Raw genomic sequence first — 54,417 nt, 5'->3', positions numbered from 1 at the left:
TAAAAAATCAAAACCATCCAGGGTTTAGTAAATTTTTTGGCAAAAATCTGTCCTATACATTCCTATATCTTTGTGTGAATTTTCTATTTAGGAGTTGGGGGTATAAATTGGATGCAATTATAAAAAATATGTTACGATAAAGATTATAGAATTAAGCAGGAGGAATAAACAATGGAACTACATGAAGAATTTAACGCGCTTGAAAACAATGCCTTTCTCTATATAAACAAAAACAGCTTTACTGATAACTTCTCAAAAACCGAACAATTTACTTCACAGCTAAAAAAATCACTCAGCCCTTACGACAGTGAAGAAATAATGATACAAAAGGTCGTCTGCACTGCAATAAAAATTGAGTTCGACAACCGTCTTCAAAAAAATGAGTTCTCAAATATTACCAAACTTATTGCTGAAGCCTATAACGAAAATGAGGAATTAAAAAGCGAACTTATTTCGGTGGCAAAATCTGTTATAGGGAACAGAGCTAATCACGACATTTCGATTAATTAGCACCACTTCTCATCATCAGACAAGGTATCGGGATTTAGATCTTGCTTAAATTTTTTAAATTGAGCGGAAACTATTTTGAAACCGAAATACATACATAGAATAGTGATAAAAAAAGCTATCATTTCAACAAACTAACCAATCCGGCTTTGAATAAAATTAATATAATTCATACGACTCTTCTCTAGTAACTTTCGTTCTTCGTACTCTTTCTCTTCGCGTGTTATACTGATTACATTTTTCATGTTCAATATGGTTATTATATTGTCGTTATAGCGAGCAACCGATTGAATATACATCTCGTTAATCGTCGAAACGACATTAGCAGAACTTGACTCCAGTTCCTTTATTTTAATTACTTCAGACACTTTATCAACGATGAGGCCTATTGTCTGGTCATCAAAATCTATTACAATAACCCGCTTTCCAAAATCATTTTCTTTATGCGTCATTCCAAGCTTTTCGCGAAGATCAATAATCGGTATTATTTTTCCCCGCAAACTCAAAATACCAGCCAGATAATAGATAGTACGTGGAACTTTGGTAATTATAGGAAAATTGATGATTTCTTGAACTTCAGAAACCCGTGCTCCATATACCTGACTTCCAAGAAAAAACGATACTATGAGATAATTGTCTTTACGTTCCCGATCTTCAACATTTTCAGCGTATTCATCTTCATTGGTATCAACATTCATTATCTTGTCCATGAATCCCCTCGACTACAAGAAGCTTAATTTTATTATAACATTATTTTGAATAACATCAAAAAAAAAGCCCTTCTCATAAATGCATCATAATAAGCGCAGCGAAATCATCTGGTCGCTCCAGAAATGAAAAATATCCGGTTTTTTCGAGTACATAGATTTTCCACGGGAACACTTCTTTTTCCAGATCGCTTACTTTGATTTTATTGTAGTTAGTCTGATAATTCCTCTCGCTTAAGACAATTATCCCACGCTTAGCCTTGCTATACAAAACCTCCGAATAATCAACCCGTTGAAACTCATGTGCGGTTTTCAAATAAGAATATTTAACACCCGGAATTCCCCAGTATTTTGAGAGCAGGTCTACCATCTTTTCTTGAATTAACAGACTATTATAATACCCGAAATCATAAAGATTTTTCTTCATCATCCATCGATCGATAATCGTTACAAAAGCTTCGCCCGCCAATGGCCAGGACAAATACTTGTTAAAAATAAAAGATGTCTTGAAGAAAATATTATCGACGTAGACAACCTTATTAACTCTTTCCGGATGTTTATTGAGAAATTCGTTCACTACACGAGATGAATTGCCATGCGCCAAGAAAGAGGCCTTGTTTATTTTAAGAGCGCTCAAAAATTGGACCAAAAAGTCATCATATGTCTGAATAGAGTAAGGAACATCTTTCGGTTTATCGGTATAACCATGACCTAACAAATCCGGAACCAGCACATGGAATCTCTTTGAGAGCTTATCAATAACAGGCATAAAACTTTCTGCGGATCCCCCAATATCGTGAATAAGGATAAGGTCCGGACCTGCTCCTTTTTCAATATAGTGAACATTTCTGCCTTCTATATTAATCATTTTGCCTGGCAATTTATAGTCTGGATGGAATTCAGTGGAGGAATAATTGAAATAAACGTAATTCGCCACCAGAAATGTTGAGGTAACAACTATCAACCAAAGAAAAAACACTACCAGGTTTTTAACCGCTCTCAATAATTTTCTCATTGTACCTCCAGCCTGCTTATTATAATAAAAACTATTTATTGCCTTTTTCTATATAGCAGGTAGCATCTATGCCGCCTCTGGTATTATAGACAGTTGTTACTTTTAGATAATGAGGCTTTAATACTGCGTATATATCAGAAAACAGCATATTCGTCACAGCCTCCTGATAAATGCCTACGTTCCTATAAGAAATAAAGTAATATTTAAGCGATTTCAGTTCAAGACAAAACTCATCAGGAATATATTCGATCGTTACCTGGGCAATATCAGGCAATCCCGAAAATGGGCAAACAGCCGAAAATTCTTTAGTAGTATAAGTAATATACTGTTTTTCTCCCTGATAAGGAAACACTTCAAGGAAAGAACTCTTGATGTACTCCACTCCAAAAAAATCAAAACTAATTCCTTCAGCTTTTACCATGCGAAAACGACCTCCATAATATATATTAAAGCATTCCTAAAACCTGTCAGAAATGAATTTGATACCAGCCGGAACCAACTGTGATATAATTAATTATTGATTATCGTCATTTATATTATATAGTAGAATCCAAAATAAATTTAAGGAAATTCTGTAGTGAAATATTATTATACTATTATTCTTGCGGTTTTAATACTGGCGATCTCTATTCTGGCATTTTCAGCGAAACCCCAGGCTGGTTTAAACATAAAGGAAGCTGATGTAGAGAAATACAGCAGCTCGTTTGACCAACAAGCACTCCAAAAGATACTGAGCGATTATAACAACCTGAATGACAAAAGCAAACTGAAACCAACAGATTATTATTTGCTCGCCCGTACCTGTGAAGGATTATTAAGTTATTACGAAGCATATGACAACGAACAGGAAGTTACGAAAATAGCATTATTAGGAACAGAATTAGCACAGAAAGCCATTGAACTCGACAATACGCTCTCTGACGCGCACAGAGTATTATCAAGATTCCTTGCCAAACAGCTTAACTGGGGAAATATCTATCAGCTCGGGCCAAAGGTGTTAGATGAACTTGATAGAGCTGTAAAAACAGACCCTCACAACTACCGCGCAACGCTAGGGAAAGTTGTTGTCTATTTGTACGCCCCCCCGATGTTTGGTGGAAATGTAGATTTAGCGATTCAGAAACTAAATGAGTTCACTGACAAATATCCGGCATTTGAAGATGGTTTCCTGAACCTGGGAATTGCCTATAAAGTGAAAGGAAACACAATCAAGGCTAAAGAAATATTCGAGTCGGTGCTCTCCAGAAACCCAAGCAATCTAACGGCAAAAAAAGAACTTAAGATTATGAATACATCAAAACCTTAGCTCATCAATTCCCGTTCTCCATATCTTTCTTTCGCAATAATAAAGATTTCCTGACAAAGAACCAGCAACACCGGACCAAACACAAGACCAATAAGTCCCATCGTTTTTATTCCAACAAGTACACCGAGTAAAATCAATGTCATCGAAATTCTTGCGCCCCTGCCCATAAGCCATGGACGAATTACCATCTCAGGAATAATCACGAGAAGCGGATACCCGATAAAAAGGACAACCAGCAATTTAATAATATCACCAATTAACAAGTAATAAATTGACATACCAATCATCATTGTTGCCGCTCCAATAAATGGCACAAGCTGTAAAATGGCAGTAATCAGACCAAAAAACAAAATATCCGGAACACTAAGTATCCTATAGACAAGCATCGACAATACAAAAACAAGCAATGCAATAAGCAAATGGACCACATAAAAAGCTCGTAAAACCAGGTAGGTCCTTGAGTATAGATGTCCAAGGACCTTATTCCATTTCAATGGTACAAGAGAAGAAATATCCCTTTTCAATACTCGAAAATATTTGATGCTTGAAAACAATGTAATATAAAAAATCAATATAGTCGTAAAATGTTCAGGAATAGACCGGACAAACATAGCCGACATAGAGAAAAGGTAGTCCCCAATACCTGAACCCATATTTCTAATGGTTTGCACAGGCACATAGAACCGAGTGGCATTTTCTTCAATAACCTCCAAGGCTTTGGTTGTAAACTGGATCAGCAGATTAATATTTTTCTGTAAATAATAGCAAGGCAATACAACAATAGTAGCAACTAAAAGAGTTACACATACTAGAAATAATATCAGGATGATTTGGCTCCACAATCCTGTACTATAGTTTTTTTTCTGAACGGTTTTCAAAAGCGATATATATATCGGTTCAACAACTATTGCAATTGATAAAGCAAACAGAATTATGGGAAGTACATGCCGGAACACAAGAAAAACCACAGCAAAAATAACTATAAAAAATAACAACTTAAAATGATTTTCAAAAAAAAGTTTCACAAATAACCCCTCATTTATAATTAATATATAATGCAAAAGATTTCAATAAAAATACTATACATAAGATTATACAGGAGATATTATAATTAAGGTACCTGTAACAACTTAAATAGGGCCTCATCAAACGCACCGGATACCTCAGATTACAAAGGAGTCAAAGCATGAAATATACTATTATTGTTCTTTTATTGTTGCTTGTTAATTTCAGTTCCTGGGCGGCAGACGATTACGATGCAAAGGTAATCATCCACCAGAACACGCTGAATAACTTCTTAAATGCTATCGGGAAAATCAGCGATAAAGGAAAAACAAAAGCTGCGGGAATGGACCTGAATTATACCTGGACGGTAAAAAATCCAAGAATACAAATAGAACCCTCCAAAGCCAAGTTCATATCGGATGTCGCAGTCGATATGGGGCTGTTCAATTATGATACACAAGCAAAAGGCGATGTCGATATTGACTATGACGCTATAACAAACGCAATAAAAGTTAACATTAAGAAAGTAACGTTCGAACTTTTTTTTAAATTTTTGGGAAATAAAATTCATATTGCTGATGTTGATATATCCGGTTTCTATCACCCCAAATTTGAGTTTGCGGGCCCTCAGCCGATTCAGTCAAAGGCAGAGATCATTCTCCCGAATGGCGAAACAAAAAAAATATATTTAAGTACGATAAAAAGCAACATCTATTTAGAGCAAAACCAAATTGTTGTTGCCTCTAACGTGGCTTTTACAGACCATCCACCAGCGCAGCTAAAGGGGAAATAATGCTACCACTTCTATCTCACCGGTCCTGGCAACAAATATTAATCTGACAGATTAAAATAATAATTATTGTATGATATTATGCTATTTAGTATTTTTCTAAACTATAAATATTATTTTTTCTTATCTATATTGGAAATAACGAGGGCATAAACAATGAATAACAAATCAACAAATATACTTGTTTCATTATTTGCGATAATAATTCTTGCAACCACATCTTATTATTATGCAAAACACGACAAACAGCCTGAACATGCAATAACGATGGCAAAAATCGGGATTGATAAACATAACGCTTACATTTTTGACCGATATGTAAACATAGAAAAAGTTGCAAAAAACATGTCCTCATTACTACTTCCAACTTCAAATGTTACCAAAGAGTCTAAAACGCAATCAATTGCGATCTTCAAAGATAAGATCCGTGAATATGTTCAAGTCGGTTCATTCAGTGAAACAAACAACATGAATGATGCCGAGTTTTTTGTAAATAGTATTTTCGATCATTTTTCTACTAATACTAAAAAAGGCCCTATAAAGGTTAATTTTGTTAAAACAAAAAATAACATATCCTATATCGGAGTAACAGTCTCTCAAAAGAACTTGAACAAAAAAATTACAATTAAATTTCAGAAGAAAAAAAACCATTGGCAAATCATAGAATTTACCAACTTCAAAAATTCCTTAAAAAATGACCTGGAAAAAAGAAAAGAACAAATAATTCAAACAACAAAGATTAAAATTAATGATCTGAATATTGCAGCAATAAATCAGGTTATCGGTATACTTGTCGATGATCGTCATTATCCGATTGAAAAAATTAATGGAATTTTCCCAGCAGGGCCTATTACTAGTTCAGAATATTATCTCTTCATTATTCCAGGTTCCGTCCTGAAAGAATATTTCCCTGAAGGAGGAATGGTAAACCCCATTTCAAACCAGACATATCAAGTAATCAAAGGCAAAGTTATCATTAATTAAAACAAGCTTCCCCAGTTCGACATCTTGTTTTTCCGTTTTCATAATTCGAATAACTGATTTCTACGATTCTATCACAAAAGGCCAGCAAATATTTTTCATTTATGATGGAAAATACATCCCCGTTTTTCATCTCCATGAAGCAACCTCGATTCGTTCATCAGGAACTTGAAAATATCTCTTCCATAAATATATCGCAGCTTAAACACAAAAAATTCACGACAACCGCGCCAATTTATTACACACCCACTCCCATTTGATGTTCAGCGTTTTATAGTATATTATTGGCATAAATGCATTAAACTCATAAAGGGTTAAGAAAATATATAATTTTCAATTAAAGGGCAGGATATTTTCATGAATATGATTTTCTTATAGGAGGTAAAATAAAACATGAAACGTTCGGTAATGTGTTGCGCAGCGTTCCTGCTGCTTATTACAGGTTGTCGTGAAAAGCTTACCGGCGATACTGACCTCCCCTCACTTAATCAACCTATCATCAACGCCGTTACCGCATCAAAATCTGCCAGTATATCAGCCACGGCTCCTGAGCCGGTTCCAGCAACAATAGCTTTCCCGGGTGCTGAGGGATTCGGAGCAAAAACCCGCGGAGCATATTCAGGCGCAATAACGCCCGTTATCTATCATGTAACCAATCTTAACGATAGCGGATACGGCAGTTTTAGAAATGCGTTCAATATTACATGGCCTTTAGTTGTCGTATTCGATATCGGCGGTACGATATCTCTTACGGGAGAGATCAGTGTAATGCATCCATACGTAACAATAGCGGGACAAACAGCTCCAGGCGGAGGTATTTGTATAAAAGGCGGTGCGTTAAGGATCAAAAGTCATGATATCGTTATTCGGGGTCTCCGAATAAGAAACGGACGGGCAAGGACAGGAGCTAATGACCCGAACAGCGATGGAATTGCTATCGAAGCGCTAGGCGGTCATACTGCACCGTATGGGCAACCATATAATATAATTGTTGATCATTGCTCTTTCACATGGGCCGCCGATGAAAATGCTGCAAGCTGGTACGCAGCACATCATATTACCTGGCAATGGAATATCATTGCAGAACCGATCTGGGATAAAAACTATCCGAACATAACCGGATACCCGCTTCTCGTTGGTGACCGGGGTAAAAACATTAGCCTTCACCATAATCTTTTTGCACACTATAAACAGAGAGGTCCGGAATGCAATGACGGTACCTCCGGGGAAATTATAAACAATGTAATGTATCATTGGACCAACAAAGGAACTGACTTTATAGGTTCCCCTCTGGAAAGCAAGAATTCCGGTTTCTATGATTTTCAGCCTTCATATTGGAACCTCATCGGCAATTACTACAAGCGCAAAGGCACAGAGGGTCCCAGGCAGCCTATCATAATACTCAACTATCCGGGATGGAACCAGGAGTATTATGTGCATAACGACTCAAAAATATACCTATCCGGAAATGTAGGACCGGCTAGGCCTGACAGCAGATCGGGAAACGACTGGTCGCTTGTATTATGGTATGGCGGTGGTACGGGAGGCTGCCTGAAGGCAACCTCGCCTGCTACTGGTGTTTCAGGAATTAGGATTGATAAAGCTGAAAATGCATATACAAAAGTACTTGCTAACGCAGGAGCCTGCGTTCCTAAGTTAGATGCAGTGGATTTTCGTATTATCCAGGATGTTATAAACAGTACAGGTTCATTGGTAACCTGTGTGTCAAGCAGCGACTATCCATATCTGGCGGCTGGAACTACGCCCGCTGACTCCGACCATGACGATCTGCCGGACAGGTTTGAAATTGCTCGTTGCGGCTCAAAGAAAGCCCTTGAGAAAAATGCCGTGGCTCCGAGCGGGTACACATGGATGGAAGAATATCTCAACTCACTAATCGTTATGCTGAGAAAATAGCCTTTTTCGATCAGCCAAGGTTACTGCGTTACGTAGCAGAACAGGTATTTTTAAGACAACCTCTTAGTTTATAAACCATTAATTAATAAGATACCTATGATAATTTAAAGTCATTGATAATATAATTAATTAAATATATAATGATTTTGAAATTATAATAAGATAATTATACAGAACAAATAGAAATACTGACGAAAATATTCCTTTATACAATAAGAACCTCGCCCACACAGTATGTAAAAGGAGATAGCGAAAATGCAAAAGATATACTCATTAACAAGCTTGAGGTTTTTTTTGGCTGTCTGGGTTATCTGCCGTCATCTGAGTTCTGCTTTGCAATATGAATTAGCTTGGACAAAAAATGGTTATCTGGCTGTTGATGTATTTTTCATTCTATCGGGGTTTATCTTAAGCTATTGCTATGACGATAAAATAAAAACCATCTCCGATTATTTCCTGTACTTGATAAAAAGGATCGCCAGAATATATCCTGCATACTTTGTAACAACCGCTTTTTTTATTATTTATAATGTAATAAATGCATATATCAATCAAGAACCTGACAAGTTGATGACCAGTCTGACCATAAAAAATTTGTTGATGATACAATCCTGGTTCGGATTTAACCCAAGCTTAAACTACCCAGCATGGTCTATCAGCACCGAGTTTCTTGCCTATATTGTAATTTTGCCATTCTGCTTCTTTATTCTGAATAAAGCAAAAATATTTTACAAGATCCTTTGGTTATTATTATCAATAGGAGCTTTATGTCTGTATATTAACCATTATCATGCCACTGCCGGACTTAGCACTCATGGATTTAATGTTTATACGCATATGACTTTTTTCCGGATACTGCCGGCCTTTATATTAGGCAATTATATATGTCATATTTATAAAAAAGGCATACAGATAAAATATGCACATACATTTTTGCTACTTACGATAATCTTATTTTTTTTCGTTGCAGAGAGTAAAGCACCCCTTGATATCTTAATTTATCCCCTTAGTTTTCTCTTGATATTATCATTATTAAACATAACAGGAATAGTTTATAAGTTTTTTTCAACCAGAAGCCTTGTTTTTCTGGGAGAGGCATCATACTGCATCTATCTCGCGCAAGCGATAAACATACAGATATTTTCTGCACTAATAAAAATGAATGTAATTATTGTCAGTAACAAAATGTTTATGTTAGTTATGCTGCTCCTGACAATTATTCTGACTGGGATCGGTCTCTACATTTATGTAGAAAAACCCATGCGCAAAAAAATCCTTACTATAGCAGAAAACGCAGCTAAACCGAGTGCGGCTACTCTGGTTCATTCGTAATTAAAATTACAAAAAAAGATAACCTAATCCACGTTTTAATTCCTGGCTACAGAGCTATGTGTTTCTCTTTGAGCAGGATATAGGCGCCTGCTACCATAAAGGGAAGTGCGATAACAAACTGCATAGCTGGTAGTTCCCAAAATACGAAAAAAGAGAAAAGCGCTCCTAAAAACGGGGCTGTCCCGAGCAGAGCACTTGCTCGGGATGCACCAAGATCTCTTATCGCAAGAATAAAAAGAACAAGCCCGATACCGTAAACAAGCCCACCCCACATTATGGCGGCAACCAGATAAATAGACGAAGGGAAAGGCATTCCCAGGATAATAGAGAAACATAAAACTGAAGAACCGGAAACAAGCCCTCTTACTATAACTATTGAATAAGGATCTTTCATTGAGATATTTCGGGTAAAATTATTATCAAGCCCCCAAAATACTGTCGAGAGAAGGACTCCTAAAGCACTTAGCGATATCCCCCAGGAACTACTCCAATCCACTGACAACAAAATACTGGCAACAGTTATTAATATAATCGCAAGCCAGATACGTGGGCCAATTTTCTCCTTAAATAGGTATGCAGCAAACAGCGTTGTACTAACCGATTCAAAATTAAGCAGAATTGAGGCCGTTGCTGCTGAAGTACGAGGAAGGCTGTAAACTAAAACAACCGGGGCCAGAATACCACCGGTTAACATCGCGCCAAATAACCATAACCAATAGTATTTACTGAGTTCAACTTTAATTCTTTCCGTATGGAACAGGCCCACCTGCAATAAACGAATAATCAGCATTACAGCTCCACTTCCCAGGCCAAAAAGACCCACAAGAACAAGAGGGTGTATCTGGCTAAGAAGCAATTTCGAAAAAGGGGTCGTCGCTCCGAACAAACAGGCTGCGATAATTGCGAACAATTTGGCATGCATCAAATTATTTCTTTTCATACGTCACCCGGCATAGTTCTGGTGACGTATTATAGCAAGGAACATAATTAAAAAAAATATCTTCACCCATTCGGCTCTACGAATTAGCATCTCCCTTGTTGAGAAGAACCTTTATTGTATCTTTTGTTTGCAGCAAAGGCACCTGGTTATCATAAAAACCACCACAGAGATAATTAATAACATGGTTGGCGATAATCAGCCCAAAAACTCCCGTTAGTGTCGGAAGGCTGCCCAACACAGTACGTTTCCGACCTCGCGGGTAAAAGTCCTCATTAATATCCAATGAAGGATCATCCACATTCGGCATTACCTTTTCATCAGAATATACACAGAGCACTCCCGAATCAATGGCATATTTCCTCAACCGCTTTCTAACATTTTTGCCAAGCGGACATGCGCTGACGCCGGAGATATCTCCAATCTTTACAGAAAAGGGATCAGTCCTTTTTGCTGCCCCCATAGACGAAATATGAGGTATTCTTCGCTGTTGCAGAGTAGCCAGCAGCTGGACTTTAGGATTAAGTGAATCTATAGCATCAACCACCATATGCGGACTATTATCAAGTGCCATGTCAAGGGAATCAGCAGCTACAAACATCTGAAGAGCCTCTACCCGGGCATATGGATTAATATCGAGCACACGTTCTTTCGCAAGCTCTGCCTTAGCCCGTCCAACCGTAGAAGAAAGTGCGTAGAGCTGCCGGTTAATGTTGCTCTTGGTAACATTATCGTGATCAATAAGCCTGAGGGATCCGATCCCGGCCCTGGCAAGTCCCTCGACGGCATAGCTGCCAACCGCGCCTAGTCCTATGACAGTAACCCGGCTACTGCGCAACTTGTCATGCTTCTCTCTTCCGAGCATAAGTTGCGTTCGCAAAAATCGATCCATTCTTATTCACCGCTTTCTTTAATGTATCGAGACTAATCCCCTTAATCTCAGCAATAATTCGATAAGCTTCAGTTAAACAGACAAAATACTCATCAATACAAGACTTCCCGTTATCGTTAAAAGTATTATCCGTTTCAATAAGTATCCTGTCATTCGGTACAAAACAGATATTCATCCGTGTTACCGAAGAATCGTTAGTAATTGCTCTTGGGGAAAAAGAAACATATGCTCCCAAATCCAAAAGAGCCCGCGCTACCTCGACCGATCCTTGAAAACCATGCACCATAAAAGGTACGCCGCCAAAATCCCTTGCCCGGAGAATATCCAGAATATCACCCCAGGCTCTCACACAGTGAAGGACAAAAGGCTTATGCAGCTCAGTCGCAATATCGAGCTGGAGAGCAAAAATCGACTTCTGTCTCTCATAGTATGCCCCAGCCCTCAGCGATCGGTCCAATCCTATTTCTCCGATCCCTGTAGGAACATCAGCCAGATAAATTTTTAGGGTACCGGCAACTTGATGATCTACAGTATGGGCATACCAGGGGTGCACTCCATAAAAAGGAAAAATTGATTCATGCCTGCCGGCAAGTCCGGATAAAAGCTCCCAATCTTCAGGTAATGCAGAATTGCAAAAGAAGGGAGAAACTAATCTGTGCATGGCCTCTGCCATAAACGAGTCAATCGTTACTGGATCTTTTAGATTCGTGAGGTGAAGATGAGAATCTAAATACATAGGACTACTATGCCTTCCTACCCTCTCAACTTTCTCATTATAGAAGTATATTTGCTATAATTACCTTTCCTCTGGTACGCTTTGCTCAATACGAGAAGTGCAGGAGAATACCTTCGATCAATCTCGATCGCTTTCATTCCCAAATCAATAGCCTGATCGTAATCTTTTTTTGCAATATAAGCATCTGCCAGGGTACAATAAGCCTGTTTGTTCTTAGGATTAATCTTAATTGCATCTTGAGAGTATTGAAGGACCATATCGTAATTTTGCAGCTTTTTGTAGAGGCTTATTATATTGTTATAGGCATCATCATTAACAGGATCAATATCAAGAATAGTTTCATACATGCGAATAGCTTTCATATAGTCTGATTTTTTTCTGAGATATTTTTTTGCACTGTCGTATATAGCTGTTATACTCATCAAAGAAAATGCCGGGCGGAATCCGATACCATCCCATTCTACCGACGGGTCAATACCCGCATTACGAATGGTCACAGGGTACAGAACAGAGCCATTATTAAAAGATCCGCCACGAAGTATTACCTCATCGGCACACTTTCTTCCCATAGACCACTCATACATATTCCCAGCGACATCATATATATTGTTTGAATGGAAAATTCCAGTTTTTATAACGTTACCGGAATTACTGGCGTTCGTACCATTCATGTTCAATCCGGTTTGCTTGAACCATTTAACTACACAATCCCATTCGGTATCGTAAGTCATATGGGTATCAGCGCCTTTATAACGATAATCTTTCCCCATGTTTTGGCATAAATCTTTTGCGGTACTCCAGTCAATCCTGTTCCAGACATTTTTGTCAGCCTTAGAGGCTATTTTCCCGTTTTCATTACTCGCTTGGAAACGCGCGATATAGAATCCGCCATGCTCGTTGATCCCCGTCTTGATAATCTCCGGAACATTTTCGGTCGTTTCAGCAACAGAAGAACCCTGGTCAGGCCAGTCCCTTCTTACAAACCCGCCGTCAATACCGCCCACGGGCACCCATACCCATTGATTTCCAAAGGCATCTTCTATGACGAATCCGGTATTCCAGGCCCCCTCAATATATTTAAAGCTCTTGGGAATAGGCGGTTTTTTATGGTCAGAAAAACAGACTGCCGGCAAACTCAAGATTATCAGCAATAATATTATATTAAAACAAACTTTTTTCATTAAAATAACCATTGGCATCTTCTTTATCATCTCATCTGCTCACGAAGGATACTTCGTGAGATAAAGCTTTTTTGCTGTGCTGGCACCAGAGACAGACGAAGGTCAGCAACCTACTGTCAATTGATGTCAAAACAAAAGATTATTCTAATTGTAACAGCAAAATATTATACATGCAAAATATTAATAACAGGGTGAAATATTTCCAAAAACGATTGAATGATGGCAAGTACTACGATAATAGCCTCAAGCTCATGCCGATAATCATCATGTCAGGAAACTGGTGGTCTCCTCAATAGCGTAAACCAGGATTCTGCCGCTCCGATAGCTGCATCCTAATCAAGGCAGCATTCAAATACCATGAAATAAAAACCGATGGATGCCTTCATTTACAGAGCTAAGAGAAAGTGTTATCAATTCAGTATAGTTTTTATCCCGCAACAGTGGAATCAATAAGGGACCAATTACAGATAGTCTCGGATGGAGGTATTTATTAATTCCGGATTGCATTAGATCTGTTCCCACAGAAGCTCTAAACATAAAATTACTGGAATTACGAACCTCCATCTTTTCATCTAAATCAACATGTAAAAATAATGCTAGAGAATGCGAGCCGATAAAGAAATTATTTTTCTTTTCCTCACTCTCAGTAAATGAAGTTACGGGTCGTATTAAAACATCAATTCCATAAACCGGATCAATCGAATCGTGCTTGATTAAATTATTTCTATTAGCATATGCCAAATATGGGTACCGACAACGATTGTCCATCTGTCTGGACCGATTAAATACTTCTATTATAAGAGGATCAAGTTCGGATATAGGTTTGCCTATTTTTTTGGCTAACATCTCCACATTTACTATTTCTGGTTTCCATTCAAGCTGGTTATTATTAGGAATAAACAGTCTTTGTCGTAAGTTTGTTAATTTTTTGCAATTTATAAAAGCATTTTGAAAAGTTTCTTCGGATATAATTCCGTTATTTCTTGATAATTCTTTATTTAGCATGGATCTAAATTGATCTTGCAGCGACTTATAAGGATTAATCCATTTTGGTTTTACATCAATAATTTTTAGTTTCATATAATTATATCGATGAGTTTTTCGAAGATTCCCAAAAACAATCTAAAATTAGCTTAATCATGCCATATTTTTTTCGGAGCGAAGGGCAGGTAATCGTTATTAGTTAGACAGTATTAATAGACCTTACTTGACAGCATTTTTCTTATTCAGTTTGCGAGCTAATTCTGTTGGAGTGATCCCTGAGCTGATCAACTCATTTTTATTTTCCATAAGCCAGTTCAGATTTTGCACCCAATCACTTGGCTTCAAAATAAGCCCGATTGCGTAGCCATCAAGATTCAGCTCTTTGATTAGATCTTTATTATTTAACAGCCACTTCACCTTTTCTGCCCAGCCACTTTGATTCAAAATAAGCCCGATCGCTTGACCATCAAGATTCAGCTCTTTGATTAAATCTTTATTATTTGACAGCCAGTTCACCTTTTCTACCCATCCGTTTTGCTGCAAGATAAACCCAATTGTAGATCCATACAGCTTCAGCTCATTGATCAGCTGGCTGTTATTTGACAGCCAGGTCACCTTTTCTTTCCAGCCGTTTTGCTGCAAGATAAGCCCGATCGCAGATCCATACAGCTTCAGGTCTTTGATTAGATCTATGTTCTTCGGCAGCCAGTCCACCTTTTCCGCCCAATCATTTAGCTGCAAGATAAGCCCGAGGGTAGATCCATCCAGCTTCATCTCTTTGACCATATCTCTATTATTTGACAGCCAGTTCACCTTTTCTGCCCAACAGTTTTGCTTCAAGATAAGCCCGATCGCAGATCCACCAAGATTCAGTTCTTTAATTAGAGCTCTATTATTTGATAGCCAGGTCACCTTCTCTTCCCATCCGCCTTGACTCAAGATAAGCCCGAGGGTAGATCCATCAAGATTCAGCTCTTTGATTAGATCTCTATTATTTGACAGCCAATTCACCTTCACGGCCCAGCCGTTTTGCTTCAAAATAAGCCCGATCGCAGATCCATCAAGATTCAGCTCTTTGATCAGTAATTTACTACTATCTTTTATTAACCAATCACGCTTTTCTCTCCAATCGCTCTGACGCACGATCAATTTATATGCAGCACTATATTGTTTTTTCTTTTTAGTAAATAACTCTATTAAAGCATTCTGTCTCTCTGAGTTACTCCTCTCGTCATTAAGTGATATAAGTAATTGAGGGTTAATCAGGTATTCTTTTTTAAGCTGGCAGAGTACTCCTTTTACAGCGGGGATGAGATAAAATATTTTTTTCATATCTTCGATTGAGAGATCATTCAAACTTGGAATAGCTTTCAATTCCTGTTCGGAGAACAGGCTCAAACTCGATTTTATCGTACCGATTGTTTCATCGGAAAATTTTGAGTGGACATCTGAAACTCGCATCAATTCAGTTATCATCGCATCGGTAATTCCCCAATCGTTCAGGCGGAAACGCATTTCTTCCCTGGACTCACCGATGCGCTTCTTTAACGGTTCGAGTATTACTTTTTTCATGCAAGCACCAAGCATTCTGGACATCCTTTTTCCTAACAGTTTATGATTAACCGAAATAGTGGATTTTATAAGAGATTATCGCTATATAAAAGGATAAGTTGCAAAATCTTTATATACACATCCGTCGAGTTTCATGTCATACCGAAAGAAGAATGTGCTGGAGTCAAAAGATTTATCAGCGTCCTGGCATTTGAAATTTCAAAAAAATACAAAAAAAAAGGCTACTTACTAAATAACTGATCAAGAGAAACCAACTTCACATCAACACTATACGTCGGATAAACCGCGTTAGTAACAGGCCTAAAAAGCCCCACCCCAAAATGTAATGACCGCACCCACGACGGAAGCTCAAGATAATTGCCCACCGGAATAAAAAAAGCAATATCATAAGCAGTCCCGATATTTTTCTTGCCATCCCTATTAATGCTGACAATACTTCCGCCAATAGAATACCCATCCCAAAACTTATAATTATATAACAACTGAGGAATATCAAAATCTACATATTTATCAATAAAGCGATACCCGACAGCCGTCGACAAATCAAGAGTCTCCGATTTAAAAAAACAAAGCATAAACCCACCGTAAATCTGGTTGCAATTATCAGCTGAATGCGAGACAAACCCGTGAAAATCAAGATAATCCGTGATCCCATACCCCCACACCAGATACGACTGCCCATATTCGATAACATCAAAAGGGTTCCAGGTAAAATCAAGCTGAAGCTGATTCAATCCGGTAGGTGTACCGTAATCATATCCCCCGGATGCATAGACTATATTCGAACAAAAAATTACCACAAGAGAAACAACAATAACTATTCGCGCCTTAGCTTTCCCAATTACAAAAAATTTATCAGTCATAAACACAACGTCACTCCTCCTTTAGCCTCATAGCTTTCCCTCATCAATTACACGATCAAGCGGGCTCATGAAACATATATACTCTCATTATACTGAAAATAAAAATAATAAACCTCCAATTTCATCTATCTGGCACACCGCCTGATACCCATCTATCCATCGAACAACAATATCTTCTTTCTTTTTTTTGAGGTATTCTGACAACAAGTTCCCACATAACAAAAAAGCCATAACAGGAACATTAACTCCCTTATTGACAATAGCTATCAAGGCAACTATATAGTACATCATATCATTATATTAGACTTATAGTTCCATGAGTTAATATAATCTTTTCGAGGAGGGGAAGTATTATGCAAGGAGTCGGCATTTGTTTTGGTTCATCCACTCTTACAGCGGTTATTGTAGAAGACAATAATTCACCTGACGGAACAGGCATTAAAATCAAAAAACTATGGAGGCGAACACATCAGGGCAACCCTTATCACGCATTGAAAATAGCCCTCAAAGAAATATGCGGGGAAACCAAAATCGACACGATACCGGTTGTGACAACAGGAAGAAATTTCCGCTACTCCCTTGAGTGTAATACAATTCCCGAAGTTGAAGCAACAGAAATAGCGATCAATTTTGTACTCAAAGGCTCTGATGCCCCCAATGCCCTCATCTCTGCCGGAGGAGAAAACACTTTCGTATATGTCCTTGATTCTAAAGGAAAAATTAAAAACATTTATACAGGAAATAAGTGCGCTTCAGGGACCGGAGACTTCTTTCTCCAGCAGATTAAAAGAATGAACACATCTCTTGATGAAGCCACGCAATTAGCACTTGAAGGAGACCAGGAATACAAGGTTTCCGGGCGTTGCTCCGTTTTCTGCAAAAGCGACTGTACCCATGGACTGAACAAAGGCGAACCAAAAGGGAACGTTATTTCCGGACTGTGCAGAATGATGTCGCAAAAAATAATCGATCTACTCTACAAAGTACCTAAAGAAAAAATAATGGTTATCGGCGGCATTACAAAAAACAAAAAGGTCATGCATTATCTCAGACAAGATATAAAAGAGCTTGTCATACCCGAACAAGCGCTATACTTCGAAGCTTTAGGGGCAGCCCTCTATGCCTTGAAGGATAAAAGTTCACTGCTTCGGAACATCAATATCCTCAAAAAAAACGACTACACAGTTTTCCACTATCTCAAGCCATTAAAAGAATTCCAGGAACTGGTAACATTTAAAGAAGCAAACACAAAGAAAGCTATGCCCAGGGACACCTGTATTCTTGGACTGGATGTCGGATCGACGACAACCAAAGCGGTTATCATCAGACAAGAAGACAATGCATTGTTAGCCCACGTGTACATTCGCACAAATGGGGACCCTATAAAAGCCTCTCGTGCCTGTTATTCCGAACTAAATCTGCAAATCAATGTACCGATCCGTATCATCGGATTAGGAGTCACCGGGTCCGGGAGAAATATTTCCGGGCTGCATGCTTTAACTGACGGAATTGTAAATGAAATAGTTGCTCATTCAAAGGCCTCTGCATACTTTGATCCGGAGGTAGATACGATTTTTGAAATAGGCGGACAAGACGCAAAATATACCTTTCTAACGAACAGCGTACCAACAGACTATGCAATGAACGAAGCATGTTCCGCAGGCACAGGGTCTTTTCTGGAAGAAGCCGCACATGAATGCCTGGGAATACCATATACTGAGATTGCCGGCATTGCCATGACTGCACAGAACCCTCCCAACTTTAACGACCAATGTTCGGCATTCATCTCCAGTGACATTATCAATGCGACCCAGCATGGCTTCAAAAAAGAAGACATCACTGCCGGTCTTGTCTATTCAATCTGCATGAACTATCTTACCAGAGTTAAAGGGGCACGGCCTGTAGGAAAAAAAATATTCATGCAAGGTGGCGTATGCTATAACGCTGCTGTTCCTTTGGCAATGGCATCCCTGTTATCTAAACCGATCATCGTACCGCCCTTTCCCGGATTAATGGGAGCGTTCGGCGTTGCGCTCGAAATTAAAAGCAAAATCGAGCATGGATTTTTGGAAGAAAAAGAATACGATCTGGACGCCCTCTCCCAACGCGAAATTGTTTATGGAAAAAGCACAAAATGTCAGGGAAACAACGACTGCGATAGAGGATGCAAGATAACTAACATTTCAATTAACGGAGAAAATTATCCCTTTGGCGGAGCATGTAATAAATATTATAACCTCGTGCATAAGATACGCATCAACGAAGAATACTTCAATGAAATCGCTTACCGCCAAGACCTTATATTCAAAAGGACCAATATTTCTTCCCCGGTACAAGGCACTGCCAAAAAAGTCGGTTTCAACAAATCTTTTCTTACGAATCATTTGTTCCCTTTGTTCCATACCTTCTTCACAGAACTCGGGGTTGACGTGATATTACCAGACAAGATCCTTACCAAAGGAATAGCCCAGATGGGCGCACCTTTCTGCTATCCGGCAGAAATCGCTCACGGACTCTTTCTCGACCTTTTACACAAGAAACCTGCCTATGTTTTCTTACCGCACATAACCGAACTCTACCAGAAAAACAGTGTCAGCTACCGCAAAGAGCACCAGAGCACCTGCCTTATTCTTCAAGGAGAATCGTATTATCTCAAAAGTGCATTCAAAAAAGATATCATTGAATCAGGCTCAAAGATTATTTCGCCGATCATTAACTTCTCGCAAGGCTGGGACAGCCAGCTAAAACCATTCCAGGCTATTGCCAAGTCGGTAGGGTCCACAAAGGAAGCTGGGAAAAAAGCATATATTAAGGCCTGCGAGCAACAAGCAAATACATTTGATATGCTAAAAAAGCGTGGTAAGCAGTTACTTAGCCAACTCGAAGAACATCCTGAGAAAATCGCCATTGTTCTTTTCGGTCGTCCTTATAACGCTTTTGCCGAAGAAGTTAACCTGAATATTCCTCATAAATTTGCTTCAAGAGGCATAACCATTATTCCCTTCGACATGTTACCTTTTGAAGACGAAAAATGCGACAAAACCATGTACTGGTCAATAGGCCAGATGATCCTCAAAGCCGCACGGTTCGTGAGAAAGCATCCCCAGCTCTTCGGGGTATTTGTCACTAATTTCAGTTGCGGCCCGGATTCGTTCATCGTCGGATACTTCCGTGAAGCCATGGGAAAAAAGCCCTCACTTACCTTAGAGCTCGACAGCCATACAGCAGATGTTGGGATCGACACTCGTATCGAAGCGTTCCTCGATATTATCCAATACTGGCGAAAAATAGATAGAATATCCATCAAGCGAAAAACCTTTCAGACACTAACCGTAGAAAAAAAAGGCGGAAAAATATATATAAAAAGCCAGGACGAACGACCTAAGACACTACGCGATCGCTCAGTAAAAGTCCTGCTTCCATCAATGGGAATTGCAGCCGAAGCAATAGCATCAGTTCTTGTAGGATCAGGGATCAGGGCCGAGGTATTGCCTACAGCCGACATGGAAATATTAAAAAAAGGACGAAGTATCGCTTCTTGCAAAGAATGTGTTCCTCTTATCCTTACGGTCGGACTATTCCGTGATTATATTGATAAACATTACAATGACAGCGATAAGATAATCTATTTCATGCCTGAAGCTCCGGGTGGATGCAGGTTCGGGCAATATCATGTCTTCTTAAAAAAATACATAGAGAAACAAGGCTATGACAATGTCGGGATTATGTGCTTAAGCAATGAAGACGGTTATCAGGGAATAGACTTACCAACCAAAATCCGTATTTTAAAAGCAACAATTGCTTCTGACATATTCACCGATATCAAAAATATTCTCTCAGTATTAGCTAAGGATCCGGCAAAAGCACTGGCTGTTTACCAAAAAGCCTGGACAGACTTTAATAGGGTCCTTCAGAAAAAAGGAGACATCGAAGCTGAACTGGCTAACATAAGCAAATCACTGAAACAGATCCCATTGAAATATTCGCTGAAAGATGCAAAAAAAGCTCTTTTGACAGGAGAAATATATACCAGGCTTGATCCGTTTTCTTGTCGGGGAATAGCCGAAAAGCTGGCGCAAAAAGACATCATTCTCTTAACTGCCCCCTCGCTGGAATGGCTCTATTATGTTGATGTCCTGATCCATGAAGGCATCGTAGACCCGGAGTTCAATATCCTTGGAAAGGTATCACATTTTATTGAGAAAAAAGTTAAACGGTTCATGGAATCACGAATCAAAGGAATCATGAACCAAAGCGGAATAATCGATAGCGAAAACATAAACATGGAGGAAATCGTAAAATATGGGCTTCATCTATGCAACCTTAATCTCGGAGGCGATCCGATATTAAGTACAGGCGCGGCACTCAAAGAAACATTGAACTCTATTCATGGGATAATCCTGATAGGTCCGTTCAATTGTATGCAATCCAGGATCACAGAAGCATTCCTCAGTGAAAATATGCACATCGAAACAAAAGAACATATAGAAAAAACAAAGTCCTACAGCAAAAAATATCCTGAGCTCGATAATCTACCCTTCCTTTCGATAGAAACGGACGGCAATCCATACCCGCAACTGATAGAGGCCCGGATAGAAGCCTTCAGTCTCCAAGTCGTAAGGGTCCACGAGCAAATGAAAAAAGCAGCAGAGCCCGTAAAAAAGACGGCAGATCCTGTAAGAAAAGTTCCTGCTCCTGAGAAACGAGCTATAACTCTTGAGAAAAAAGCTGTAGCTCCTGAAAAGATGTAAGTCATTCAAAACATTTTTTGGGTTAATTATACGGGCGTGCCAGCGGCGCGCCCCTACAGCGTACTTTCATTTTTAGAACCCCGCTGGCGCGCTTTTGGTACTTTTTCCGCACAGGAAAAGCATATTAGAAAAGAGTATAAAGCAACGACCCACCAACCAGGACAACCAGGAATGCGCCGGTTATTTCTAGGGTAGAATGGATAAGGGCAACCCGGTGTTGGTATTGTGATAACAACGAAGCAACCATATTACGCGCAAGAATGGTAATAACGCTCACCATAGTGATAGTCAGAGCCATCCCCAATGCCATGGCAGACACCGACAGAATGCCCAGAAGTAAAACACCTTGAGACATAGCAAAAAGAAGTACAATCGTTGTTCCCGGACAAGGTACCATCCCGATCGCCAGTGACACCGGAATAATACTGCGTTCCTGAGCATGGTGATTATGTGTTGCAGTGGAACGCTTATCGGTCCACACATGCCGGACGCTTCTGCCCAGAAGGAACAGCCCGATGAAAACAATAATGCCGTAACTGATTAATCTGACCCAATAATCAATTGTATCGAAGGTATTTAAAAACGATTGTTTTAGAATGATATAGACGACCACAACCACAATCACGGCTGAGAGCGTGTGTAAAAACGAGACGGCATTGCCAAGCAGTGCGCCTTTGCGATAACGGCTTTCGGTTGATAAAAAATATGAACAGGCGATTGTTTTCCCATGTCCCGGCCCGAGAGCATGCACCATCCCGTATCCGAAGGAGAGTACCAGAATAATTAATAACGATTTTTTTGAACCGCCGTCCCTGATATCCCTGATCAATGAAGAGAGCTGGCTTTTCATGTCGTTTTGGATATCAAATATTTTGTAAATAAACTGCTGAATACCTTTGGGGTATTGTACCTGTTTAGCTACATGCTTAGGGGCTTCTTTTTGTGGTGTTAATAACGGATTATTCGCATACGCGGCAGTGCTACAGCAAAACAGCAATAAACATATCAGTAATTTTTTCATTTTTTACTCCTGAACTTATAAACGATTTCTTGTGGAACCATCAGTCCGTCCCAATAGGCCAGTTTGGGATTCTCGGACATTTTCTGCTGTACTTCGTAAGTACCGACGTTCTCTACCCCGGCACTCTTCCCGGAAAACCGGATGTCCATGTAATATGTTGAATCGTACATAGCCAACCTGACCTCTTTGTACTCTTTTATTGCCTTCACACTGCAAGGAATAAAAAATTGATACACAACTTTTTCCCCTGCCGGTTTGACAGAAAAATCTTTTACGTAGGTTACCGGAAAGGGTTTATTATCAATAGAGATGCTAGAAAAATAATTATAACCCTTGAGATTGGAAAAAGCCGTTGATTGTATCAGTTTGGTCTCCTGGGCGTTAAACCGTTTGTCTTTGTTCTTGTCGTATTCCTCATAAATTACACTACTAAACATCTCATCGAATACCCAATTCGTTCTGATACCGAGAAGTCCATCCTTATCCATAACTACGGACACGCTACTCTCGATAAAAATATGCGGATGGGAAAAAACGATTGATGGAAGCATACCGAACAATACCATTATCAACCATATAATGTTCTTCATAGCTCATACCCTTTCTGTAAACGTGCGAACAGTTTATTTTACTATGTAGGGTAATGATCTGTACACAGTCCGGGATTAGCGTTCGAGTCCGGCTTACGGAACCAACACACTAGTCTCTAAGTTGGGATAAAAGGTGTACAGATATAAGGATAAAAAAAACCCCTCTTCACAGCCTAGGTTGTGAAGAGGGGTTGTCCAACATACTTCCAGGCTAAAATGCCAAGGCTATTTTTGATAATATATTATTATTCCGGTCATTCTCTTGGGCTGCCGAATGCACTTCGAGCATCCCTGTCAGGGCTGAATCGAATTGATAATTGATCCCTCCGGCCATTACAGTATACTCGGATTTTTCAACCATATTCCGTTCAAAGCGTGCAGCGATCTCGGTTGTATCAGAGAGCTGGCAAGCAAGACCACATGACAAATAGGAATCAGAATCCTTAAACGCAAGCTCGTTATCGAACACATACTTATCGATAGACAGTTCCGAAAAAACGTTATAAGCACTTGCAGCATTCCCATCATTTAATAACGCTGCACCAACGGTAATGCCGTCAGCAATCTGATTAGAGAGCTTGAATGAAAGAGCATCCGCCCTGGTCGCTGCCGTATTGTTATACAGCCCAAGCGCAACAGTAGAGGATCCGAGGCTCACCTGGCAAGAGATGCCCGCAGCAGTCAGATCAAAACTATCCTTGAACATCGGATCGGAGACCAGATGAGTATAATACTCGCCAAACTGTACTCCCAACAAACCGCCCTCGAAAAACACTCCATCTCCGGCTTTGTACTGCACCTTATAACTATCTAAGGCATTGTTCTTCCAGCATAGCTCGCCTGCTGTTTTATCCGACAATTTTGACGTGATAAGAAAAGAGGAATCCTCGGGGGTATACAATCGAATATCGCTGTCATAGACGACTTCCATCACACCAGAAAACTCTATACCTGCAACACTGATTCCTGCACATAACATCATTACGACTACAAAACCCAATACCTTTTTCATACTAATTTCCCCTTTTATCTATTTTTTATTTGAACAACAACTTTGTACCTCATGACAGTCAGAACACGAACATGCTTTGTTCCCTTTCAGCATCCTGTACAGGAATACCCCTGCCCCTGCCAGGATTGCAATCATAATGCCAATATCGATAATTGATAAATTACCAAACATATATACACATCCTCCCTAATAATTTTCGGACTACCCTAATCCCACAAGCCGTCCGCCCTGGTAGACGGCAAACGAAACGAGCCAGGGTAATACACTTAAGTAGACCACCACAAAACCAACCCAGCCCCAGGACTGAAATTCGTGCTTGAACGCTGCAAGCACAGTTAAACACGGGACATAAAGAAGCACAAAAACCATAAAAGAATATGCGCTAAGCGGAGTGAAATCGAGTCCGAGCCTCTGTTTGAGCGAATCAAGTCCTTCCTCTTCCTTAGACGAGCTGATCCCGGTTATATCAATGTTGGAGAAGAACCCAAAAAAAGCTTCCTGCACCGCTGAACCAAAAGAAACAACGATGGCTTTGAGATCACCAACAAAAGATAACTGTTCAGTTCTCTCCTCCTGAGCACCTGAGTAGATCTCTCCCATGGTACTGACAACCACCTCTTTAGCAACAAATCCGGTGAGCAAAGAAGCCCCGGCTTCCCAGGTTCCAAACCCGAGCGGCTGAAGAATAGGTGCAATAGCTTTGCCTGTTTTTCCGAGTAAAGAATCCTGCTGAGAGACCCCATAAGGAAGGTTAAGGCTAAACCAGATAACTACGGATGCTACCAGGATCAACGTGCCGGCTTTGACAACAAAATGTTTTACCTTTTCCCAGGAATGAATCAGCAGGTTCTTAACTGAAGGCAACCGGTACGGAGGTAACTCCATAATAAACACCGGAGCCTCTGCGCGAAACAAAGTGTGCTTAAATACGAACCCCATAAAAATGGCGATTGCTATACCCAGTAAATAAAGTGACAGTATCACATTTGCGGCATGGCGGGGGAAAAATACAGTCGCAAACAGAAGATATACCGGAAGTCGGGCCCCGCACGATATCAGCGGGACCAGCAGCGCAGTCAGCAATTTGTCCCGCCTGGTCTCAAGGATTCTAGTCGAATAAATCGAGGGCACATTACAGCCAAAACCCAGCAACAGCGGAATAAACGCTTTGCCATGAAGCCCTATCTTATGCATCATCCGGTCCATAATAAAGGCTGCCCTTGCCATATAACCGCTTGCTTCAAGAAAGGTGACAAAAAACATCATTGTGGCAATAACAGGGATAAAAACCAGAACCCCGCCCACTCCGGCAATAACTCCGTTAAGTATCAGGGACACAAACCATTCCGGAGCATGGACCGCTGCAAGCAAGGCACCTGCCCATTTGGTAAGCGGGCCGCCAATCACGCCATCGATCCAACCGACAAATGGATTGCCCACATCAAAGGTTAACTTGAACGTGAGCCACATCATAAAAACAAAAACCGGAATACCAAGGTACTTATTCAGCACGATTTTATCGATCTTTTCGGTCAGTTCCTGTTTGGGCTTGAAAGTTTGTTTGAACACCTGATGAAATAAGCCTGAGGCCAACGCATACCGTTCATCAACGATTTGAGACTCGATATCCTCATCATGCGCGACCGCTAAATGCCCGACAGCTTCACCGGTCAGCTCTGTCAGATCAACGACTCCGGTAGAACGAAGGAGATATTCATCCTCTTCCAGCAGTTTGATTGCCAGCCACCGGGAAGCATACCCGGAAAAACGCCGGTCATCTTTAATGTTTGTTTGTACGACGTCGATTGCACTTTCCAAGTCTTTTCCATAATACTGCCGTTTTGGTTGATTATGTACATTTCCCACTAATACATTGAGCAAGCTATCCATACCCTTTTTCTGGGTTGATACGGTTGGGATTACTTCTACCCCCAGAAGTCTCTGAATCTCCGGAATGTTTATCTCATAACCTTTTTGTTGCGCTTCGTCATAAATATTAAGAGCAATGACTACCGGAATGCCTAGCTCCAGCAATTGGATGGTCAAATACAAATTACGTTCAAGGTTGGTACTATCAATAACATTCAGAATAATATCAGGTTTTTCATTGACCAGATAATCACGGGCAATAATCTCTTCCTGCGAATAGGGACTGAGCGAGTAGGTCCCCGGCAAGTCCACCAAACTGATCGCGGTCCCATTGTAGTTGAGCTCAGCAAACTTTTTCTCTACTGTAACACCAGCCCAGTTGCCAACCTGAAGCCGGCTGCCCGCCAGTGCATTGATCAGGGTAGACTTGCCGCAGTTGGGATTGCCGGCAACTGCTACAGTAATACGTTCGTTCCCGCTCATTGGACCTCCTCCACTTCTATCAAAGAGGCTTCATTCTTCCTAAGCGAAAGTTTGTAGTTTTTGATGGTGACTTCCAGCGGATCACCCATCGGTGCTATTTTTTCCAGAGTGACCATCTCCCCCTCCAGAATGCCCATATCCATGAACTTCCTTTTAAGTGTTCCTTTCAAATTAATCTTTTTTATAATTACTGTCTTGCCTACCTTAACCTTCGACAAATCCATAATCAAATCCTCCTTACCATGATTTTTTTTGCGATATTCCTTGCCAGAGCTATCCGTGAATTACCTACCAGCACAACCAACGGCCCATTACGGTTATTGGTGACAACACTAATCTCCCTTCCAGACCTGATACCCATACTCTCAAGCCGCTCCAGGTATACGTCATCCCCTGTTTGTCTATAGAATACTTCACTTACCTGAGCCAGCTCTCCAACATTTAACATGACTAACGGAAACATCCTGACACCTCCTCTTTTACTCTGGGACCCAAGATTAAAGAATCTCCAGCCTCCTTTTTGATATTGACATTCAATTTCATTATTAACTTAAAAAAATCATCCCTGCTCACTGTTTTACAGACGTTGTCCATTCTCTAGCTGTATGTTGGCGATATTCCGCTATTACGTTGAATTTGATATTCAATTTCAATCTGCTCTCAAAAAAACAGTTCACTTATAGCTATTATTGCTTACTTTGGTTGCATTCTTTGCAAATCCCAAAAATCTCCAGCTTGTGTTCGACAAGCTCAAATTCGTATTTGGTGCAAAGCTCTTTCTGTAGAATCTCAATTCGCGGATCAACAGCTTCAATGCACTTGCCGCAAACAGAACAGACCAAATGGTCATGATGCGAGTGTCCATACTTATGCTCATATCGCACCCTTTCGAGTCCAAAGGTAACTTCCTGCGCTATGCCCGCATCCACAAACAATTTTAATGTCCTGAATACGGTGGCATTCCCGACAGCCGGATCTTTTTTCCGGACATACATGGTTAGTTCATCAACTGATAAATGGTCTTCGATACTGAGAAACGTATCGAGGATGATTTCTCTCTGATGGGTCATATTCAGATTTTTTTCCTTCAAAAAATCAGTAAAATAAATTTTTGCATCAATCATAACACTGTCCCATCCCGACTTTGAAATTCAATTTCATTTTACACGACAAGAATACGGATTGTCAATATAAGCATGATTATTTCCAGATACATTTTTCTGAGCCATCTGATTAGAATTGTGACTTTTATTTTTTTTGCCTTCGATATATATACAAATATTGTTGTAGGTCAGGAAGGTTTATGCTGGTTACCAAGTATATATCAGTGAGGAACGAAAAAATTTCGATGACGCTATCGAGCCATATCGGAGAAATAGGTAATCACGTAACCGCTAATACGGTGTTAAAAAGATGGCTGGATTTTCTCTGTCACCGACCTACCAGAATTTTAGATTTGACTCCCTCTCAATTTAGCGTAGAATGCCGTATCCTGTTGGAAATTAAAAATATTATAGATTCCCTTGATAGTTACAATGCAGAAGAACAACAGAAGAAGATTGCCTCAATACTTGAATCTTTATCCCTAATATTTTTCAACGATAAATATAATTTTAATTTCCGACAGAGGGAATCAATTACAGATCCGATTATAAATCCTATCTATCACTTGCATGTCAGCGCACTCAATCTTCTGAACGCTTTGATTATTAAGCAAGGGGTGGAACCGAAGAAAGCGGCTACCGATCTGCTGCTCAAAGTTATTGATCACTATACATGGCATAATGTTCCGTCAGCCACCTGTTTGAATGAGGCGCTTAGCAAAGCCTATTTTATCTATTTTCATGTGGTGCCTGTGGAAGTATCCCGTATCATCTTAGCGCACCTGCAAAATGTGGCGGAACAATTTGATATCGATGGCCCTGTTCCGTTTTTTCTTCATAAAGATTATGTATTTCTTGCTATGTTAACCAGCAATTTGTATCATTTGCGCCATAGGTTGAAGGTATTATCTGGTTATGATGGCAATGCTATTGATAGGGTATTTGATTTCAACATGTACCTGTTGTGCGGAATGGCAAAAGACGATCCGGCAAATCACAGCGTGATCGTTTCCGGGTATCGTGAAGCGCTTGTTACAGCCAGAGAAGTATTTGGACGCATAGCTGAGCGGCAGTATTAACAAGGCTTTTGATAAAAATTGTATTTTTTCTTTTGTTTGGTCTCGATATATACACTTGAAGTAATTAAAGAAATGGTTCGACAGTTTAACCCGGATAATTCTTTTCAAATTTCCACGCCAAATAAATTCCCATTGAAACCTAAAAATAATTATCCGGGTTTAAACAGGGACGACCGATATTTTTTTAAAATGTGGAAGCCGAAGCAATTGCAAACTATTCTTTTTTTATATATTATTATAATGGTCCATCAATAATTCATAATGAGCCGTATCCTGTTATGTATCGTAAATATTACATCAAAACCTTGTATATACTCACCTTTGTAATCTGTATTAGTGGTGTCATCATAACTCAGAAACAGACTAACAGTTATTATGTACCCCCCAAAAACAAACTTGAACAAAACTCCGGAGCAAAGGTTAACCCTGACCGATTCAAATACTTTACTTTCGGATTTAATACCCTTATAGCTGACGTAATTTTTATGAATATCCGAACATCTTTACCGACATTTATCAGTAACCGGGACTTTACACAGAACAACAAATTTGCTGCCGCAAATAAACAAGAATTAAAGCGTGATTTGCAAGGGCTCATAGGCATTGACATTAATACGATCAAAAACCAAGCCCAAATAGCTCCCGAACCTAACGAAGAACACCATCATGACAAAAAAGAAGAACACGATCACAAAAATGCATTAACCCATTTCCTCGAACATATTGGGTTCTATTTTGCTCCGGAGGAAGAACTCGATGCAGTCGAAGAATCCTACTATAGCGATGATCGAATAACTCATGCCTATTACCTTTATGACACACTAACTACGATTGATCCTCACTATATCTATCCCTACACATACGCTTTTACCTTTTTTTCCTTTATGCTCAACCGGCCTGAACTGAGCGAAAAACTTCTGCTCAAAGGGATTGAGTCAAACCTCCGCAATCCCATTTTTTATCATATGCTGGCAGCGAATGCAGTTATATACGATATCAACAACGATCTCGCCAGACAGTACCTCCTCTCAGCCAGAAAATTTGTCCCAAAAAAAGATGCTGTAATGATACATAATTTACTCACGCTTATTGATAAAAGCCAAAACCCGTACTTTATAAAACTTTATATCCTTAATAACATCTACGCTTCTATAAAAGATGAAGAAGTTAAGAAAAAAATTAAAAAACTAATAGAAGAGTTTGAGGTAAAAAGCACATTACTGCTCCTTAATAAATCAATATCGGTTTATTATTCGATTCATAATAGCTACCCTTCAAATATCAATGACCTGCTGAACTCCCGGATACTGGATGACAACACAACAAAACTGGCAATGATATATAAACATTACTATGAGCCGGATACTACACAGCATGTATTTGTCTTAGCTACGAATAAATACCTGACAAAGGGGAATTGAGATGAATGCACTTTCAGTACAAAATATATCGAAAACTATCAATAAAAAAAACATCCTGAAAAATGTTAACTTTTCGCTCGAAGAAGGCACGATAACCGGATTCATCGGGCATAACGGAGCAGGCAAAAGTACCACCTTCAAAATCATTATGAACCTTATCCACCCCAATTCAGGGCAAATATTGATCTGGGATGAAAAACCTGAGGACCATGACATCTACAAAAAAGTAGGTTACATCCCGGAAAGCCCGCTATATCCCGACTATTTAAATGCCAAAGAATTCTTATCATATATGTGCGATCTCCTGAACATTCCATCAGCGAAAAAAAGCAGTCTCGTCAAGGATGCAATCCTTCAGGTAGGCATTGAAAAACACACCTCGAAACTTATCAAATATTATTCAAAAGGAATGAAACAAAAACTAGGTATTGCCCAGATGTTGCTCGCTCAACCATCGCTCCTGATCATGGACGAACCGCTTAGCGGACTTGACCCCATCGGCAGGCACGACATTCTAAAAATCATGGACGACCTGAAGTCAGAAAACAAAACCATTCTTTTTTCTTCACATATTCTCTATGATATCGAAAAAATATGTTCACGCTACGTGATGATCGCCGATGGAACTATCATAGGCGATATCCCTGCGAACCAGACCAATAATATTGAAGAGCTTTACTTATCAAAAATCAGAAAGGATTCATAACTATGAAGGCACTCCTATCTATCGCTTATTACACATTACTGCAAAATATGAGGCACAAAATATTTCTAATTTCAATTGGAGCCGGAACCTTTCTAATCATCTTCTCTATTCTGGCAGGTGAAATGGCTGTGGGCGAACAGACCAGATTTATTCTTGATTTTTCAATGGCAATCACCCAGGTATTATCACTTTTTCTTGCTATCATTATTGGAAGCTATCAAACACGGGAAGAGATCGACAAAGGCACCGTTTCCCTTATCATAACGAAACCAATTTCAAGATCATTATATTTACTTGGCAAATTCAGCGGCGGTGCTCTATCAGTTTTGTTCAACATACTATGTATGGGCGTGCTTTCACTTGCTGTTTTCTACTTTCAAAAAGTACCTATCTCCATCCCATATATGCTCAGCCTTTATTTGATCTTCATTGAGTCGCTTATTGTTCTGGCCTTTGCCATGTTTTTCAGCCTCATTTCCTCATCCATAATCGCAACCATGGCCACCTTTGGCACCACAATAATCGGTCACTTTTCCAGAGACTTTTTCCTGTTGTCTCAGAAAGGTCACGGTCTTGCTAGAATATTTGGAAAAACTTCCTACATCCTGTTGCCTAATCTGGAGAAATTCAACATCAAAACCATGGTGATCTACAGCACGTCTCCGTCCCTGTACTATATGCTCATGGTCACTCTCTACGCCCTTTTTTTTATGACAATGGTCATGGTGCTAAACAAGATTATTTTGGACAAACTGGATATTCAATAGGTCGGTAACCAGCAATACACGACATATTGCCAGTTGTCCCGGCATAACTTTTGATAAATTTTATCCCGACCACCAAAACTCCTCCGTCATTTTAATAATCCTAACGCCAAACATATCGATAATTCAATTATTCGTTGAGCATAAAAATCAAATTTTCATAACTGACTTATTAAATATGAGGCCTAAATGACGAATCTTTCATATAAGTTACTTCCGTAGCAGATACGAATTTTTAATCTAACTGACGTTATTCTTGATATAATATATATATTTAAGACGACCGTTACAGAAAAAGGATAGCACATGAAGTTCTTAGAATTCTGGCAATTAAAACATAAGCCCTTTGAATTTACCAAAGATAGTCAGTTCTTTTATGAAAGTAAAGGCCACGGAGAAGCGCTTGCCAGGCTTTTTTATTTAATTGAAGATAAAAACATGAATATCGGATTGCTTACCGGCGAAATCGGCTGCGGTAAAACCATGACCTGGACATTTCTTGTCAATCAAATAAACAGGGATGAATACAAAATAGCAGTATTGGATTTCTCAAGTTTCACATTTGAAGATATCCTCAAAGAAGTTATTGCTCAGATCTCTAAAAGCAAGCTCAACCCAGACAAAGAGTACTCCAAATACGAACTTACCAAACGCTTTCGGGAAATAGTTATTGAAGAAATCGCAAAGGAAGATAAACATCTGACGATTATTCTCGATGAAGCCCAACAGGTATCAGACGGTTGCCTCGACGAACTAAAAAACCTGACAAACATTGCTTCGGAAAATAATAATTATATGACTATCATTCTGGTTGGACAACCCGAACTACGAGAGAAGCTGAAAAAGCTTCCTCAGATATACCAGAGAATCAGCCTTATGTACCACCTTAACTGCCTCGAGCCTGACGAAGTAGACGAATACATCAAGCATCGCCTGAAAATAGCAGGGAAAAGCCAGATTAACGTCTTTACGAAAGAAGCTGTCAATATCATTATGAAATCATCGGACTGTATACCTCGAAATATTAACAAGATCTGCAAGCTTGCCTTTGACCGGGCTTTCGCCTTGGGAGTCAAAGTAATTGATGAGGATATGATAACGACAATTGTACATGACTTCCATAAGCAGGATATATAAGAATGCCTAATTCTGATTTCAACATCAAAGATCAACTAAAAAAAATGAGAGATAAAAAATCGTCGGCTGGTTCCGCGTTAATCGAAGATGAACCGACAATAATTGATGACAATTCCTATAACATTGATAATGACATGATAATCTCAGACACCCCGGCAATTGAAAATCTTGAAAGCATGGTCCAGGACAAAAAACCGACTATCAAATTCACCCCGGAGCTCATCGATCAAATCAACAAGATGTACGACCCAGCAGCTGACTACGTTTACAAACCGGGAGAAGAACCTGAAAAAGATGCTGAAGAACCCGCAATTAAAATCAAACTCGACGTACACCGCATTGCAAAAGATATCTGGAAAAAGAAATCGTTAATAATAGCTATAATGATCGTTATTTTCTTAATTACTTTCGGATTGCTTTCTGTTGTCATTAAAACGAAATATTCAGCAACAGCCGTACTCCTGCAAAAAACCGACTCAGAAGCAATAGGTATCGGTGATGTAGCACATATAAAGATACAGCCGTATAGCATAGGAACATTGTCCAACACGATCATTACCGTAGCAACCATGCAAAAAGTCATTGCGAAATTAAATCTCAAAATATCACAGTGGCAGCTTATCGGAATGGTAAAGACAAGCACGCCGAGACAATCAAATACCATAGAAATAACGGCAACAGATGTCGACCCGTTACGTGCCGCCAAAATCGTTAATGCCATTGCCGATGCCGCACTTGAGGCAAATATGAACATGTATTCCTCCGAAGCAGACAAATACCTCAAATACTACGGAGAAAAATCAAATATAGAAAAAGAAAACCTGACAGAGATACAGGGCAAAATACTCTCTTTTTCCAGAGAGAGCAATATCGTTAACCTTTCTGTTCAACAAGAAGTTAACCTTCGCCGGTTATCAGAGCTGGAAGTTGAATATGAGGACACAAAACTTGAATTGAACAACCTCTTAAGTGAGATCGAAAGCACAAACTACCTCTTAAAACATGATCCTGAACAACTCCTCGAAAAACTCATGGAAAGTAATCCGCTCAAAATACAATTATTAAATCTCGAAGCCAGTTTAGCAAATGCAAAAATGGAATATACCGACAAAAACCCGAAAGTCATCAATCTCGAACAACAAGTATATAGCTTAAGAAAAAAAATCAGCACCAGTGCTTTCAATGTATCAATGATAACAATGAGAAAGAAACAAAAAGACCTTGAAATAAAATTAAGCCAGTTAAAAAACTCCCGCATTGAACTGAACCGTGAACTTCTGGATCTGCCGCAAAAAGAAGTCGATTACAACAATATGATCAGAGAGAAAACAGCCATTGAAGCAAGGTACAATCATTTCACCGGAATGATAGAAGAAGCTAAACTGGTTAAGGACGGAGGGCTCAGCAATTTCCAGATCGCATCCTACGCGATGAGCCCGGAATCCCAACCTAAAAAAAAGTTTAATATTATAATTATACTTGCATCCTTAATGTCAGCTGTGTTCGCCGGATTTGGCACTGCGATAATAATTGTCCTCATCAGTTTCAAAGTCGGAACAAAAAAAGAACTTGAGATGATATACGAAATCCCGGTATTTCTCGAAATCGAAAAATTAAGCCAGCCGCAAATGGTCGACCTCTGCTCGTTTGATGACAACTCTTATCAGGAGATATTCAGAAAACTAATAAGCCATATGAACAAAGCCAACAAAAAACCGATACACTCGGTATTCGTGACCAGTGCGGAAGAAGGCGAGGGAAAAACAACAATGTGCCTCAACCTGGTCAAATACTTAACGAAAAGATCACAGAATGTAGTTTATCTTAATCTATGTCCGAATAACACTGTCGAAGAATACCTTGGCGTTGTTCAAACAGAAAACATGATACAATTAAATGACTTTTTAGTTAATAACAGCTTATTTGATAAACTTCCGCAACCCACCATAAATCAAGGACTTAGTTATATCAGGATGGGAGACAACTGGGATAGCTATCTCGATTGCCTGGACTCCCATCAAATGCAGGAATTCCTTAACTTACTGGAATACCAATATGAGTTTGTGGTTATTGATGCACCCGCGGTTTTACAAGCACCGGACCTGCCTATGGTACAGAAAATTGCCGATTCGATTGTGTTTGTCGTAGAAAGCAACCTGCTGGCAAGAGGTCAAATAACCCAGGCGTTGGAAGCTCTATCCCACGTCAAACTTAAGGTTAACGGTTTTGTGTTAAATAAAATGCCGGACGAGTTCATTAGTTAACATGAAAAAAAAATTGAAACCAATTATCACATTATCAGTAATCGTACTTAGCTCCCTATCATTAAGCGCCTGTACCTCTTCTATAAGCTCAAATGCAGGATTGCCCTCCCTCGTACCGGAAGGCACATACTTCGTAACCATAAAGCCTAAAATCCTACCGGCAAAATATCTTATAAAAGAATCAAGGCCATATCTGCTAACGCCAGGCGATATCATAGAAATTACTGTCTTCAACAACAAGGACCTTCAACGAAAAAGCATCCCTATAGCGCCGGATGGAAAACTCTATTATTTACTCATCGATCCAATCCAGGCCGCGGGAAGAACTATCGAAGACGTGGCAAAAGAAGTCCAGGACAAACTATCTCACTACCTGTACTATCCGCAGATAAGCATCGTCGCCAACCAGCTGCCAAGCCAAAAATATACAATACTCGGTCATGTCACCAAACCAGGGCTCTACGAACTAAAACCAGGAGTAAACCTGCTCGACGCTATTGCATCTGCCGGAGGTATTACCCATACCCAACTCAACGAAAATTACCCGGTTGACTTTGACCATGCATTTATTGCACGCAAAGGAGAAAATATAATTCCGGTCAATTTCGAAAAACTTCTCAAAGAAGGTGATCACAGCCAGAACATTTACGTAGAAGCCGGCGACTTCATCTATCTTCCCGAGATCACGAACTCCGATATATACATTCTCGGACAAATCGATTTTCCCCGTACTATGCACTACAAGAAAGGGCTGACACTGATCAAAGCCTTAGCAGGCCTTACCAGGATCAACTATGCAAAAAACAAACCGTATACCGACTCCGTCATCATCTTACATGGGTCATTAAGCAAACCGGAAATAACCGTTGTTAATGTAAACAATATTCTTGAAGCCAGATCAACCGATATACTGCTCCAGCCAAAAGACATTATTTATATACCGGAAAAATCCTTTGATTTCGATGAACTTATTGATATTGTCACCAAAGCTTACATAACAGCATTCTCGACAAAAACAGCCACCTATTCATTCGATTCACTGAAAGTCATGTACGGAGTAAATAAATGAAAACATTTCGCTTTTTGTACATATATACGGGCATACTCATAGGATTAATAACTCTGCCAGGTTCATTATCAGCAACCATCCTTATTGCAACACCAAATGTCTCGCCTTCACTAAGCACTGAATCAAAAGAAATCTCTCCGGGAGTCATCAAACTGAATAATCGATCATTACCGGACCCGAAAGAGCCTAATACTGACATAAAAAATCACGAATCCGGGTTATATGCCTTAAATGCCGGAGATATTATTGAAATATCGATATATAATAGAGAAGATTCGGACAAAATGATAACAATCGATCCAAGCGGCTCGATATCCTATATGTTTGCCGGCAGTGTCAAAGCAGCAGGGAAAACCATACCCCAATTAAAACAAGAGCTTCAATCATTAATCGGGCTATCACTTCGCGACCCGATCGTTAATATCCTCCCCGTCGAATTAAAAAGCCGGCGGTTCTCAATTATGGGCGCACTCAGCAATCCTGGAACTTATCAGCTCACCGGAACAATCTGTGTTTTGGACGCAATTGCGATGGCGAACGGCTTAAAAACCGGGTTGCTAAGAGAAAATACCGTTCAGCTGGCAGATCTCGACCATGCCTTTTTACTTCGCAACAAATCATATGTCCCGGTCAACTTCAAAAAACTACTCCATGAAGGTTCCATGAAAGAAAATATTTCGCTTCAAGCTGGTGACTATCTTTATATTCCTGAATCACATATCAATGAAATTACACTTCTTGGCGAAGTTAATGCCCCGGGATATTACGAATACGCAGATAGCTTATCGTTAATCCAGGCTGTAGTCCTTGCGAAGGGATTCAATAATAAAGCACAGAAAGATTCAATCATTGTACTCCGGGGATCATTAACTCAACCGGTAGTCTATAGAGTAAATACCGAGAAGATCATTAATGGAGAAATTATGGATTTTGTCTTGGAATCAAAAGATATTGTCTATATACCCAGACGGACATTCTACTCTCTCGAAGAAGCAACAAAAACAGTTATTACAACCTTCGTACAAGCATTCGCTACAGCTGACAACACCAAACTGTTTAACGCCGTACCTGAACCGGAAACGAAATAACAGCTAAATTTCATACAACTTTTATCCGCAGATTTTCGATATAGAGTTAGAAGCAAGAAGATAAGTATCGAGCAAACAAAATAAAAGGGAGATGAAAACAATGTTTATAAAATATTGGTCTAAATAATGATAATCTTTCACATAATACTGAAGAAAATAATTACAACCAGGGTTCAACTCGTAACCTTGTAGAACCAAAAAACGGCAAATATTGATAAAAACATATACATCACATAATAATAGGCTTTTCACAAAGCCTATTATTATTTAGCACGTAATTTCCTCAATAATTAACATTAAGGTCAAAATCTTGCACAACCTTTTCCAATCACGATTCCAGATAATACCAAAGAATTTGGTGTAAGCCCAAATATTGGTATCATTATAATAGGGAAACAAAAGCTCAATTCCGCTCTCCTCCCGGGACACATATCGAAAGGATTCAATTAGTTATTATATGGAAAAACTTGGCCTTAGAAAAAAGATGATCATCAATACGATTTCTAATTACATTACTATTATAATAAAAATTCTTATAATGCTATTTCTGGCTAGAACAATATTTCTAGGAATTACCAGGGAAGAATACGGTTTCTGGGCACTCTTATGGTCAGTCTTCGGCTATTCCCTGTTGCTTGATTTTGGCTTTGGCACTACTATCCAAAAATACACCAGTGAACTGACAATAAACCATAATTGGGACGAATATAACCAGCTTATCAGTACATTTTTCTTTAATTACTGCCTTATGTCCTTATTAATAGTCATCGTGACAGTTATCCTCTCCTATTTTCTTAATAATATATTTAATTTTCAAAACACCGATAATATGCACTACTACAAAACCATATGCCTCATGTTCGGTATCGGGACTGCCGTCGTTTTTCCCTTTGGTTTCTTTGCAGAAATCTTAAGGGGACTCCAGAAAATTAACCTGCGAAATATCATACAACTCACTTTTTTGATAATTAATTTTGTATTAATGATCGCGGTTATTTATTCCGGATTTTCGTTAAAGGGAATGACCATAGTTTCAGTAACAACAAGCTTGCTTACGAACCTTGTTATGGGTTACTTCTGTTACAAGAGCATTCCTCAGTTAAAGATCAGCCTAAAGCATTACAATCGACACTTAATCAAAGATATAATGAGTTTTTCGTTATTTGCCTACCTCATAATATTTTCTAACATGATTATTTTTAAGACAGACCAGATAGTAATCTCAGTATTTTCGTCAGTCGCATTCGTAGCGCTCTATCAAATTGCGGCCAGGATTTCAGATACCTACAAATATTTTTCTACGCAATTTCTGGACAATTTAGGTCCAGTTGCCGCAAAGCTATACACATCAAACCAGAAAGAAAAGCTGGCGGAAATCATGATTCAATCAAACCGATTACTGACAGCCATATCGACACTTATACTAATTCCCTTGTTAGTGTATATCAAGCCTATCCTGTTTATTTGGCTCAAGCTTTCTGACCATACTGCGGCAATATGTTCTGCAATCTTGCTCGTATCAATGTTTATCATGGTAATATTAAGAAGCAGCTCGGTCCAGGTGCTGATAATGAGTAATGAACACAAAAGTCTCACAAAAGTTGCCATTATCGAATGCACTGCTAATCTTCTATTAAGCATCATTCTTATCCGTTACATAGGTATCATCGGCGTGGCAATCGGCACAATCATTCCCAATGCAGTCTTAGCCTTCGTTTATAATGTACCAAAAGCCTGCAAATTCGCGAACGTGAGCCTATGGAAATACGTCAAAGAATCTTTTGGCAGCGCAATAGCCATCGGGATGATTGTGATCTTGATTGCCTATCAGCTCTATCGGTTTCATTACCCGGATACTATATTTCTCCTGTTCTTATACTCATCTCTTGTAAGTATCACGTATTTAATCTTATATTATATAATAGGTGCACATAAATGGGAAAAAGCCCAGTTGCATAATTATATTAAAGAAAAATTACTTCCAAATTTAGTGAGGTCAGGATTATGAATAATCAGAGGAATCTATCGTGTTTTATTGGAGTCTACGGAGGATCAGGCAGCGGAAAATCTTTATTCGCTCAAGAATTGTTAAAATCTTTGGGGTCCGGCGAAGCTATCATCCTCACCGCTGATGCTTACTATAAAGATCAGTCACAGTTATCCTCGGAAGAAGCTGAATCGCATAATTTTGATCAACCGGATGCAATTGATTTCGAGCTTCTTATCCAACACATAAAGGACCTGCGTAATGGACTGACAATAGCCCAACCGGTTTATGATTTCAAAACCCATTCAAGAACAAAAAAATCGATAACAGTACGCCCGCAAAAATACATTATTATCGAAGGGCTCCTTTTTCTGCTTAATCGCCGGCTCAGAGATGAACTCGACCTCAAAATATACATCGATGCCGATGACGATGTCCGGCTTATTAGAAGAATACGCCGAGACAAACAAGAACGGGGACAATCAACAGATTCGGTAATTAACCAGTATATGGCTACAGTCCGGTCAATGCATAACAAGCATATAAGCCCTACCAAACGATATGCAGACATTGTTATCGACTTCAACGTTTCTAATCAACAGGCACTAAGGAACACAGTTAAGCAAATCAAACTATACTATACTACGCAGGAATTGGGTAGCAGAGGAGGGATAGTACCCTCTATAAGATTATTTTTTATAAGGTCCTTTACCGTTTTTCGCGGAGTCTACCGGGATACTCTAAAGAATATTGTCTCTAGGTATGTGCTGCTCCTCATCATAGCTTTTCATTCTACACTTGTGCTGTTGAGAGAAAGCCACGAGGTCTGGCTTGTTGACGGTCCATGGCCACAATTTGTAAGAAATTATCTTGCTTCTTACCAGTTTCCCTTTGTTTACATCACGCTATTTTTTGTAGCTGTTTACCTGATAAAAAGAACTCTTTTTGATATCAAGCAGGTTAACTCAATTATTAGAAGGTACGTGTATCTCGAACTCGGTATTTATACCTTTATTATTATTAGTATTTATCTTTACTGGACCTTTTATTACGGTTACTTTTAAGGGATTCTAATGAGTGAATACAAGTTTCTTATTTTCTGGTTTATTGCCTTGCTCGGATGCCCTATAGGGATCTACTTAGCAATCAACTATAGAAAATTTGAACGCTTTTTGTTTTTTATGATGATATTTCTGACAGCCTCTGCTTTTCCCTGGTTCGACATTAACTTTATGTCAATGGAATGGTACAGAGGCACAACCAGAGGATTTGAGGTTACGGTCCTTGATTTAATAGGTATTATCCTCCTAGGTGTATGTTTAATATCGCCTAGACACAAGAAAAAATTTACGTTCATACCCTATAATTTCCCTTTCATGCTAGCGCTCCTCTTCCTCGGCTTATGTTCTGTACTTCTCGGCTCCCCAAAAATCTATGGATTCTTTGAACTGCATAAATGGATTCGGGGCGCCTACGTATATTTCATTATCGTGAATTACGTAAAAGATGAAAGTGACTTCAGGATAGCAATAAATGCCCTGATGAGTATTATGTTCTATGAAGCTTTCATCGGTCTCAAGCAGCACTACCTGGACGGAATGTACCGTATTGCAGGAACAATGCCCCATTCAAATACCCTGGGAAGTTACGCGAACATGGTAATTGCCGTACTTATGGCAATCGCAGTTGATTATAATGAAAAAATTAAAAACAGATATCTCTACTATGGACTGGCATCTATTGCCGGAGCAATATGCGTTGTTTTATCTTTTTCCCGGGGCGCAATATTCACCTTACCGGTAGCATTGGTATTAATACTCATCGGTTCATTTTACAAACGTATAACAACTCGAAAAGTTACTACTTTAATGGTCATATTGTTCTTAGGACTTCTCCTATCAATAAAAGCTTCCCACGGTATCATCGACCGGTTCATTAACGCACCGGAATCTTCCGGCGAAAGTAGAAAAGAATATAAACAAGTAGCAAAACTAATGATACAGGATTATCCTTTTTTTGGTGTAGGCCTGAATAATTTTTCTGATTCGACACTCACGGTGTACGGACCGAGAACAGCCATGTATTGTGATAATGGTACCCCAGCTCACAACATCTTCTATCTCACCATATCAGAAGGAGGCATATTTACCTTTATCTTGTTTATTGTCATCTGGGGAAGATTCATTTTCTTAGGTATCAGAACGGTCCTGACGCGAAAGCAAAGCCTTTCATCTAGTATGGTTCTCGGTATCACCTGCAGTTTCATAACGCTCGGAATGCAGAACTGGCTCGAATATGTATACCGGCAGACACCTATCTACTTTCTGTTCAATACCTTTGCCGGATTAATTGTCGTAGGCTATTCGTTATCTACCAATAAAACCGCTGAGCCCAATGAACAAAAAAGCCTGCCGCAAAAAAACAGACCTGTTCGCAGGGCAAATCGGAATTAATGAAATAACTGGCATAACTAACACAATCAACTAATTTTTGATATTATTATTGTAAGGGGCTTAGCGCGCTATGCCCTTACGGAACGTTTTCATACGTAAAAAAAAAGTTATCGCAATAAATACCATAAGGAGACATTCCATGCACATCGGAATCAGCTTATTTGCATCCGACAAAGGGAAATCCGGCATCAGCCAGTATATGATCAATCTGCTTAAAGCCTTCGAGGAAGTTGATCAGCAGAATACTTATACACTATTTCTCGCCGAAGAAGATCAACATGTTTTCCAATTTACCGGTGACCGTTTTCAAAAAGTGATCACATCCAACTTTGCAAATAAACCATCAGTTAATATCCTGTGGCACCAGACTGTTTTTGCTTATCACCTGCTTAAGCACAAATTCGATGTCGTGTTTATGCCGGCAGCAAACCGTCGATTATCAATCTGTACAACGTCACCGACAGTCGGGACAATTCATGACCTGTGCCAATTCCGAATCGGACAGAAGTATGATCCTTACAGAATGTTCTATGTCCAGAAAATATTGCCGATGCTCGCCAAACGACTCAGCCATATTGTCACTCCAAGCCATTGTTCCAAGGACGATGTCGTAACCTTTTACGGCATTCCTGAAGACAGAATATCTGCTGTACATAACGGAATCGATCACTCGAAATATTTCAAGCGTGATAAAGTAGGTTCATTAAGCATACTGAACGCAAAATATCATATACAGCCAGGGTACATACTCTACCTCTCGAGGCTTGAACACCCCGGGAAAAACCATGTCCGGCTCATAGAAGCATTCAGCCAACTCAAAAAATCAGGCATGCTGAAACAGAAACTGGTCCTCGTCGGCGCACCCTGGAATGGCCATGAAAAAATATACGAAGCGGTCAAGCGTATGGACCTCGAAAAGGACGTTATTTTTCCAGGATTTGTGGAAGGAAATGATCTCCCGCATTTTGTCTCCGGTGCAGATCTGTTCATTTACCCATCCCTGTTCGAAGGATTCGGCATCCCCGTTATCGAAGCAATGGCTTCAGGAATCCCCGTCGCATGTTCGAATACTTCTTCCCTGCCGGAAATAGTTGAAGATGCGGCACTGCTCTTTGATCCATTGGACTGTAACGATATAGCAGAAAAAATCATCGCAGCTATTAACGATGAAGCTACAAGGTCCATGCTCATGGAAAAAGGTCTCGAACAAGCAAAACGATACACCTGGCAAGCCGCGGCAAAAAAAATACTCACACTATTGGAAGTAGCTGGGGGTGGAAAAAATTCCCAAATGCGCGATAAAGAAAAAAAAACACCACCCACCAGCTTTGTTGAAACGTACGGCGATACCGCCCCTCCTTCAAAAGGCGGGGATTGAAGAGGAAAGAATCAAGAGGGGTTAAGATGGATAGAATTTTTAATAAGGCTGGAGAGAAGGACAAGCGACGGTCTTTGAGAAATAATATGACGAAGGCTGAAGCTATTATGTGGAATACATTGAGGAACGATTCTCAATTAGGATATCGGTTTGTTAGACAATATAGTGTGGAAGCTTTTGTGATTGACTTTTATTGTAGGAAGTTGAGACTGGCTGTTGAAATAGATGGATCAGTCCATGATGTAGATGGGGCGAGAGACTATGATCAGGCCAGAGAACAGATTGTTAAGCAGTATGGGATTACCTTTTTAAGGTTTAAAAACAGTGGGATTGAAGAGAGTCCTTTAAGGTGTAAAGGAATTATCAAAAAAAAGCTAGCTGCATTAGAAAAAGAAAAATTATGAAGCAAGATGCTACTCAATAAATCTTCAATCCCCTCCTTTTGAAGGAGGGGCGCTAAAAGCAGGGCAGCAAAGAGAAGTTGTTGGGTGGTGTTTAAGCAAAAATATCAATTAAAAAGATACTCACAATCTTGGAAAAAGCTACAGAAAAATAGTCGAAAAAGAATTGGAATCATAATGAAAAAAGAACCATCAATATCAGTCATAATGCGATCAAAAAATGACGGTTTAGTCATCCACGACACGCTTACAATGTTATTCAAACAAACTATAAAAAACTTTGAACTCATTAACATTGACTCAGGATCAACAGATGCTACTGTCAATATAATCAAAACTTTTCCAGGCACCCTCCACCAGATAAATCCGGAAGAATATGTTCCAGGTAAAGTGCTTAATAACATGGTGTCCATTGCAAAAGGCGATCTCATCGTCCTGCTCAACTCAGATGCGACTCCGATAGATGAACAATGGCTGGAAAACCTGATAAAACAACTTGATGCCCCTGATGTTTGTATAGCTTTTAGCCGGCAAGTTGCCCGCGTCGACGCCTATAAGCTGGTCAGATTCGATTACCAGAGGGCCTATCCGGAAACGGACCAAACCAGGATGCCCTCAGACTTCATCTCGTTTGCAGCAGCAGCTTTCAATAAATCAGTGTGGGAAAAATACAAGTTCTATGAAGAAGGCCTGTCGGAAGATACCGCCTGGGCCAACCAGCTCATTAATCTCGGGTACAAAACAAGGTATGTTCATAACTCTCAAGTTTTTCATTCACATAACTTGAACATCAAAGCCCTTTACAGAAAAGAGTTTTATCAGAGCGGAGTTGCCCGGGTCTATATCTACAACGAAACACCGCACCTCCTTAAAGAATTCTATTGGCTGGCAAAAGATATTGCTCGCGATATGATTTTCTGCCTGAAACACGGACATATTCTTTCTATTTTTTACAGTTTCGTTTTCCGCGGGACCCAACATCTGGCTTTTTATCAGGGAAGAAAAGAAGGCCGGAGAAAGTTCAAAAAGGATCGGTAACTATGGAACGATACACTGTTAATGGCTCGCAAAAGCTGGAAAATCGCATTCAATCGCATATGGACCTTATAAAAAATAATATCCTCCAGGAGTTCGATGAAAATACGATACAAGCAATAATCATGATCGGTGGGTATGGACGCGGAGAAGGAACGGTGAGGATCGATAACGGCGAAGAAAATGTGTTCAATGATTATGACTTTTTTATTATATCTAAAGCACTAGGGCCTATCACCACAACGAGAATGAAAAAAAAACTCGTTCACCTATCCGGTAAGTTAACCAAGCTGGTCGGAATAGAGGTTGATCTCTCGTTACTGACCATGAAGGCTTTTTCCAGGCTACCCTTTACGCTCATGAACTATGATATGCGACAAAAAAGCCGGATCATTCATGGCAATCAGTCAATCCTCGATCACCTGCCGCCATATAACGATGCCCAGATGCCGGCAATTGAAGGAACAAGGCTCCTGCTTAATCGCGGTGCGCTTCTTATTTATTGCAAACAACAGCTCGCAGACCATGCAACGCTTGAACTTTCTGAACGAGAAATAATCATCAAGTATATCAACAAAGCCATACTCGCCATGGGGGACTCATTTCTGATCATAAACAAAAAATATCATTATAGCTACAAAGTAAAAGAAGAAACTATCTCCCATATCGACAATCCCGGGTTTCCGTTATTTGAAGAGCTAAAAAAAGCCTATTTAGCTGCTATAGAATTCAAGTTCACCGTCAACTTTGACATTCACAAAACAACCGATGTCCTCGACTGGTTAAAAAAAACAATCAACATTTATGAATCGTATGTCTTGTGGTATGAAAGCAAACGCTTGCAGACACCCATACCATCATGGGATAGCTACAAAAAACTGATCCTGTTATCTTCTACTATGGTCCCCTTTCATGTTAAAATAAAAAGTCTGCTTATCAACATGAGGGAATTCGGAATAAAAAAAACGTTACAGGATATCGATATCTGCACCTGCTATCCTCGAGACAGGCTCTATATCGTCTATCCGTTTATTCTCTTTAAAAAGGAGCAGGCTATGTTCACAAATTCGAACTATATTTCGAAAATAGCGATTGCCGATACAAAGTCACTGACAAACACTTTTTGGAACATTTGGATTAAGTATTCGTGAGGTACGGGACTCTGTTTTGGGATTCGCCTCATCCCGCGCAACAGATAAAGGCCCTTTCTCAAAGTTATCGTAAGCGCGACCTTCTCCACCAGAGGCGGAGAAGGTTTTAAAGGAAAGCATATAAGCCTTCTCAGTCTTCGATGGAGAAGGCAGCGGGGGGATAAATTGAGTAAGAAACAGTCACTTCCTTCCGCTGGTTGAGGCGAAATGAACGAATATGATTGAAAAACAGCTATGCCAATTAGAATATTTAATGACCGTTACAAGGAAAACAAATAAAAAAATTAGGATAAAAAATGAATAAAAAAATATCTCTGTTTTTCTTTATTGACGCTTTTGGCTGGGAAATGCTGCAAGAATGCGGGTTCCTTAATTCAGTGTTACCGCATTCATATAAACTGGAATCCCTATTCGGATATTCTTCCGCTTGCGTTCCCTCGATATTAACCGGACAATTGCCAAACGTACATGGATACTGGTCAAGTTTTTATTATTCGCCTTCCACATCCCCGTTTAAGTTCCTGGCGCCTTTATCACTTATCCCGCGCTGCTTTTCTTCAAGAAACAGAGTAAGGAACATCGTTAACCGTCAGGTAAAAAAGAAACTGAAAATAAACGGCTACTTTAATCTCTATCAGTTCCCGTTTGATACCCTTAAATATTATGATTACAATGAAAAAATCAACTTCTACCAACCCGGCAGCACAACCACACCAACCATTTTTGACCATTTGATTTCGAAAAATATCCCTTACTATTCCTACTCAATTGATAAAAGCGAAGATACGCAGTTCGATGAGCTAATGCAAAGCCTGGAAGAAGGAACCATCCGGTTCTCATATGTTTCTCTTGGTGCGATCGATGCGGTGCTTCACCTGAACGACCGCCATTCAGATATTGTCAAAAACCAGGTCAAGGCATACGAAACCAGGATATCGAAGATCTACGGACGAGCAATAGAACTCTACGACGAAGTAGAAATCTCAGTATTCTCCGATCACGATATGACACCGATTACCGAAACATACGATTTGATGAAAGATATCAACAAGCTGGGACTATCGTACGGCAAAGACTATGCAGCCATATATGATTCAACAATGGCGCGCTTCTGGTTTTTCAACAAAAAATCCGAGCTTATCATGAGGAACAAGCTCTCGACCATCACGCAAGGAAAAACGATGTCCGTATTAGAGCTCAAGGAACTCGGAGCCTACTTCGAGGATAACAAATTCGGCAACTTGATATTTCTAATGAACGAGGGAGTTACGATTATTCCAAGTTATATGGGTTCAAAAAGAATTGCCGGAATGCATGGCTATCACCCGACCCAAAAACACGCCTATGCAATGTATTCCTCCAATCATCAAGCACCATGCCCCATGAACAAGATCACCGACATTTTTGAAGCAATGCTTAACGTTACCAGGTTTTATTAAATAGTTAAGCCCTGGAAAAAAATTCTTCTATCTGATTTGATATAATTTATTGTAATGGATACAATAAACAACGATACCCTCAAAAAAGCGCTCAGCTATCATCAGCAGGGCAATATGGGCCAGGCAGAACTATTATATACAAAAGTTCTGGATAAAGATCCCGACAACATAGACGCACTTCGTTTGCTGGCAGCGATCGCTATCGCAAAGGACCGATTCGACAACGCCGAGGAATTACTGAAAAAAGCTATCGCCTTAAGCAGCTCGACATTAATGCTGCATTACGATCTGGGAATGCTCTATTTCAAACAAAACCTCGTAGACCAAGCGATTCTCTGCTACGAGAGGGCACTATTGATCGACCCCCTGGATGCCGATACAAAAAGAAACTACGTAATAGCCCTTCAAAAAACAGGAAACCTTTCGGAAGCCCTCAGGCAGCTTGAAGAAATCCTCACCATGACACCGGACAGCAGCAACACCTACCAGGACCTTTATCCGGCATTTCTCAATCTTGGATTATTATTTAATGAAACACTCAAGAGAAGCGAAGCTATCCAGTGTTACAGGAAAGCGATTGATATCAATCCCAAAGGCTATGAAGCCTACAGCAACCTTGGTTTGATCTTAAAAGATCTTGGTCAACTCCAAGAATCCGAAAGTGCTTTTCAGAAAGCCTTAGCCATCAAACCTGGTCACCGGGAAATAAGCCTGAACATCGGGATACTTTACAAAGAACACGGGCTCATCGAGCAAGCTATTGCCCAGTTCCAAAATATCTTATTCCATAACGACAAGGATCCCCTTGCTCACTATCATTTAGCAAACATTCTAACAAACCTTGGGTACCACAAAGAAGCGAGTAATCATTACGAAATAGCCTTGAGTAACGACAGGCAGGACCAGTTCATTAACTCAGAGTACCTCCTATCACTTCATTACGAGCAGAGCCATTCCCCACAAGAAATCCACAATAAGCATAAAGAATGGGCAGACTCCATCGAAAAAACCACACCGTGTTTTTCCCGGAGGCAGGAAAATAAGAGCTCTCCTCGAACATTACGAATAGGCTACGTCTCCGCTAACTTTTGCAACCACTCTGTAGCCTTCTTCATTGCACCCGTTTTGATCAATCATAACAAAAAAGATTTCACAGTCATTTGTTATTCTGATACACCGACAAATGACGCGATAACCGAAATACTAAAAAACAATGCCGATATCTGGAGAGACACTCGAAGACTATCCGATCTGCAGATATCAGACCTTATAATCAATGACAAGATAGATATCCTCATTGATCTTGGTGGTCACACGTACAATAATCGATTACAGGCATTTGCGCGCAAGCCGGCACCGGTCCAGATAACCTACCTCGGATATCCTGACACAACGGGACTTACGTCGATGAACTACCGGATCACAGATGACATCGCAGATCCTAGCCCAATCGCGGATGGAATACACAGCGAAAAACTTCTCCGTCCGTTGAAATGCTTTCTCTGTTACATGCCGCTCGAAACCAGGCCTACTGTAACAAATAATAAAAGTACCGGAATAACCTTTGGATCGTTCAGTCACCTTGCCAAAATAAATGATACGGTTATTGATGCCTGGGCTACAATACTAGCGAATACCCCGGAATCCAAATTACTTCTAAAATCAGTTAATTTGAAACAGCCGCTTGCACAACAACGAATACTTAACCGTTTCCGACATAATAATATCAGTGAAAGCAGGCTTATCCTGGAAGACAAACTTCCCGATATTTATGACCATCTTAATCTCTACAACTCTATCGATATAGCACTCGATACCTTTCCCTACAATGGCACGACAACAACCTGCGAAGCTCTGTGGATGGGAGTTCCGGTCATCACTCTACAAGGGGATTCCCACGTCTCGAGAGTAGGATCGAGCATTCTCTCATCGATAGGCTGCGAAGAGCTCATTACAAAGAGCATTGATAAATATATTACCAAGGCACTCTCCCTGGCGGAGGACATTCATATAGTAAGGAATAATAAAGTTTCCTTGCAAAACAGAATGAAAACTTCGCAACTGACAGATGGTCCGCAATTCACGACCGCATTAGAAACCATGTATCAGAAAATATGGCAAAGCTACATGAGAAACAAGTAGGGGCATAGCGCGCTATGCCCTTCTATTGCCATGGGATCAACCGTCTACGTTTAAAAATAGCCATTTAGTGGCATAGTATTAATAAATATTATAAGTTGAGGTTAATTTATGTTAAGAGAAAATGCTACGGCGATATTCAATATCAGAAGGATAGCCGATGTACTGCTTGCTAATGCTTCGTTCTTTGTTACCTACTACATTTTCGATGCCAGTATGTCCGGCGGCTATTATTATAAGCTAATGCAATTCATGCACCTGCTTATTCCAATAACGATTATCTGGTGGATTGTTCTCAAAGACAGAAAAGTATATGAATCACACCGGTTCGAACCTCTCGTTACTCAAATGGCAAAAGTAATCAGGGCTTTACTTGTCTGTAATATCGTATTTCTAGCCACCATAACCCTTCTCAAAATGCCTCTTCCCGGAAGGTTTTTCTTCGGATTTTTCATGGCAATCAACGCATTGATATTAATACTTGAGAGAATAATTATTAATATATTGAGTTCCTTTGTCCGAATGAAAGGTTATAACTTCAAAAACGTCGTCATTGTCGGCGTCAACCGGGTCTCAATCGAGCTAATTGAACTCATCAGAAGCCACAAAGAATGGGGACTCAATGTCCAGGGAATTATCGTTCCGACATTAACAATAGAAGACAAAGAAGAAGCTAAAAAGCTTAAAGAATCAGGACTGACCGGAGAAATCATTCTGGGAACATTAGAAGATTTTAACGAGTCTATCAAAGATATCGTCGTCGATATTGTTTTCTTTGTGGTACCGCCACACCATATTAGAAAAATCCAGCCTCATTTAAAATACTGTGTCGAAAGAGGCATAGAGACAAAATTAACTATCAATTACTTTTTTGATTCGATGGACTTCGTAAAAACCGATCTCGATCAACTCGAAAAAATACCACTCCTGTCTTTTGAAACTACACATTTCAATCCTTATACCCTCTTAATCAAAGAAATTATTGATCGCACATTTGCTTTTATCTGGGTCATTATTTTACTGCCTGTTTTTCTATTAGCTGCCCTGGCAATAAGGATAGAGTCAAAAGGGCCTATATTGTTCAGACAAGAGCGTGTCGGAAGGAACGGCAGACTGTTCAATATGTATAAGTTCAGATCAATGGGTGTTGACGCAGAAAAGCAAAGAAAAGAACTTGAATCGCTCAATGAAATGTCAGGCCCGGTATTCAAGATCACGAATGACCCACGAGTAACTAAAATTGGAAAATTCCTTCGAAAAACCAGTATAGATGAGTTACCTCAACTCTTAAACGTTCTTAAAGGTGACATGAGCTTAGTCGGCCCTCGCCCTCCGCTACCCTCTGAAATACAACAATATGATAATTGGCAAAGAAGACGTTTATCGGTAAAACCCGGAATAACCTGTACCTGGCAGGTAAGCGGAAGAAACAACATAGATTTCTCCGAATGGATGAAAATGGACCTTGAGTATATAGATACCTGGTCCTTGACCAACGATTTCCGTTTGCTCGTAAAAACGCTCCCTGCAATCGTAAAACAAACCGGAGCGAAATAATCGCAGGTATCTACCATTTGAAATCTCTGATCAAAAAAAACTCAACCGCGATTGAATAAAAATCACATAATAAAAACAACTGTGGTTTAGAAATCTCAAAACATGGGAATACATAGATAAACAAAATAAATATTTTATTTTAATATTCAGGGCTTTTATAGAGAACTATAATGCACAATGAAAATATAAAATTATTTAACGTTACTATCTCTAATCTCAGCATGATTGATGCGATTAATCAAATCATTGAACTCGCAAAAAGCAACAAAAAGGCTTACGTCGTTACACCTAATATTGACCATATTGTCATGCTCCAAAATGATACTATGTTTAAAGAAGTATACGACCATGCCGGGATGGTACTTGCAGATGGAATGCCTCTAATCTGGGCATCCAAAATACTTAATACCCCTATAATAGAAAAAGTATCAGGATCTGACCTGTTTGTCCGGTTCGCTCCGTTCGCTGCACACAACAACATCAAACTTTTCTTGCTCGGAGCAGCCGAAGGTATAGCAGAGCAAGCAAAGAACAATCTCTGCGAGGAATACCCGGAGATTCAAATAACCGGAGTTTACTCTCCCCCATACGGTTTTGAGAAAGACGAACAAGAAAACCTGAAAATAATTGATATGATTAATAATAGTGACGCCGATGTTCTATTTGTAGGACTTGGCTCCCCGAAGCAGGAATATTGGATGTACCGGAACTACCATAAGCTTGATACGGTTAAAGTATCTCTTGGAGTTGGAGCTTCATTTGATTTTGTTGCAGGAAAAGTACAGAGAGCACCTGTATGGATGCAAAAAACCGGGCTCGAGTGGTTCTATAGATTGGTCCAGGAACCTCAAAGATTATGGAGACGCTATCTCATCAATGATATGAAGTTCATTCCCATATTAATGCATGAACTCATTAACGCAGCAAGGACGGCATTTAATAAGGTGCTTGAAGCAAAATCGGTCTTAACAAAATAATAAACAAGGAACCAAAATGGCAAACCCAGCAAGATCACTAACACTAATGATCGCTTGCCTTATAATGACAACAGCCCTATCAGGCTGCTCTATCCTCCTCGACAAACTTACTGAAGTTAAAGAAACAGATCCCCAGCAAGCCAGCCAGGCATTTGTAGGTGCACTAAAAAACATTACCCCCGAAAAAGACACATATTTTAAGACGATGACCGATATATACATTACAGTCACCGTACTCGATCAGAGCAACAATCCGCTTCCCGATGCTCTTGTTACAATCACGGATAAAGAAGCGTACAATATTACCTTCATAAAAGATGTAACCGATGAAAATGGGGCTGTCAGCGGGTTCGTTACTATACGATCCGGGTATCCGGCAATTGCAATCAAAGCACAATCTGTTGACGGATTAGCAGCACTACAGGATATAGTAGTTTCCGAAAATACTTCGACATACAATATTCAACTAAAAGTCAGCCCGGTTATTAACTCTTCCGCTTTTCGCCCGTTAGTCGAATATCCTGACTCAGACAATGACGGTGTCCCTGACGCTTGGGACGAGTATCCTTTTGACCCGAGCAGAAGCTTTCTGCAAACAACTATTTATCCGCACATTATCTCTTTTGAAGATTTGTACCCGTCATCGGGTGACCGCGATACCAATGATCTAGCTGCCTATATTGATATCAATACCAAGACGGCAAAAAAAGGATATCTCAAATCTATCTCTGGGACAGTAAAACTAAAAGCCCGCGGCGCAAAAGAAACCTATTTGTCGGATTTCGGCATCCGGTTTCTGTTAAACAACAACATAGCGAACGCAGGAAATGCAGCTTCTCTGGGATCAGCTCGAATAGAAGAATATACATCAAGGAACGTTTTGATAAGAACTCAATCTGTTACGATAATGAATAACTCCGACCTTATTCTCCCGTTATTCAGTAATACCGGAAACAAGTTCGGCACCGACCATGGCCTAATAAATACCTTTATGAACAAACCTTTCAATCCGGGAGGACAGGTATTATTTTCCGTTACCTTCGAAGATCCTATGAACTTAAAAACATCTTTATATGAAATGTACGATCCCTATCTTAAAATTACTAATTTCCAGGGAACCATTTATGATATACACAGACCATTTTTCAATCCGCTCCCAAACAGTGCAGATCCAACAACCGGACAAGCTAGCAAATTCATAGATGACAACAATTTTCCATTTTGCGTAATGATCCCGATGAGTACCTGGTTCTGGCCGCTGGAGACAGTCGACATTAGTCTGTCGTATCCGGACATTTTTAACTGGGTGAATAGTAATTTTAAAAATAGCCAACAATGGTATACAGATCCTGACATCAATCTCGTTTATACAAAAAGCCAATAATAAGCCTCCTCCAAAATTGCATTCACTGGTATAATAGCAGGATGAAGATACTTTTTGTCCACGATACATTCGGAGCCTTAGCCGGGGCCGAGCAGAATATTATTGTTTCAGGTCAGGCACTTCAGGAAAGAGGAAACGAACTATCCTTTCTTTATAGCCACAATACACACAAAGATGAAGACAAGTTTTTAAGCGTTTTTAAGAATAATTTTCAAATTGATTTTCTTACACAGTACCCCTCAGATAAAATATATAAAATCACGCAATTCATTAACATTATTAATCCTGACATAATCTACGTCCATAAAATAAAAGACCTTTCTATCCTGGAACAATTGTTCCGATTCAACAAACCCCTGGTGAGAATGGTGCATGATCACGACATTTACTGCCAAAGGACATATCGCTACAATTATTTCACCCGTCGTCCCTGCCGGAAAAAAGCAGGATTATGCTGCTACTTCCCTTGTTTCGCATTTGCTGTTCGTAACCGGAACAGCACGTTCCCTATTAAATTAGTTTCATTATCAAACAAACTAAAAGAAATAGATATCTGCAAAAAATTCGACAAACTATTCGTCATCTCGAATTACATGAAAGAAGAATTGCTCACCCAAGGTTTCGATGAAAATAAAATAACTATCCACCCTCCGGCACCGCAAACCGTGACAAACACGATAGAAAGCAACTTTTCAGCCAAAAATATTATTCTATATATTGGTCAAATAATCAGAGGTAAAGGGCTCGACTGCCTCCTCCATTCAGTAAGCAAGCTAACCACTCCATTTCAACTTCTCGTTATCGGCGCAGGCAACTACGAACACTACTGCAAAGAACTTGCAAAGAAATTAAAGGTAGAAGACAAAGTTCAGTTCCTGGGATGGATAAGTCATGACCAGATTAGCAGTTATTATAAAGAAGCGTCGCTCGTTGTAGTTCCGAGTGTATGGCCCGAACCGTTTGGAATGATTGGACTGGAAGTAATGAGATATAAGCTTCCGGTTGTAGCATTCAACAGCGGTGGTATACCTGACTGGCTCATTGATGGCAAAAATGGGTATCTGGTTGACTGGAAAGATACAGAAGGAATGACAGCAGCGATAACAAAACTTCTCAACAACAAAGATGTGGCCAAACAAATGGGTAATTACGGATATGACTATGTTAATCGAAATTACAGTTTCGATAAATATATTGAGAGTATACAAAATGCCTTCAAGGACCTGAGCGCAAAAACCAGCTAAACAATTATAACTTAAGGGAATGTCCCTGGTCTTTCCCTATCAATCGGCCTAAACGCTTGATTCTTCCGGCAACACATGAGGCGCAGTCTGCCATACTTTCATCAACACAAGGTTTCCCCGGATAAAGCTGGTAGTCATTGCGGTACTTCTGTGGGGTCGAATTCGGCATGAAAATATTCGCACCGCGTTG

General features: G+C 39.7%; 48 protein-coding genes (1 of these 48 cut by a window edge). 28 read left to right on the top strand and 20 right to left on the bottom strand.

Annotated elements, in window-relative coordinates; translation table 11 throughout:
- The first annotated feature begins 171 nt into the window (after positions 1–171).
- Positions 172–510: a hypothetical protein gene (locus tag DKM50_08945; protein ID PZM79576.1), complete on the top strand. Its 339-nt coding sequence runs from the start codon at positions 172–174 to the stop codon at positions 508–510.
- A 131-nt stretch (positions 511–641) separates the two neighbouring features.
- Here DKM50_08945 and DKM50_08940 read toward each other — a convergent pair whose 3' ends face one another.
- The 3 genes from DKM50_08940 to DKM50_08930 all read right to left on the bottom strand — a co-directional run bounded on the left by DKM50_08940 (position 642) and on the right by DKM50_08930 (position 2,650).
- On the bottom strand, positions 642–1,217 hold the full coding sequence (locus tag DKM50_08940; GenBank protein PZM79575.1) for a chemotaxis protein CheW: 576 nt from the start codon (positions 1,215–1,217) through the stop codon (positions 642–644).
- Between the two features lie 73 nt (positions 1,218–1,290).
- Complete coding sequence (locus DKM50_08935; protein ID PZM79574.1) at positions 1,291–2,229, bottom strand: hypothetical protein; 939 nt, start codon at positions 2,227–2,229, stop codon at positions 1,291–1,293.
- Positions 2,230–2,260: 31 nt separating this feature from the next.
- Positions 2,261–2,650 (bottom strand): NADPH-dependent 7-cyano-7-deazaguanine reductase QueF, encoded by a 390-nt coding sequence (locus DKM50_08930; protein ID PZM79573.1) that lies wholly within the window; start codon positions 2,648–2,650, stop codon positions 2,261–2,263.
- Between the two features lie 156 nt (positions 2,651–2,806).
- Here DKM50_08930 and DKM50_08925 point away from each other — a divergent pair, with 156 nt between their 5' ends.
- The gene (locus DKM50_08925) at positions 2,807–3,535 is read left to right on the top strand and encodes a hypothetical protein (protein PZM79572.1); all 729 of its coding nucleotides are present in this window, start codon (positions 2,807–2,809) and stop codon (positions 3,533–3,535) included.
- On the opposite strand, the gene DKM50_08920 is transcribed toward DKM50_08925, so the two are convergent.
- Complete coding sequence (locus DKM50_08920) at positions 3,532–4,596, bottom strand: hypothetical protein (GenBank protein ID PZM79571.1); 1,065 nt, start codon at positions 4,594–4,596, stop codon at positions 3,532–3,534. The genes DKM50_08925 and DKM50_08920 overlap by 4 nt on opposite strands.
- A 125-nt stretch (positions 4,597–4,721) precedes the next feature.
- On the opposite strand from DKM50_08920, the gene DKM50_08915 reads away from it, so the two are divergent.
- From DKM50_08915 to DKM50_08900, 4 genes are all read left to right on the top strand, one after another.
- Positions 4,722–5,333 (top strand): hypothetical protein, encoded by a 612-nt coding sequence (locus DKM50_08915; protein PZM79570.1) that lies wholly within the window; start codon positions 4,722–4,724, stop codon positions 5,331–5,333.
- Positions 5,334–5,486: 153 nt separating this feature from the next.
- Positions 5,487–6,314: a hypothetical protein gene (locus DKM50_08910; protein PZM79569.1), complete on the top strand. Its 828-nt coding sequence runs from the start codon at positions 5,487–5,489 to the stop codon at positions 6,312–6,314.
- A 390-nt stretch (positions 6,315–6,704) separates the two neighbouring features.
- Positions 6,705–8,228 (top strand): hypothetical protein, encoded by a 1,524-nt coding sequence (locus tag DKM50_08905; GenBank protein ID PZM79568.1) that lies wholly within the window; start codon positions 6,705–6,707, stop codon positions 8,226–8,228.
- A gap of 255 nt (positions 8,229–8,483) precedes the next feature.
- Entirely contained in the window at positions 8,484–9,560 is a 1,077-nt protein-coding gene (locus tag DKM50_08900) for a hypothetical protein (protein ID PZM79567.1), read from the top strand.
- Positions 9,561–9,606: 46 nt separating this feature from the next.
- Here the strand turns inward: DKM50_08900 and DKM50_08895 are convergent, their stop codons facing one another.
- The 8 genes from DKM50_08895 to DKM50_08860 form a co-directional block, all read right to left on the bottom strand.
- A complete protein-coding gene (locus DKM50_08895) occupies positions 9,607–10,500 on the bottom strand; it encodes an EamA/RhaT family transporter (GenBank protein ID PZM79566.1) in 894 nt (297 codons plus the stop codon).
- A gap of 76 nt (positions 10,501–10,576) precedes the next feature.
- Positions 10,577–11,389, bottom strand: a complete 813-nt coding sequence (locus DKM50_08890; protein ID PZM79565.1) for a tRNA threonylcarbamoyladenosine dehydratase — start codon at positions 11,387–11,389, stop codon at positions 10,577–10,579.
- A complete protein-coding gene (locus DKM50_08885) occupies positions 11,340–12,125 on the bottom strand; it encodes a hypothetical protein (GenBank protein ID PZM79564.1) in 786 nt (261 codons plus the stop codon). The genes DKM50_08890 and DKM50_08885 overlap by 50 nt, the downstream gene beginning before the upstream one ends.
- Before the next feature lie 17 nt (positions 12,126–12,142).
- The gene (locus DKM50_08880) at positions 12,143–13,336 is read right to left on the bottom strand and encodes a hypothetical protein (GenBank protein PZM79563.1); all 1,194 of its coding nucleotides are present in this window, start codon (positions 13,334–13,336) and stop codon (positions 12,143–12,145) included.
- A 318-nt stretch (positions 13,337–13,654) separates the two neighbouring features.
- Entirely contained in the window at positions 13,655–14,386 is a 732-nt protein-coding gene (locus DKM50_08875; protein PZM79562.1) for a hypothetical protein, read from the bottom strand.
- A gap of 123 nt (positions 14,387–14,509) precedes the next feature.
- Positions 14,510–15,877: a hypothetical protein gene (locus DKM50_08870; GenBank protein PZM79561.1), complete on the bottom strand. Its 1,368-nt coding sequence runs from the start codon at positions 15,875–15,877 to the stop codon at positions 14,510–14,512.
- Positions 15,878–16,083: 206 nt separating this feature from the next.
- Entirely contained in the window at positions 16,084–16,725 is a 642-nt protein-coding gene (locus DKM50_08865) for a hypothetical protein (GenBank protein PZM79560.1), read from the bottom strand.
- An 87-nt stretch (positions 16,726–16,812) separates the two neighbouring features.
- Positions 16,813–17,013, bottom strand: coding sequence for a hypothetical protein (locus DKM50_08860; protein ID PZM79559.1), 201 nt, complete (start codon positions 17,011–17,013; stop codon positions 16,813–16,815).
- 65 nt (positions 17,014–17,078) lie between these two features.
- Between DKM50_08860 and DKM50_08855 the strand changes: the two genes are divergently transcribed.
- The gene (locus DKM50_08855; protein ID PZM79558.1) at positions 17,079–21,476 is read left to right on the top strand and encodes an activase; all 4,398 of its coding nucleotides are present in this window, start codon (positions 17,079–17,081) and stop codon (positions 21,474–21,476) included.
- A 124-nt stretch (positions 21,477–21,600) separates the two neighbouring features.
- On the opposite strand, the gene DKM50_08850 is transcribed toward DKM50_08855, so the two are convergent.
- The 7 genes from DKM50_08850 to DKM50_08820 all read right to left on the bottom strand — a co-directional run bounded on the left by DKM50_08850 (position 21,601) and on the right by DKM50_08820 (position 27,575).
- Positions 21,601–22,497, bottom strand: a complete 897-nt coding sequence (locus DKM50_08850; GenBank protein ID PZM79557.1) for a hypothetical protein — start codon at positions 22,495–22,497, stop codon at positions 21,601–21,603.
- Entirely contained in the window at positions 22,494–23,087 is a 594-nt protein-coding gene (locus DKM50_08845; protein PZM79556.1) for a hypothetical protein, read from the bottom strand. Before DKM50_08845 ends, DKM50_08850 begins: the two co-directional genes overlap by 4 nt.
- 211 nt (positions 23,088–23,298) lie before the next feature.
- Positions 23,299–24,099, bottom strand: a complete 801-nt coding sequence (locus DKM50_08840) for a hypothetical protein (GenBank protein PZM79555.1) — start codon at positions 24,097–24,099, stop codon at positions 23,299–23,301.
- A 201-nt stretch (positions 24,100–24,300) separates the two neighbouring features.
- Positions 24,301–26,451, bottom strand: coding sequence for a ferrous iron transport protein B (gene feoB / locus DKM50_08835; protein ID PZM79554.1), 2,151 nt, complete (start codon positions 26,449–26,451; stop codon positions 24,301–24,303).
- Entirely contained in the window at positions 26,448–26,675 is a 228-nt protein-coding gene (locus DKM50_08830; protein ID PZM79553.1) for a hypothetical protein, read from the bottom strand. Before DKM50_08830 ends, feoB begins: the two co-directional genes overlap by 4 nt.
- 2 nt (positions 26,676–26,677) lie before the next feature.
- Complete coding sequence (locus DKM50_08825; GenBank protein ID PZM79579.1) at positions 26,678–26,899, bottom strand: hypothetical protein; 222 nt, start codon at positions 26,897–26,899, stop codon at positions 26,678–26,680.
- Positions 26,900–27,137: 238 nt separating this feature from the next.
- Positions 27,138–27,575: a transcriptional repressor gene (locus DKM50_08820; GenBank protein PZM79552.1), complete on the bottom strand. Its 438-nt coding sequence runs from the start codon at positions 27,573–27,575 to the stop codon at positions 27,138–27,140.
- Between the two features lie 179 nt (positions 27,576–27,754).
- On the opposite strand from DKM50_08820, the gene DKM50_08815 reads away from it, so the two are divergent.
- The 21 genes from DKM50_08815 (at position 27,755) to DKM50_08715 (ending at position 54,227) form a co-directional block, all read left to right on the top strand.
- Positions 27,755–28,633 (top strand): hypothetical protein, encoded by an 879-nt coding sequence (locus tag DKM50_08815; GenBank protein ID PZM79551.1) that lies wholly within the window; start codon positions 27,755–27,757, stop codon positions 28,631–28,633.
- 191 nt (positions 28,634–28,824) lie between these two features.
- Positions 28,825–30,054 (top strand): hypothetical protein, encoded by a 1,230-nt coding sequence (locus DKM50_08810; protein PZM79550.1) that lies wholly within the window; start codon positions 28,825–28,827, stop codon positions 30,052–30,054.
- Position 30,055: 1 nt separating this feature from the next.
- Entirely contained in the window at positions 30,056–30,760 is a 705-nt protein-coding gene (locus tag DKM50_08805; GenBank protein ID PZM79549.1) for a hypothetical protein, read from the top strand.
- A 2-nt stretch (positions 30,761–30,762) separates the two neighbouring features.
- Entirely contained in the window at positions 30,763–31,527 is a 765-nt protein-coding gene (locus tag DKM50_08800; protein PZM79548.1) for a hypothetical protein, read from the top strand.
- A gap of 303 nt (positions 31,528–31,830) precedes the next feature.
- Positions 31,831–32,661, top strand: coding sequence for a hypothetical protein (locus DKM50_08795; protein PZM79547.1), 831 nt, complete (start codon positions 31,831–31,833; stop codon positions 32,659–32,661).
- Positions 32,662–32,663: 2 nt separating this feature from the next.
- On the top strand, positions 32,664–34,925 hold the full coding sequence (locus DKM50_08790) for a hypothetical protein (GenBank protein PZM79546.1): 2,262 nt from the start codon (positions 32,664–32,666) through the stop codon (positions 34,923–34,925).
- Between the two features lies 1 nt (position 34,926).
- The gene (locus DKM50_08785; GenBank protein ID PZM79545.1) at positions 34,927–35,994 is read left to right on the top strand and encodes a hypothetical protein; all 1,068 of its coding nucleotides are present in this window, start codon (positions 34,927–34,929) and stop codon (positions 35,992–35,994) included.
- The gene (locus DKM50_08780; GenBank protein PZM79544.1) at positions 35,991–37,082 is read left to right on the top strand and encodes a hypothetical protein; all 1,092 of its coding nucleotides are present in this window, start codon (positions 35,991–35,993) and stop codon (positions 37,080–37,082) included. The genes DKM50_08785 and DKM50_08780 overlap by 4 nt, the downstream gene beginning before the upstream one ends.
- A gap of 457 nt (positions 37,083–37,539) precedes the next feature.
- Complete coding sequence (locus DKM50_08775) at positions 37,540–39,090, top strand: hypothetical protein (GenBank protein ID PZM79543.1); 1,551 nt, start codon at positions 37,540–37,542, stop codon at positions 39,088–39,090.
- Positions 39,087–40,133: a uridine kinase gene (locus tag DKM50_08770; protein PZM79542.1), complete on the top strand. Its 1,047-nt coding sequence runs from the start codon at positions 39,087–39,089 to the stop codon at positions 40,131–40,133. Before DKM50_08775 ends, DKM50_08770 begins: the two co-directional genes overlap by 4 nt.
- A 9-nt stretch (positions 40,134–40,142) precedes the next feature.
- Positions 40,143–41,522 carry a hypothetical protein gene (locus tag DKM50_08765; protein ID PZM79541.1) on the top strand — a complete coding sequence of 460 codons (1,380 nt, stop codon included), beginning with the start codon at positions 40,143–40,145 and terminating at the stop codon, positions 41,520–41,522.
- 70 nt (positions 41,523–41,592) lie between these two features.
- The gene (locus DKM50_08760) at positions 41,593–42,900 is read left to right on the top strand and encodes a hypothetical protein (protein PZM79540.1); all 1,308 of its coding nucleotides are present in this window, start codon (positions 41,593–41,595) and stop codon (positions 42,898–42,900) included.
- 26 nt (positions 42,901–42,926) lie between these two features.
- A complete protein-coding gene (locus DKM50_08755) occupies positions 42,927–43,304 on the top strand; it encodes a hypothetical protein (protein PZM79539.1) in 378 nt (125 codons plus the stop codon).
- An 84-nt stretch (positions 43,305–43,388) separates the two neighbouring features.
- Positions 43,389–44,339: a hypothetical protein gene (locus tag DKM50_08750; protein ID PZM79538.1), complete on the top strand. Its 951-nt coding sequence runs from the start codon at positions 43,389–43,391 to the stop codon at positions 44,337–44,339.
- Positions 44,340–44,341: 2 nt separating this feature from the next.
- Positions 44,342–45,487 (top strand): hypothetical protein, encoded by a 1,146-nt coding sequence (locus DKM50_08745; GenBank protein ID PZM79537.1) that lies wholly within the window; start codon positions 44,342–44,344, stop codon positions 45,485–45,487.
- A 296-nt stretch (positions 45,488–45,783) separates the two neighbouring features.
- Positions 45,784–46,926: a hypothetical protein gene (locus DKM50_08740; protein PZM79536.1), complete on the top strand. Its 1,143-nt coding sequence runs from the start codon at positions 45,784–45,786 to the stop codon at positions 46,924–46,926.
- Positions 46,927–46,980: 54 nt separating this feature from the next.
- Complete coding sequence (locus DKM50_08735) at positions 46,981–49,068, top strand: hypothetical protein (GenBank protein ID PZM79535.1); 2,088 nt, start codon at positions 46,981–46,983, stop codon at positions 49,066–49,068.
- 108 nt (positions 49,069–49,176) lie between these two features.
- The gene (locus DKM50_08730) at positions 49,177–50,622 is read left to right on the top strand and encodes a hypothetical protein (GenBank protein PZM79534.1); all 1,446 of its coding nucleotides are present in this window, start codon (positions 49,177–49,179) and stop codon (positions 50,620–50,622) included.
- 170 nt (positions 50,623–50,792) lie between these two features.
- Complete coding sequence (locus DKM50_08725) at positions 50,793–51,599, top strand: glycosyltransferase (protein PZM79533.1); 807 nt, start codon at positions 50,793–50,795, stop codon at positions 51,597–51,599.
- Between the two features lie 16 nt (positions 51,600–51,615).
- Positions 51,616–52,983 carry a hypothetical protein gene (locus tag DKM50_08720; protein PZM79532.1) on the top strand — a complete coding sequence of 456 codons (1,368 nt, stop codon included), beginning with the start codon at positions 51,616–51,618 and terminating at the stop codon, positions 52,981–52,983.
- A 41-nt stretch (positions 52,984–53,024) separates the two neighbouring features.
- Complete coding sequence (locus tag DKM50_08715) at positions 53,025–54,227, top strand: glycosyltransferase family 1 protein (GenBank protein PZM79531.1); 1,203 nt, start codon at positions 53,025–53,027, stop codon at positions 54,225–54,227.
- A gap of 4 nt (positions 54,228–54,231) precedes the next feature.
- On the opposite strand, the gene DKM50_08710 is transcribed toward DKM50_08715, so the two are convergent.
- Positions 54,232–54,417 carry the 3' end of a [FeFe] hydrogenase H-cluster radical SAM maturase HydE gene (locus DKM50_08710; GenBank protein ID PZM79530.1) on the bottom strand. 858 nt of this gene lie beyond the right edge of the window, so only the last 186 of its 1,044 coding nucleotides appear in the window; its start codon lies beyond the right edge, outside the window; its stop codon occupies positions 54,232–54,234.

The organism is Candidatus Margulisiibacteriota bacterium (assembly GCA_003242895.1).
GTDB lineage: Bacteria > Margulisbacteria > Riflemargulisbacteria > GWF2-39-127 > GWF2-39-127 > GWF2-39-127.
This window is presented reverse-complemented; position numbering and strand designations above follow the sequence as displayed.

Excerpts from the sequence above, each read along its gene's own strand:
- DKM50_08945 (PZM79576.1), top strand. The coding sequence starts at position 172 with ATGGAACTACATGAAGAATTTAACGCGCTTGAAAACAATGCCTTTCTC.
- DKM50_08940 (PZM79575.1), bottom strand. The coding sequence starts at position 1,217 with ATGGACAAGATAATGAATGTTGATACCAATGAAGATGAATACGCTGAA.
- DKM50_08935 (PZM79574.1), bottom strand. The coding sequence starts at position 2,229 with ATGAGAAAATTATTGAGAGCGGTTAAAAACCTGGTAGTGTTTTTTCTT.
- DKM50_08930 (PZM79573.1), bottom strand. The coding sequence starts at position 2,650 with ATGGTAAAAGCTGAAGGAATTAGTTTTGATTTTTTTGGAGTGGAGTAC.
- DKM50_08915 (PZM79570.1), top strand. The coding sequence starts at position 4,722 with ATGAAATATACTATTATTGTTCTTTTATTGTTGCTTGTTAATTTCAGT.
- DKM50_08910 (PZM79569.1), top strand. The coding sequence starts at position 5,487 with ATGAATAACAAATCAACAAATATACTTGTTTCATTATTTGCGATAATA.
- DKM50_08905 (PZM79568.1), top strand. The coding sequence starts at position 6,705 with ATGAAACGTTCGGTAATGTGTTGCGCAGCGTTCCTGCTGCTTATTACA.
- DKM50_08900 (PZM79567.1), top strand. The coding sequence starts at position 8,484 with ATGCAAAAGATATACTCATTAACAAGCTTGAGGTTTTTTTTGGCTGTC.
- DKM50_08895 (PZM79566.1), bottom strand. The coding sequence starts at position 10,500 with ATGAAAAGAAATAATTTGATGCATGCCAAATTGTTCGCAATTATCGCA.
- DKM50_08890 (PZM79565.1), bottom strand. The coding sequence starts at position 11,389 with ATGGATCGATTTTTGCGAACGCAACTTATGCTCGGAAGAGAGAAGCAT.
- DKM50_08885 (PZM79564.1), bottom strand. The coding sequence starts at position 12,125 with ATGTATTTAGATTCTCATCTTCACCTCACGAATCTAAAAGATCCAGTA.
- DKM50_08880 (PZM79563.1), bottom strand. The coding sequence starts at position 13,336 with ATGATAAAGAAGATGCCAATGGTTATTTTAATGAAAAAAGTTTGTTTT.
- DKM50_08875 (PZM79562.1), bottom strand. The coding sequence starts at position 14,386 with ATGAAACTAAAAATTATTGATGTAAAACCAAAATGGATTAATCCTTAT.
- DKM50_08870 (PZM79561.1), bottom strand. The coding sequence starts at position 15,877 with ATGCTTGGTGCTTGCATGAAAAAAGTAATACTCGAACCGTTAAAGAAG.
- DKM50_08865 (PZM79560.1), bottom strand. The coding sequence starts at position 16,725 with ATGACTGATAAATTTTTTGTAATTGGGAAAGCTAAGGCGCGAATAGTT.
- DKM50_08860 (PZM79559.1), bottom strand. The coding sequence starts at position 17,013 with ATGTACTATATAGTTGCCTTGATAGCTATTGTCAATAAGGGAGTTAAT.
- DKM50_08855 (PZM79558.1), top strand. The coding sequence starts at position 17,079 with ATGCAAGGAGTCGGCATTTGTTTTGGTTCATCCACTCTTACAGCGGTT.
- DKM50_08850 (PZM79557.1), bottom strand. The coding sequence starts at position 22,497 with ATGAAAAAATTACTGATATGTTTATTGCTGTTTTGCTGTAGCACTGCC.
- DKM50_08845 (PZM79556.1), bottom strand. The coding sequence starts at position 23,087 with ATGAAGAACATTATATGGTTGATAATGGTATTGTTCGGTATGCTTCCA.
- DKM50_08840 (PZM79555.1), bottom strand. The coding sequence starts at position 24,099 with ATGAAAAAGGTATTGGGTTTTGTAGTCGTAATGATGTTATGTGCAGGA.
- feoB (PZM79554.1), bottom strand. The coding sequence starts at position 26,451 with ATGAGCGGGAACGAACGTATTACTGTAGCAGTTGCCGGCAATCCCAAC.
- DKM50_08830 (PZM79553.1), bottom strand. The coding sequence starts at position 26,675 with ATGGATTTGTCGAAGGTTAAGGTAGGCAAGACAGTAATTATAAAAAAG.
- DKM50_08825 (PZM79579.1), bottom strand. The coding sequence starts at position 26,899 with ATGTTAAATGTTGGAGAGCTGGCTCAGGTAAGTGAAGTATTCTATAGA.
- DKM50_08820 (PZM79552.1), bottom strand. The coding sequence starts at position 27,575 with ATGATTGATGCAAAAATTTATTTTACTGATTTTTTGAAGGAAAAAAAT.
- DKM50_08815 (PZM79551.1), top strand. The coding sequence starts at position 27,755 with ATGCTGGTTACCAAGTATATATCAGTGAGGAACGAAAAAATTTCGATG.
- DKM50_08805 (PZM79549.1), top strand. The coding sequence starts at position 30,056 with ATGAATGCACTTTCAGTACAAAATATATCGAAAACTATCAATAAAAAA.
- DKM50_08800 (PZM79548.1), top strand. The coding sequence starts at position 30,763 with ATGAAGGCACTCCTATCTATCGCTTATTACACATTACTGCAAAATATG.
- DKM50_08795 (PZM79547.1), top strand. The coding sequence starts at position 31,831 with ATGAAGTTCTTAGAATTCTGGCAATTAAAACATAAGCCCTTTGAATTT.
- DKM50_08790 (PZM79546.1), top strand. The coding sequence starts at position 32,664 with ATGCCTAATTCTGATTTCAACATCAAAGATCAACTAAAAAAAATGAGA.
- DKM50_08785 (PZM79545.1), top strand. The coding sequence starts at position 34,927 with ATGAAAAAAAAATTGAAACCAATTATCACATTATCAGTAATCGTACTT.
- DKM50_08780 (PZM79544.1), top strand. The coding sequence starts at position 35,991 with ATGAAAACATTTCGCTTTTTGTACATATATACGGGCATACTCATAGGA.
- DKM50_08775 (PZM79543.1), top strand. The coding sequence starts at position 37,540 with ATGGAAAAACTTGGCCTTAGAAAAAAGATGATCATCAATACGATTTCT.
- DKM50_08770 (PZM79542.1), top strand. The coding sequence starts at position 39,087 with ATGAATAATCAGAGGAATCTATCGTGTTTTATTGGAGTCTACGGAGGA.
- DKM50_08765 (PZM79541.1), top strand. The coding sequence starts at position 40,143 with ATGAGTGAATACAAGTTTCTTATTTTCTGGTTTATTGCCTTGCTCGGA.
- DKM50_08760 (PZM79540.1), top strand. The coding sequence starts at position 41,593 with ATGCCCTTACGGAACGTTTTCATACGTAAAAAAAAAGTTATCGCAATA.
- DKM50_08755 (PZM79539.1), top strand. The coding sequence starts at position 42,927 with ATGGATAGAATTTTTAATAAGGCTGGAGAGAAGGACAAGCGACGGTCT.
- DKM50_08745 (PZM79537.1), top strand. The coding sequence starts at position 44,342 with ATGGAACGATACACTGTTAATGGCTCGCAAAAGCTGGAAAATCGCATT.
- DKM50_08740 (PZM79536.1), top strand. The coding sequence starts at position 45,784 with ATGAATAAAAAAATATCTCTGTTTTTCTTTATTGACGCTTTTGGCTGG.
- DKM50_08735 (PZM79535.1), top strand. The coding sequence starts at position 46,981 with ATGGATACAATAAACAACGATACCCTCAAAAAAGCGCTCAGCTATCAT.
- DKM50_08730 (PZM79534.1), top strand. The coding sequence starts at position 49,177 with ATGTTAAGAGAAAATGCTACGGCGATATTCAATATCAGAAGGATAGCC.
- DKM50_08725 (PZM79533.1), top strand. The coding sequence starts at position 50,793 with ATGCACAATGAAAATATAAAATTATTTAACGTTACTATCTCTAATCTC.
- DKM50_08720 (PZM79532.1), top strand. The coding sequence starts at position 51,616 with ATGGCAAACCCAGCAAGATCACTAACACTAATGATCGCTTGCCTTATA.
- DKM50_08715 (PZM79531.1), top strand. The coding sequence starts at position 53,025 with ATGAAGATACTTTTTGTCCACGATACATTCGGAGCCTTAGCCGGGGCC.